Here is a 55,737-nt window from a genome sequence, read left to right on the forward strand (position 1 = left end):
TGGACTCGACCACGCGGCAGGCGGGCACTTCCTTCTTCAGCCCCTTCGCATACGGGTACCAGTCCAGTGGATGCCGGCTGACCGTACTGAACGAAATGTGCCGCTGCTGCTTGACCAGCACCGACTGCAGGCCGGCGCCCAGTACCAGTACGGCCAACCCCAGCAGTACCCAGCGCCCGTTGGTCCGGGGGCCGCGCGAGCCATGCCGCAGCGGCTGCTCCACCCAGCGCCAGGACAGCCACGCCAGCGCGAACACCAGCGCCACCGCGCACGCCCCGGCCAGCACGGTTTCCAGCCCCACGGACCAGCGGAACAGCACGAACACCGGCCAATGCCACAGGTACAGCGAGTAGGAGAGCTTGCCGACCCAGACCATCGGCGGGCTGGCCAGCGCGCGCCCGGTCCAGCCCTGCGGATGTCGCTGCAGCAGCCCCAGCAGCACCACCGTGGAGAGCACCGGCCACAGCCCGTCCGGCCACGGCGAGTGGCCCGGTCGCGCCGCCCACAACCCGTAGCCCAGCCCCGCCACCGCCAGCAGCAGCAAAGGCGAACGCCACGACAGTCCACGCGCCAGCGGCGCCGCATCGAAACGACCGGCCAGCGTCATTGCCTGGTACAGCAGCACGCCAGCACCCAGCTGCCAGAACCGCGTGGTGGTGACGTAGAACGCCTGGATCTCCTGCCCGCCCTGCCCGACCAGCCGCAGCGCGTAGGCCAGCGACGCGACGGTAGCGACGGCGAACAAACCCAGCGACAGTACGCGCGCCCGCCCGCCCCGCGACCACGCCACGAACAGCAGCGGGAACAGCAGGTAGAACTGCTCCTCCACGCCCAGCGACCAGGTGTGCGTGTACGGATTGAATTCGGTGCGCGGCGAGAAGTAGTCGTTGCCGGTGGCGGCCAGCACCCAGTTGCTCAGCCCGAAAAATGCGCGGCGGCCAGTCTTGTCGCTGGTTTCGCTGAGCCAGGATTCTGGAATGAACAGCGCACTGAACAGCGCGGTGACCAGCAGGCACACCACCAGCGCCGGCACGATCCGGCGGATGCGGCGCGCGTAGAAACGCAGCAGGCCCTGCCAGCCGCCGAGCGCCGGCAGGCGATCGACCGAGGCGCTGACCACGAAGCCGGAGATCACGAAAAACACATCCACACCGGTGAAGCCACCGGGCAGCCAGCTCGCTTTGAGGTGGTACAGGATGACCGACAACACGGCGACCGCACGCAGGCCGTCGATATGCGGGACGTAGGTTTGTCGCAATTGGCTTTCCTGCATGCACACTCCTTTGCCGCACGACCAACGGTCGTGCGCTACCGCATTCAACCCGTCAGGTAGGTATCGACCGTCGGTCGATACCCGCTTTTTTTTACCAGACCAGGTCGTCAGGTACCTGGTAGGCCGGATCGGCGTACGGGTCGTCTTCGGCCGGGGCGTTGGGGTCCACGCGCAGTGCCACGGCCGGGGCGAAGATCGCTTCGGCTTCGTCCAGCACCGCTGCGGTCACCAGCAGGTAGCGGCCGGTGCTCTGCAGCACGCCCAGTTCGCCGGCGTTGAGCTGGCGCAGCTGCTCGGCAGTGACATAGATCCGCTTGATCTTGCCGCCGTACGGGAAGTGCCGCGCGATGTCGGCCGCTTCATCGTTGAGCGCCTTGTCCTTGAGCAGCTCGTCGAGCTTGACCTTGGCTTCGCGGCGCACACGCGCCTCTTCCTGCTTCAGCCGCTCGGCTTCGATGCGGTCGTCTTTTTCCTTCTGCGCGCGGATCGCGTAGGCCTTGGCCAGGTCGATGTCCTCGCGCGAGCGCGGCTTGCCCTGGCCGGGGTTCTGGCCCTGGCCGGGACGTGCGTTGCCGCCGGGGCGGCCCTTGCCCTGGGGGCCACGACGGGCATCGCCCTCGCGCGGCGGGCGCTGGCCATCGCGCGGCCCACGGGCGCCCTCACCGGCCTTGGCCTGCGGTCGGGCACCCTGCGGCGCGTTGGAGGGCCGGCCATCGCGGCGGGCGTCGGGCTTGCGTTCGGGCTTGGGCGCGGCTTTGAAGCCAAGGCCCAGCAGCTGGTCGCGGAGGGTATCGCTCATGACGTTGGGTCGATCAGTAGTGCGGGGGCGGCGGTTCTTCGCCCGAATCGGAATACAGCGCGTTGCGGACCTTGCCCAGGTCCTCCAGCAGCAGGCGGGTCAGGTCCGCGTTGCGGCTGCCCTCGATGCGGGCATCGGCCAGGGCTTCGCTCAGCTCGGCCAAGGCCTGTTCCTGGAAGGACACCCGCATTTCAAGTTCGACCAAGCGCGCTTCCAGCGCCTGCTCACGCGCGGTGGGAGTGGAATCATGCATGCAGCGAACGTCCCCGGCCAATGCCGTAATAGGCCAGGCCCGCGGCTTCGATCTCCTGCGGGTCGTACAGGTTGCGACCGTCGAACACGACGGCGTCTTTCAGCGTGTCACGCAGGTGGGCGAAATCCGGGCTGCGGAACTGCTTCCATTCGGTGACCACCACCAGCGCATCGGCGCCGTCCAGTGCGTCATTGGCGCTGTCGCAGAACACCAGGTCGTCGCGCTCGCCGAAGATGCGGCGGGCCTCGTCGGTGGCTTCCGGGTCGTACGCGCGGACGGTGGCACCGCCTTCCCACAGCTGTGCCAGCAGGCGGCGGCTGGAGGCTTCGCGCATGTCATCGGTGTTCGGCTTGAAGGCCAGGCCCCACACCGCGAAGGTGCGGCCGCGCACGCCCTCATCCTCGCCACGGTCGTAGTGGCGCTGGATCAGCTGGAACAGGTGCCCCTTCTGCGCATCGTTGACCGCTTCCACCGCATTGAGCAGCTTGGGCTCATGCCCGTACTGCTGCGCGGTGCGGGCCAGCGCCTGCACGTCCTTGGGGAAACACGAGCCGCCGTAACCGGCGCCCGGGTAGATGAAGTGCCAGCCGATGCGCGGGTCCGAGCCGATGCCCTGGCGGACCTGTTCGACATCGGCACCGACCTTCTCGGCGATGTTGGCGATTTCGTTCATAAACGAAATCTTGGTCGCCAGCATGGCGTTGGCGGCGTACTTGGTCAGCTCAGCCGAGCGCACGTCCATTTCCACCACGCGGTCGTGGTTGCGGTTGAACGGTGCGTACAGGCGGCGCATCAGCGCCACGGAATCGGCATTGGCCGCGCCGATCACGATACGGTCCGGCCGCATGCAGTCGGCCACGGCGTCGCCTTCCTTGAGGAATTCGGGGTTGGAGACCACGTCGAAGGCGATCTCCTCGCCGCGCTCGGCCAGCGCCTGGGCGATGGCGGCACGGACCTTGTCGGCCGTGCCTACCGGCACGGTCGACTTGTTCACCACCACGGTCGGCACACGCATGTGCCGGCCGATGGTGCGGGCCACGGCCAGCACGTACTGCAGGTCGGCGCTGCCGTCCTCGTCCGGTGGCGTGCCCACGGCAATGAAGATCACCTGGCCATGCGCGATCGCCGCCTCGGCGTCGGTGGTGAAGGCCAGCCGCAACGCGGCATGGTTGGCCTTGACCATCGGCTCCAGGCCCGGCTCATAGATCGGGATGACGCCGCGGTTGAGGCCATCCACCTTGGCCTGGTCGATATCGACGCAGACCACCTGGTGGCCGACATCGGCCAGGCAGGTACCCGTGACCAGACCGACGTAGCCGGTACCGAAGATTGAGACGCGCATGTCCGTGTTGACTCCAGTTCCGTTTTACGGAGCAATGCCCAGCAGTTCGACGTCGAAGGTCAGCGTCGCGTTCGGACCGATCGGACCGCCCGGGGTGCCCTGCTCGCCATAGGCCAGCTCGCCCGGGATCCAGAAGCGGTACTTGGCGCCGACCGGCATCAGCTGCACGCCTTCCGACCAGCCCTTGACCACCTGGTCCAGGCCGAACTCGATCGGCTGGCCACGCTGGATGCTGCTGTCGAAGACGGTGCCGTCGAGCAGCTTGCCTTCGTAATGCACCTTGACCTTGCTGGTGGGGAGCGGGCGCTCGCCCGAACCGGGACGGATCACCTGGTACTGCAGGCCCGACGCGGTGGTGACCACGCCCGGCACGGTCTTGTTCTTGGCCATGAAGTCATTGCCGGCGCGGCGGTTGGTCTCGCCCTGGGCGGCGGCCTTGGCCTGCATTTCCGCCTGCTGGGCGGCCATGAAGCCTTCCATCGTGGCCTGGGCCTGTTCGGCGGTCATCTTCGGGGTGCCCTTGGCGAACGCGGTCTGCACGGCGTCGAACAACGCGTCCAGGTCGACCTGGTCCTTCAGCGGCGCCAGCGACGGGCCCACGGCATAGCTGCCCAGCATCAGGCCGACCTGTTCACGGTCCACCTTCGGCGGCTCGGTGCCCGGGGCCATGCCCGGAACCGGCTGGCCGGCCTTGACGGCCATCGCCATGCGCAGCGCCTGGTCGGTCTTCTGCGCCTGTTCCTGGGTGATCAGCGGCTGCTTGCCTTCGAAGGCGTTGGTCACCGCGCGGCGCAGGGCCGCGATGTCGATCTGGTCGGCAATCGGCTCGAAGGACTTGGCCACGTCCATACCAATGGCGTAGCCGACTTTTTCACGCTGGGAGGTCAAAGCAGAAGTCTCCTTGGCGGCCGCGCCTGCGGCCGGTTGTTGCGACATCACGGTACCGGTGGCACCCATCGCCAGAATCAGAACCGACGCCGCAGCGCCGCGCATTCCCATCTTCATTTGCTGCTTTCCTGGAAGTGACTGGACGCCGACGTCGGCGCGAAAGCGATCATTGTCGCACGCACGTGCGAGATGTCGAGGATGTCAGCGCTTTGCAGGCGCAACGGACAGCTCACGTTCGATTGCCGCCACCAGTTCCTTGTCGTCCGGCTTGACCTTGCTGGAGAACTGCGCCACCACCCGGCCATCGCGCGACAGCAGGTACTTGTGGAAGTTCCAGCCGGGCGCAACGCCGGTGGCGGCGGTCAGGCGCTGGTACAGCGGCGTGGCGTCGGTGCCGGTGACCTGCACTTTCTGGAACATCGGGAACTTCACACCATAGGTAAGCGTGCAGAACTCCTGGATCTCCTTCTCGCTGCCCGGCTCCTGGCCCTTGAAATCATTGGACGGGAAGCCCAGCACCGAGAAGCCGCGCGCGGCGTATCGGGTCTGCAGCCCTTCCAGCGCCTCGTATTGCGGGGTGAAGCCGCACTTGCTGGCGGTATTGACCACCAGCAGCACCTTGCCGCCGTACTGCTTTTCCAGGTTCACCTCGGTCTTGCCGGCCAGCGGCCGGTAGTCGAGGTCAAGCAGATCCGCGGCCTGGGCGGACCCGGCGCCCAGCATCCCGACCAGCAGCAGCCCACTGCCCCAGCGGCGGGCGCGCGCCCGGGTGGCGTGGAACGGGGAAGTCGCGCGGTGGGACTGGGGCATTGGAAACTCCGGTAAAGAGGCTGGAAAACCCTGTCCTGCAGGGGAAGGCGGACTATATCACCGGGGGTTTCAGTGCGCGGTTGACGTAGATGGCCGTCACGCGGCTGAATACCTGCAGACTGACCCCGGCGCACCGCGGCACCATCAATCGCTTGATAATCAATGCGTTAACGCAATCGCGCCGCCATCGTCATGCCCATGCCATCAGTTGGGGTGTGTCGGGTATTGCACTTGGCTGTGCCGGTGTTATAGTTGCATACAACACCAGTCACCTGATGCAGGGGAAGCCCATGAACCGCATGCGCCACCACTCCGCCAAAGCCCTGACAGCCGCGTCCGCGCTGCTGTTGCTGGGCTGGTTCAGCATCCCTGCCGGTGACCGTGGCAGCGAGACCGCCACCGGTGCGTTTGAAAGCCCGCAGGACGCAGGCGTCATCCAGGCAGGGAACGCCGACGGCGCCCCCACGCCTCCCCGCCGGCTGCACAGCTCCCTGTCCATGCCTTACTTCTCATTCGCACAGTCGCTGAACCCACGGAGCTGACCATGAGCGATATCCAATGGAGCGATGGTGCTCCGATCTACCGTCAGCTGAAAGAACGCGTGATTGCCATGATGCTCGACAGCATCATCAAGCCCGGCGACGCGCTGCCTTCGGTCCGACAGGTGGCCGCCGAGTACCAGCTCAATCCCATCACCGTTTCGCGCGCCTACCAGGAACTGGCCGATGAAGGCCTGGTCGAGAAGCGCCGCGGCCTGGGCATGTTCATGACCGAAGAAGCGGCCACGCAGCTGCGCAGCAGCGAGCGCGACCGGTTCCTCAATGAAGAATGGCCGCTGGTCCTGGAGCGCATCCAGCGCCTGGGCCTGCGCCTCGACGAATTGCTGCCCCAGGGGAAATCCTCATGAATGCCGTTGCTAGTGATGTCGTCATTTCCGCTCGTGGCCTGCGCAAGGCCTACAAATCCACGCTCGCGCTGGACAACACCAGCTTCACCATCGCCCCGGGCCGGATCACCGGCCTGATCGGCCCCAACGGCGCGGGCAAGACCACCCTGCTCAAGGCGCTGCTGGGCCTGACCCAGGTCGAGGGCGAGCTGAGCGTGCTGGGCCTGGACCCGACCGTGCAGCGCAACGCGCTGATGAATGATGTGTGCTTCATCGCCGACGTGGCGGTGCTGCCGCGCTGGATGAAGGTGCGCGAGGCGATCGATTTCGTCGCCGGGGTCCACCCGCGCTTCGATCGTGCCCGCTGCGAACGCTTCCTGGCCTCCACCAAGCTGCAGCCGCGCCAGCGCGTACGTGAACTGTCCAAGGGCATGATCGTGCAGCTGCACCTGGCACTGGTGATGGCCATCGACGCCAAGGTGCTGGTGCTGGACGAGCCCACCCTGGGCCTGGACATCCTGTACCGCAAGGAGTTCTACCAGCGCCTGCTGGAAGACTATTTCGACGAGCAGAAGACGATCATCGTGACCACCCACCAGGTGGAAGAGATCGAACACATCCTCACCGACGTGATGTTCATCCGCGACGGCCGCATCGTGCTCACCACCGACATGGAAGACGTCGGCGAGCGCTACACCGAAGTGCTGGTGTCGGCCGAAACGCTGGAAGCGGCGCGTGCGCTGAAGCCGATCGACGAGCGCAGCCTGCCGTTCGGCAAGACCGTGCTGCTGTTCGACGGGGTGCCGCGCGCCCAGCTCACGCCGCTTGGCGAAATCCGCAGCCCGGGGCTGGCGGATCTGTTCGTGGCCATCATGAAGGGAACCTACGCATGAACACCGTCCACTTCCACCCCATCAGCAAGGCCAGCACCTTCAAGTGGCTGCTCAAGCGTGAGTACTGGGAAAACCGCGGCGGTTTCCTGTGGGCACCGCTGATCGCCGGCGGCATTTCGCTGGTGATGAGCCTGATCGGCATCCTGCTCGGCCTGTGGGGCCTGCGCCGCGCGGCCGAGAGCGGTGACCTGCACATCGACAACACCAACATCAATGTCAACGGCCTGGACCTGAAGCTGCTGACCGCCCACATGGATGCCAAGGGCATGGCCGACCTGGGCAATGCCCTGGACGCCACCCTGGTACTCAGCTCGCTGTGGCCGTTCGTGGTGCTGGCCTTCGTGGTGTTCTTCTACTGCCTGGGCGCCCTCTACGACGACCGCCGCGACCGCAGCATCCTGTTCTGGAAGTCGCTGCCGCTGTCGGACACGCAGACCGTGCTGTCCAAGGCGCTGAGCGCGCTGCTGGTGGCCCCGGTGATCGCGGTGATCGCCTCGGTGCTGACCATGTTCGGCTTCATGGCGATCCTCTCGGTGGTGGTGCTGGCCCATGGCGGCAACCCGCTGACCCTGATCTGGGGCCCGGCCAGCCCGCTGGCGTTCGTGGCCAGCCACCTGTCCTGGCTGCCGGTGTACCTGCTGTGGGCCCTGCCGACCGTGGGCTGGCTGCTGATGTGGTCGGCGTGGGCCAAGTCCAAGCCGTTCCTGTGGGCCGTCATGCTGCCGCTGTTTGCCGGCATCATCGTCAGCACCACCCATGTCATGAATCTGTTCAACATGACCAGCGGCTGGTTCTGGCAGCACATCGTCGGCCGCCTGCTGCTGGGCACGCTGCCGGGCAGCGACCTGTTCTACCGCACCGACCAGCTGCAGTCGGTGATGCGCGACAGCGACAACGTGGCCGCGGCGCTGTCGCCGTCCAGCCAGCTGGCCGCACTCGCCCTGCCCGAGCTGTGGATCGGCGCTGCCTTCGGTGTCGCGTTCATCATCATCGCCATCCGCCTGCGCCGCCGCGCCGGCGAAATCTGACCCCGCTTCCTTCGAGGACCCGCCCATGATCCGCAAGCTCGTCGTCGCTTCCCTGCTGTTGCTGCCGCTGACCGCACTGGCCGATGAACCGCAGTGCCGGTTCAACGCCCCGCGTGACCTCAAGCTCGACGTCGCCGGCGCGAAGGCCGTGGTATTCGAGGTGAACCAGCACGACCTGGTGCTGCAGGCCGGCCCGGGCGCGGCCCAGCTCAGTGGCCGCGCCTGCGCCTCCAATGCGGACTGGTTGAGCCAGCTGACCGTGACCCAGAAGAAGGTCGGCGACAAGCTGGTGGTGCAGCTGCAGCGCGAAAACCAGGGCCTGAACTGGAACACCGGCGGCAGCAACTACGCCTACCTGGACCTGCGCGGCACGATCCCGGCCAATGTGCTGGTGCAGATGAAGGTCGGCTCGGGCGATGCCAGCGTGACCGGGGCTTATTCGCTCAGCGCCGATGTCGGCTCGGGCGACATCAAGCTGCGCGATATCAGGGGCCTGGTGACGGCGGCGATCGGCTCGGGCGATGTGGAGCTCGACGGTGCCGGTGCGCTGAACCTGCTGTCGATCGGCTCGGGCGATTTCACCGCCCGCAACCTGCGCGGCAACGCCACGGTCGGCACGATCGGCTCGGGCGACCTCACCCTGGACGGGGTCGCCGGCAATGTCGATATCAAGACGGTCGGTTCGGGCGATGTGGACCTGCGCCAGGTCAAGGGCAACGTCAGCCTGGGCAACATCGGTTCGGGCGATTTCGAAGCCCGCGCGGTGGGCGGCAGCGTCAAGGTCGAGCGGCACGGCTCGGGCGACGTGACGGTCCGCGATGTAGGCGGCGACCTGACGGTGGCCAACAGTGGCAGCGGCGACATCAACCACAGCGACGTGCGCGGCAAGCTGCAGCTGCCGCGCGGCAAATAAGGGGACCCCACCATGAACATGCGACTGCTGCTGCCCACCCTGCTGCTGTGCCTGCCGTTGGCGGCCTGCAGCAACACGGATTCAAACAAGACCGACCCGGCCACGGGCAAGCCGGTGGTGGATGCCGATTCGATCGGCAAGAAGGTGAAGGACGCCACGGACAAGGCGCGGGTGGAAATCGCCCAGGGCAACATCAAGATTTCCAACGACCAGAACGACAAGGCCGAGATCACCCCTCAGGGCGACCTGCTGATCAACGGCAAGGCGGTCACCATCGATGCCCAGCAGCGGGCGCTGCTGCTGGACTACCGCAGGCAGGTGGAAAAGCTGGCGGGCGCAGGCATGGACATCGGCGTGGCCGGTGCCAGCCTGGGCGTGAAGGCCGCTGGCGAAGCGCTGCGCGGGGTGTTCTCCGGCGACACGCAGGGCATCGAGGAGCGGGTGAATGCGGAAGCGGCCAAGATCGAAGCCAGCGCCAAGCAGCTGTGCGAGCTGCTGCCGACGATGATGGCCAAGCAGCAGGCGCTGGCGGCGGCGCTGCCGGCGTTCAAGCCTTACGCCACCATGGACCAGAGCGACGTCGACGACTGCCATAACTGAGCCGTCGGCAGCTGCGACATCCGGTCGCAGGCAGGCCCGCTGCACGGGGGGAGGGCTACACTAGCCCTCCCCTTTTTTGTGCACTGCCGGCCATGAAGAAGCTGTACCTCCTGCTGTTGGCCCTGTTCTGCCTTGCCGCTACCGGCTGCGACCAGGAATACCGCAACCACCGCGCCGAGCGCGGCAAGCCGAAGATCACCGTCAGCGACGGCATGGTCACCGTGCGCCGCGCGCCGGCGCCGAACATCATCGTGCTGCCCAACGGCCACATGAAGATCGACGAGATCGAAATTCCGCTCGACGACAGCCAGCACGCGCTGCTGCAGCAGATGTTCGGCCAGCTGCAGGTGTTGCGCCAGAACACGCTCACCGATGCCCCGTACGACCCGGACAAGCGCGCGGTGAAGATCCAGGTGCCGCCGGGCATGCAGCCGATCCCGCCGGATCTGGTCACGCGTGTTCCGCAGTTCAAGGATTACACCGAGACGTTCGACAATTTGATGGCGGATCGGCGGTAAGCGCGTAAGTCAAACGCCAGAGCCTTGGTCTGCGGGATTCTGCGCGCAGGGCCGGCGGGTGCGGGGGTACGGGGGGCGCCGTGAACCCATCCATGGGGGCTCTTGCGAAACATCCATGTTTCGCAAAGCCCCCGTACCCCCGCACCCGCCGACCCTCGGACAGGTGGCTGGTGCGCAACGGAGATCAACGGCAACGGCAACGGCAACGGCAACGGCAACGCCGATTGTTTTCATGCGTCATCGAACGTGGTGGCGTTCCGTGCGGTCGTTTGGGAACCGACCCTACCCCGCCCCCGCGAAATCAGCGCAACCGCGTAGAGCCACGCCATGCGTGGCTGCTTCTCCCATCCGCCGGCGACCACCTGTCTGGGGCGGCCGGCGGGCAGCCCCCGTAGGGACTGTCAAAAACATGGATGTTTTTGCCAAGCCCCCAAGGATGGGTTTACGGCGTGTCCCGTAGGGGGCTGCCCGACGGCCGCCCCGCTCTCAAAGATGGAAACGCTGCTGTTGGCTGTTGGCTGTTGGCTGTTGGCTGTTGGCTGTTTGCTGTTGGCTGTTTGCTGTTGGCCGTTAGCGCTTAACCACCGCCACCACCACCACCGGCATGAATGCCGCCAGCCGTCAGCGCCGCCGGATCCAGCAACCGCCGCAGTTCGGCTTCGGACAACCCACTGTCTTCCTTGGCCACGTCCAAGACCGGCCGCTGCTCCTTGTAGGCACGCTTGGCGATGGCGGCTGCTTTTTCGTACCCGATGATCGGGTTCAACGCCGTCACCAGGATCGGGTTGCGGCCCAGCGCCTCGCGTACGCGGTCTTCGCGCACTTTCAGCCCGGCGATGGCCGTGTCGGCCAGCAGCCGCGAGATGTTGGAGAGCAGGCCGATGCCATCCAGCAGGTTCGCCGCGATCAGCGGCAGCGTCACGTTCAACTGGAAGTTGCCCGTCTGCCCCGCCACCGTGATCGCCGTGTGGTGCCCGATCACCTGCGCGCACACCATCACCGTCGCCTCCGGAATCACCGGATTGACCTTGCCCGGCATGATCGAACTGCCCGGCTGCAGCGCCGGCAGCTCGATCTCGCCCAGGCCCGCCAGCGGACCGGCATTCATCCAGCGCAGGTCGTTGGCGATCTTGATCAGCGCCACCGCCAGCGCATTGAGCTGGCCCGACAGCTCCACCGCATCGTCCTGCGCGGCCAGGCCCTCGAATTTATTTTCCGCGCTGTCAAAGCGCACCCCGGTCTGCTGCTTCAGGCGCTTGGCCACCCGCTCGCCGAAGCGCGGGTCCGCATTGATGCCCGTGCCGATCGCCGTGCCACCCAGCGGCAGCCGGCGCAGCCGCTTGAGGCTGTCTTCCAGGCGCTCCTGCGCCGACGACAGCTGCGCCGACCAGGCACCGAATTCCTGTTCAAAGGTCAGCGGCATCGCATCCATCAGGTGCGTGCGACCGGTCTTGACCACCTTGCGCAGCGCGCGGCCGCGCTTGTCGATGGTCTTGCGCAGGTGCACCAGCGCCGGCAGCAGCTGCTCCTGTACGCCCAGCAGCGCCGATACCCGCAACGCCGTCGGGATCACATCGTTCGAGCTCTGGCCCTGGTTGACGTGGTCGTTCGGATGCACCGTGGTCTTGCCCGCCTTGCCCGCGCGGTTGGCCAGCGTGGCGATGACCTCGTTGGCATTCATGTTCGACGACGTGCCCGACCCGGTCTGGTAGATGTCGATCGGGAAGTGCGCATCGTGGCGGCCCTCGGCCACTTCGTCGGCCGCGCTTTCAATGGCCTTGCCGATGTTCTTCGGCAGGTGGCCCAGCTCGGCGTTGACCGCCGCTGCGGCGCCCTTCACCAGGCCCAGCGCGCGGATGAAACCGCGCGGCATGCGTTGGCCCGAGACCGGGAAGTTGTCCACCGCGCGCTGCGTCTGCGCGCCCCACAGCGCATCTGCAGGCACCTGCAGTTCGCCCATGCTGTCGTGCTCGGTCCTGAAACCCTTGCTCATTGCATCACTCCGCGATTCTTTCAGTTGGGAAAGGGAACGGCGGCTGGCAACGGGCCTTCATTCCCTGGCTGGCGGCTGCGATCACGATACTCCCAAGCGGGAATGAATCCCAACCGCAGTCCGCATCGGCTAGACTCGGAATTCGTGTTCATTCAGACAGTATCCCGCTTCCCATGGGCGACGACCCCCACTGTAGTGCGTGCCACGACCAACGGTATGCCCGGCCTTGCCGTGCCCCCCTTCGGGGCCGTCGCTATGCGACGTTACTCGCGGCTACGCCGCTCCTTTCGTGGCCTACCTGTTTCTTCCCCGCCGTCACCAGCAGCGCATGGCGCCGAGGGCGCCCATGATCGTCGGCAACCTGCTGCTCCTGCTGCTGGCCCTGTTCCTGGTAGTGCTCAACGGCTTCTTCGTGGCCGCCGAGTTCGCCCTGGTCAAACTGCGCCACACCCAGGCCGTCGGCTTGGCTGCCAGGCACGGCTGGCGCGGCCGCCTGCTACTCAACGTGCATTCGCACCTGGATGCCTACCTCTCGGCCTGCCAGCTCGGCATCACCCTGTCCTCGCTGGGCCTGGGCTGGGTCGGTGAACCCGCGTTCGCGCACCTGCTGCAGCCGCTGTTCGATGCGCTCGGCATGGGCCCGGAAGGCGCACGCCTGACCGCCTTCATCATCGCCTTCAGCCTGATCTCGTTCCTGCACATCGTGCTGGGCGAACTGGCGCCGAAGTCCATGGCCATCCGCCGTCCCGAAGCCATGTCGCTGTGGACCGCCGCGCCGCTGTACCTGTTCTACTGGGCCATGTTCCCGGCCATCTGGCTGCTCAACCACAGCGCCAACGCGCTGCTGCGGCTGGCCGGCTGGGGCGATGTCGAGCACACCTCGCACCGCTACTCCCGCGAAGAGCTCAAGCTGATCGTCGCCCGCCAGCAGCCCGGCGCCGGCGCACCGGACCAGGACCTCACCCTGATGAGCCACGCGCTGGAGCTGCCCGAACTGGTGGCCGGCGACCTGATGCGCCCGCGCGAACACATGCGCGTGTTCCGCCAGGGCATGGACTTGGCCGGGGTGATGGCCGAGTTCGCCGAAAGCCGCTACAGCCGCTACCCGTGGTTCGACAGCGATGGCGAGGAAGTGCTGGGCATCCTGCACATGAAGGACCTGCTGGTGGAGATCGCCCGCGGCCAGCCCACCGACGACCTGCGCGCCCTGCTGCGCCCGGCCAACCTGATCGCGCTGGAAACCCCGGTCACCGCCGTGCTTGAGCGCTTCCGCACCGGCACCACCCACATGGCCCTGTGCGTGGAGGAACACGGCCGCATCCTGGGCTACTTCACCCTGGAAGACCTGCTGGAAGTGGTGGTCGGCGATATCGAGGACGAGCACCCGCACGTGGTCAAGGATGCCCCCACCCGGGGCGCCGACGGCACCCTGCTGGTGGCCGGCTCCACCTCCATCTTCCGCCTGGAACGCCTGCTGGGCCGCGACCTGGCCGCGCCCGAACACCTCAATTCGGTCGGCGGGCTGATCGTGCACCAGCTGCAGCGCCTGCCCGAAGAAGGCGAGGAAGTGCGCATCGACGGCCAGCTGTTCACCGTCAAGCGCATGGCCGGCCACCGGATCCAGGCCGTCACCGTACGGCTGGCGCCCGAACAGGCCGACGAGGACCCCGGGGCAGCGTAGAATGACGGCCCCCGCCGTCATTGCCTGCGCCCGCCATGTCCGAATTCGCCCTGCTCGCCCTGTCCCCGCTTGATGGCCGCTATGCCGGCAAGGTCGACGCCCTGCGCCCGATCTTCTCCGAATACGGCCTGATCAAGGCCCGCGTGAAGGTCGAAGTGGAGTGGCTGCTGGCCCTGGCCAACGAACCGGGCATCGCCGAGCTGGCACCGTTCCCGGCTGCCGCCGCCGCGCGCCTGCGCGCCCTGGCCGACGGGTTCGCCCCGGCCCACGCCGCCCGGGTGAAGGAAATCGAGCGCACCACCAACCACGACGTCAAGGCCGTGGAGTACTTCATCAAGGAACAGCTCAAGGATGACGCCGAGCTGGCCCCGGCCCTGGAGTTCGTGCATTTCGCCTGCACCAGCGAAGACATCAACAACCTCAGCTACGGCCTGATGCTGGAAGAAGCCCGCCGCACCGTGCTGCTGCCGTCGCTGGACGACATCGCCGCCCGCCTGCGCACCCTGGCCCATGCCCAGGCCGAACAGGCGATGCTGTCGCGCACCCACGGCCAGACCGCCTCGCCCACCACCCTGGGCAAGGAAGTGGCCAACGTGGTCGCCCGCCTGGAGCGCCAGCGCCGCCAGATCGCCGCGGTCGAGCTGACCGGCAAGATCAATGGCGCGGTGGGCAACTACAACGCCCACGCCATCGCCTACCCGGATGTGGACTGGCCGGCCTTCGCCAAGCGCTTCGTCGAAAGCCTGGGCCTGGTGTTCAACCCCTACACCACCCAGATCGAGCCGCACGACAACATCGCCGAGATCGGCGACGCTGCCCGCCGCGCCAACATCATCCTGATCGACCTGGCCCGCGACATCTGGGGCTACATCTCGCTGGGCTACTTCAAGCAGAAGCTCAAGGAAGGCGAAGTCGGCTCGTCGACCATGCCGCACAAGGTCAACCCGATCGACTTCGAAAACGCCGAAGGCAACTTCGGCATCGCCAACGCCCTGTTCGAACATTTCAGCGCCAAACTGCCGATCAGCCGCTGGCAGCGCGACCTCACCGACTCCACCGTGCTGCGCGCGGTGGGCACCGCCTTCGGCCACAGCCAGGTCGCCCTGGACTCGCTGGCCAAGGGCCTGGGCAAGCTGACCGTGAACCCGGAACGCCTCAACGCCGACCTGGATGCCGCGTGGGAAGTGCTGGCCGAAGCCGTACAGACGGTGATGCGTCGCCATGGCCTGCCCAACCCCTACGAACAACTCAAGGCCCTGACCCGTGGCCAGGGCATCACCGCCGAATCGATGAAGGCGTTCGTGGAGTCGCTGGACCTGCCGGAAGACGCCAAGCAGGGCCTGCGCGAGCTGACCCCGGGTGGCTACATCGGCCTGGCCGCCGATCTGGCCAAGGCGATCTGATCGCGTTGATCAGGTAGTGACCCCGGACGGGGCGCCGGAACATCCGGTGCCCCGTTTTCGTTTGGCGCCGCGTGGGGCGACCAACGGTCGGCGCTACCGGGGACATGCGCGACAGTGCGGCGCAGGTGCAGATCCTGTTCAACCAGCGGACAATGGCGGGACGAGCGCGCGCTTCGTCTGCTGCGCCAATCGCATTCCGTCTACACGCTTCAAGGATTCCCCCATGGCCGTCCGCAAGACCAAAACCCCCGTCATCGAAGTCCAGGCCCGCCCCGGCCTGCCGCTCGGCATGCCCGCCGCGACGTTCCTGCGCGACTACTGGCAGAAGCGCCCGCTGCTGATCCGCGGCGCCTTCCCCGATTTTGAAACCCCGCTCCAGCCCGAAGACCTGGCCGGCCTGGCCTGCGAGGAGACCGCCCTCGCCCGCCTGATCAGCCACGACCGCGCCACCGACGGCTGGTCCGTGCGCACCGGCCCGTTCCAGGAAGAAGAATTCCCCGGCATGCCCGACCACGACTGGACCCTGCTGGTCCAGGACGTAGACAAATGGGACCCGGATGTCCGCGCCCTGATCAGCCACTTCGACTTCCTGCCGCGCTGGCGCATGGACGATGTGATGATCAGCTTCGCCGCCACCGGCGGCTCGGTCGGCGCCCACGTCGACCAGTACGACGTGTTCCTGCTGCAGGCCCATGGCCACCGCCGCTGGCAGATCGACGCCAGCGAATCCACCAAGGGCAGGCGCCCCCCGCTGGAGTTCCGCAACGACGTCGAACTCAAGCTGCTGCGCCGCTTCAAGCCCACCCACGACTGGGTGCTCGAGCCCGGCGACATGCTGTACCTGCCGCCCAACGTCCCCCATAACGGCGTAGCCGAAGACCCCTGCCTGACCTTCTCCTTCGGCATGCGCGCGCCCGCCTCCGCCGAGCTCATCAGCGACTACTTGGACACCCTGATCATGGATGCCGACGAGGCCATCCGGTACCAGGACCCGGACCTGCAGGTGCCCGAAGACCCCAACGAAATCGACGCCGTGGCCATGGGCCGCGTGGTCCAGGCCCTCAACGCCATCCGCATGAACGACCCCGACCGCCTCGGCGACTGGTTCGGCCGCTTCATCACCACCTACCGCGCCGCCGGTGACGTGGTCGCCTCCGGCGAACCGCTCCCGCGCGAACACATCGAAGCCGCCCTGGCCGAAGGCATCGAGCTCGGCCGCCACCCCTGGGCCCGCCTGGCTTGGCGCCGGGCCAAGCGTGGAGCCAGCCTGTACTGCAGCGGCCTTGAATTCGCCCTGCCGGTGAAGGATGCCCAGGCCCTGGCCGCCGCCGAACAGATCGGTGGTGCCCTGTACCAGAAGCTCTCGGCCAAGGGCCGCGACGCCCTGCACGCGCTGGTGGCCGGTGGCTATTACCAGCTGCTCGACGGCGACGCGTTCGACGACGAAGACGAGTACGAAGAGGACGCGGTGGGCGAATACGAAATCATCGACGCCACCGAAACCGTCGAGGTTCTCGAGGATGAAGACGTCGAAGCCAGCGTGCACGAAGTGACCATCCACGACGATGGCGTCGAAGTGATCGTCGATTTCGACGACACCGACGACAGCGACGACGACCAGGCCGTCGGCACCCCCGACGGCGGCGCCGGCTCCTGACATGAGCGGGCCCGGCAGCGCCGACCCGCACCTGCGCCGCCTGCCGGGCGGCGCGGTCGCCATCGACAACGCCGACGAGGCGGTGGCCATCACCACCGCCGTGGTCGAGCGCGCCCGCCGCCAGCTGTGGCTGCACAGCCGCGTACTCGACCCCGGCCTGCTGGATGCACCGCCGGTGCTGGAGGCCCTGCGCCGCTTCGCCACCGCCCGCCACGACAAGCAGGTCCGGCTGATCGTCCATGACGCGGCCGCCATCGCCCAGGCCGGCTCGCCCCTGCTGGGCCTGGTCCAGCGCCTGCCCACCGTGTTCCGGGTGCGCCAGGTGACCGACCCGATCGACCGCGCCCTCGCCTCGGCCTGCCTGCTCAACGATGCCGGCGACTACTACTTTCGTCTGAGTGGGCTCCGCTACGACGGTGAAGCCGGGCTCGCCATGCCCGCACGTTCGCGGCCGTTGCAGGACGGTTTGCAGCGCGTATGGGAACGTTCGCGCGATTGCAGCGAACTGCGCGCGCTCGGCTTCTAGTCCCGTTCCGGGTCCTGAACCTGTCTGGGAATGACACCACGGCCCCGCCGCGGGCCGTTCCGGTGCCCCTTCCTGTCTCGATGGGGGTACAATTTGGACCGTTAGATACCGCCCGTGCAGGGCTATTCATCTTCCCTGCCGGATCATCGAAGCCTTACCCCACAAGCGAATCCGACCCTCCATCGTGGACAATCTACTGAAGCAGTTTGCGCAGTCTTCGCAGCTCGCCGGCGGCAACGCCTCCTATATCGAGGATCTGTACGAGCAGTACCTCGTTTCTCCGGACAGTGTCGATCCCAAATGGAAGACCTACTTCGACGGCTTCAAGGGCCGCGAAGCCGGTGACATTCCGCATTCGGCCGTCATCGCCCATATCGCCGACGCCGCCAAAAACGCCGTCAAGGGCGGTGGCAACTCCGGTGCCAGCGACGAACGCGAGCGCAATGTCGGTCGCCTGATCACGGCGTACCGGTCGCGCGGCCACCTGGACGCCCGCTTGGACCCGCTGGGCCTGGCCCAGGCCGTCAACTCGCCGGACCTTGGCCTGCCGTTCCACAGCCTGTCCGAGGGTGACCTCAACGCGGAGTTCAGCACCGGCGGTGTCGGTGGCCAGCCGCGCATGAAGCTGCGCGACCTGCTGGAGCGCCTGAAGAAGACCTACACCGGCTCGATCGGTGCGGAATTCATGCACATCTCCGAGGTCGAGCAGCGCCAGTGGATCTACCAGCGCCTGGAACTGGCCGGTGGCAACTACAGCCTGGACGCTGACACCCAGCGCCGCACGCTGGAGCGCCTGACCGCTGCCGAAGGCCTGGAACGCTACCTGCACACCAAATACGTCGGCCAGAAGCGCTTCTCGCTGGAAGGCGGCGATTCGCTGATCCCGATGATGGACACCATCATCCGTGACGCCGGCAAGGATGGCGTCAAGGACGTGGTGATCGGCATGGCCCACCGCGGCCGCCTCAACGTGCTGGTCAACACCCTGGGCAAGAACCCGCGCAAGCTGTTCGACGAGTTCGAAGGCAAGTTCGAGCACGACGAGCACGCCTCGGCCGGCGACGTGAAGTACCACATGGGCTTCTCGGCCGACGTGGCCACCGACGGTGGCCCGGTCCACCTGGCGCTGGCGTTCAACCCGTCGCACCTGGAAATCGCCGACCCGGTCGTGGCCGGTTCCGTGCGTTCGCGCCAGGAGCGCCGCAAGGACACCGCCCGCAAGCAGGTCATGCCGATCCTGATCCACGGCGACGCGGCCTTCTCCGGCCAGGGCGTGGTGATGGAACTGTTCCAGATGTCGCAGGCCCGCGGCTTTGCCGTCGGTGGCACCGTGCACATCGTGGTGAACAACCAGGTTGGCTTCACCACGTCGAACCCGGAAGACACCCGCTCGACCCGTTACGCCACCGACGTGGCCAAGATGATCGCCGCCCCGGTGCTGCACGTGAACGGTGACGATCCGGAAGCGGTGGTGTTCGCCGCCAGGCTGGCCTTCGAGTTCCGCCAGAAGTTCGCCAAGGACGTGGTCATCGACCTGATGTGCTACCGCCGTTGGGGCCACAACGAGGCCGACGAACCGGCGATCACCCAGCCGCTGATGTACCAGGTGATCCGCAAGCACCAGACCACCCGCGAGCTGTACGCCGCGCAGCTGGAACAGGCGGGCGTGATCGCCGCCGGTGCCGGCAAGGCGATGGTCGATGCCTACCGCGAGAAGCTGGACGCCGGCGAAGTCACCACCGAACTGGCCAAGGTCGAAAAGACCCCGCCGAGCAGCGCGCTGTTCGTGGATTGGCCCAAGCTGCTGGAAGGCAAGCTGTCCGACCCGGTCTCCACCAGGGTGGACCCGGCGAAGCTGAAGCAGCTGGCCGACCTGATCAACACCGTGCCGGCCGAAGTGGAACTGCACTCGCGCGTGGCCAAGGTGTACGACGACCGCCGCAAGATGGCCGCCGGCGAGATCCCGGGCGACTGGGGCTTTGCCGAGAACCTGGCCTACGCCACCCTGCTCGACGAAGGCCACGCACTGCGCCTGGTCGGCCAGGACGTGGGTCGCGGTACGTTCACCCACCGCCACGCGATCCTGCACGACCAGAAGACCGACAACTACTACCTGCCGCTGCGGCAGCTGGTGGATTCGCCGGAGAAGGCCAGCATCATCGATTCGCTGCTCAGCGAAGAAGCGGTGATGGCCTACGAGTACGGGTTCTCGACCACCGATCCCAACACCCTGTGCATCTGGGAAGGCCAGTTCGGCGATTTCGCCAACGGCGCCCAGGTGGTGATCGACCAGTTCATCGCTGCCGGCGAAGCCAAGTGGGGCCGTATCACCGGCCTGACCCTGCTGCTGCCGCACGGTTATGAAGGGCAAGGCCCGGAACACAGCTCGGCGCGCCTGGAGCGCTTCCTGCAGCTGTGCGCGCTGGAAAACATGCTGGTGGTGGTGCCGTCGACCCCGGCGCAGGCGTTCCACATGCTGCGCCGCCAGATGCACCTGACCACCCGCAAGCCGCTGGTGGTGATGTCGCCCAAGTCGCTGCTGCGCCACAAGCTGGCCGTGTCGACCCTGGACGAGCTGGCCAACGGCGAGTTCCAGCACCTGATCGGCGATGCCAACGCAGAAGCCAAGAAGGTCAAGCGCGTGGTGCTGTGTTCGGGCAAGGTCTACTACGACCTGCTGGAAGACCAGACCAAGCGTGGCCAGGACGACGTTGCCATCATCCGCGTGGAACAGCTGTACCCGTTCCCGCGCGCGCTGCTGGCGGCCGAACTGAAGAAGTACGGCAAGGCCACCGACGTGGTGTGGACGCAGGAAGAACCGCAGAACCAGGGCGCGTGGTACCAGATCCGCCACCACCTGCAGTTCTGCCTGGCCGATGGCCAGAGCCTGCACTACGCCGGTCGCGCCCGTTCGGCCTCCCCGGCTGCCGGTCACATGGCCGACCACATCATCGAACAGCAGAAGCTGGTCGCCGATGCCTTGGTCAACCCGTTCAACGACGCGGTCGCTGAATAACTTTCCCCTCATTCCAGAAAAGACAAACCAGGAAGCCCCCGCATGGCCACCGAAGTCAAAGCCCCGGTACTGCCCGAATCCGTCGCCGACGGCACCATCGCCACCTGGCACAAGAAGGTCGGCGACGCCGTCAAGCGTGACGAAAACCTGCTCGACCTGGAAACCGACAAGGTCGTGCTGGAAGTGCCGTCGCCGGTTGATGGCGTGCTGAAGGAAATCAAGTTCGAAGTGGGTGCCACCGTGACCTCCAGCCAGGTCGTGGCGGTCATCGAGGAAGGTGCCGTGGCGGCTGCCCCGGCTCCGGCTGCTGCTGAAGCCAAGCCGGCCGCTGCTGCGCCGGCCGCTGCCGCTGCTCCGGCCGCTGCTGCCGCGCCGGCCCCGGCGTCGAAGTCCGCTGCCGATGCCCTGCCCCCGGGCGCGCGCTTCAGCGCGATCACCGAAGGCGTCAACCCGGCCGATGTGGACGGCACCGGCCGTCGCGGCGCGGTGACCAAGGAAGACATCGTCAACTTCGCCCGCAACGGCGGCGCCGGCAAGGCCGGTGGCGCACGTCCGGAAGAACGCGTGCCGATGACCCGCATCCGCAAGCGCATCGCCGAACGCCTGATGGAGTCCAAGAACTCCACCGCCATGCTGACCACCTTCAACGAAGTCGACCTGTCCAAGGTGTCGGCCGCGCGCAAGGACCTGCAGGACGAATTCGTCAAGGCGCACGGCATCAAGCTGGGCTTCATGAGCTTCTTCGTGAAGGCCGCCGCCAACGCGCTGCAGCGCTTCCCGCTGGTCAACGCCTCGATCGACGGCGACGACATCATCTACCACGGCTACTCGGACATCTCCATCGCGGTCTCGACCGAGAAGGGCCTGGTCACGCCGGTGCTGCGCAACGTCGAGCGCATGTCGTTCGCCGACATCGAAAAGACCATTGCCGACTACGCCAAGAAGGCCCGTGACGGCAAGCTCAGCCTGGAAGAACTGCAGGGCGGCACCTTCACCGTGACCAACGGCGGCACCTTCGGTTCGCTGCTGTCCACCCCGATCATCAACCCGCCGCAGAGCGCCATCCTGGGCATGCACGCCATCAAGGAGCGTCCGATCGCCCAGAACGGCCAGGTCGTGATCGCGCCGATGATGTACCTGGCGATGTCCTACGACCACCGCATCATCGACGGCAAGGATTCGGTGCAGTTCCTGGTGGACATCAAGAACCAGCTGGAAAACCCGGGCCGCATGCTGTTCGGCCTGTAAGACCTCCCGCCCCTCCGCGCCTGCGCGGAGGGGTTCTGGTAAAGCATCAAGGAATTTTCAATGGCTGAACAATTCGACGTTGTCGTCATCGGTGCCGGTCCGGCCGGCTACCACGCCGCCATCCGCGCCGCGCAGCTGGGTCTGAAGACCGCCTGCATCGACGCTGCCCTGGGCAAGGATGGCAAGCCGGCGCTGGGCGGTACCTGCCTGCGCGTGGGCTGCATCCCGTCCAAGGCGCTGCTGGACTCCTCGCGCCAGTTCTGGAACATGGGCCACATCTTTGGCGACCACGGCATCAGCTTCAAGGACGCCAAGATGGACGTCGAGGCGATGGTTGGCCGCAAGGACAAGATCGTCAAGCAGTTCACTGGCGGCATCGCCATGCTGTTCAAGGCCAACAAGGTCACCGCCTACTACGGTTTCGGTGAACTGCAGCCGGGCAACGTGGTCAAGGTCACCCAGCACGACGGCGAAGTCGTCGAGCTCAAGGGCACCAACGTGATCATCGCCGCCGGTTCGGATTCGATCGAACTGCCGTTCGCCAAGTTCGACGGCGAGACCATCGTCGACAACGTCGGCGGCCTGGACTTCACCGAAGTGCCGGCGCGCCTGGCCGTGATCGGCGCCGGTGTGATCGGCCTGGAACTGGGCAGCGTGTGGAAGCGCCTCGGCGCCGAAGTGACCATCCTGGAAGCGCTGCCGACCTTCCTGGCCGCGGCCGATGCCGAAGTGGGCAAGGTTGCCGCCAAGGAATTCAAGAAGCAGGGCCTGGACATCCGCCTGGGTGCCAAGGTTTCCAAGGCGGAAGTGACCGGCAAGGGCAAGAAGAAGGAAGTCGCCCTGACCTACACCGACGCCGAAGGCGAAAAGAGCCTGGTGGTGGACAAGCTGCTGGTGGCCGTCGGCCGCCGCGCCGCGACCAAGGGCCTGCTGGCCGAAGGTACCGGCGTGAAGGTCAACGAGCGTGGCCAGATCGAAGTGGACGACCATTGCCACACCGGCGTTGACGGCGTGTGGGCGGTCGGCGACTGCGTGCGCGGCCCGATGCTGGCGCACAAGGGCTTCGAGGAAGGCATCGCGGTGGCCGAGCTGATCGCGGGCCTGCCGGGCCACGTCAACATGGACACCATTCCGTGGGTCATCTACACCGAGCCGGAACTGGCCTGGGTTGGCAAGACCGAAGAGCAGCTGAAGGCCGAAGGCATTCCGTACAAGGCCGGCAGCTTCCCGTTCGCCGCCAACGGCCGTGCCGTGGCGATGATCGAGCCGGCTGGCTTCGTCAAGGTCCTGGCCCACGCCGAGACCGACCGCATCCTGGGCATGCACCTGGTCGGCGCAAACGTGTCCGAGCTGGTCCACGAAGGCGTGCTGACCATGGAGTTCAGTGGTTCGGCCGACGACCTGGCCCGCATCTGCCACGCCCACCCGTCCCTGTCGGAAGTCGTCCACGACGCCGCCATGGCCGTGAGCAAGCGCGCGATCCACAAGGCCAACTGACCGGCCCCGTGGTGATGCAACGAAAAACCCCGCCTAGGCGGGGTTTTTTGTGGGCGTACGCCGTCCACTCGACGCATTGCCAAAGGTAGAGCCGACTGTCAGTCGGCTGCCGTAGGCGCGATCCCGGAACATCGCGCTGTGCGCGATAGCCGACTGACAGTCGGCTCTACCGTGCTATGGCCGACTGACAGTCGGCTCTACCGTGCTATGGCCGACTGACAGTCGGCTCTACCGTGCTGTCGCCATGCGGCCACCACCCAGCAGGCGTGCGGGCAGCATGAGCAGTGCACCCAGGAACGCGAACAGCGCCGAGAAGGTGACGCCGACCAGCCGGAACGGCAGGCTCAGCAACCATACGAACGGCCAGGCCAGCAGGGCCAGGATCGCCAGCGGCCAGCACAGCACGAACAGCAGGCACCATACGCCGAGCGCGAACAGGGTCTTCATGACGGGTCTCCAGGGCGGCACCTTGCCGCGGCAGGACCACGTTGCCGCCCTGCCCGCCCCGGTTCAACCGGTTTGCGACGAAACCCCGGATCCGCCGACGAAACGCGTACCGACCAACGGTCGGTACCTACCGGGTCCGTCCGGCACACCCGGTCGGGCATGGGTCCGTCCGGCACCACCCCGGTAGCGCACGACCGTTGGTCGTGCGCCCGGCATCATTCGAACGACCCCACCGAATCGTGCGAGAGGTTGTCGAACCGGGTGTACTCGCCGAAGAACTTGAGCTTGCACGAGCCGGTCGGGCCGCCTCGGTGCTTGCCGATGATGATCTCGGCCAACCCCTTGTCCGGGGAATTTTCCTTGTTGTAGTAATCGTCGCGGTAGATGAACACGATCATGTCCGCGTCCTGCTCGATTGCGCCGGATTCGCGAAGGTCGGCCATCACCGGGCGCTTGTCGGTTCGGGTTTCCAGCGAGCGGTTGAGCTGCGACAGCGCGATCACCGGCACGTTCAGTTCCTTGGCCAGGCCCTTGAGCGAACGCGAGATTTCCGAGATTTCGGTGGCGCGGTTTTCGCTGTTGCCCGGCACGCTCATCAGCTGCAGGTAGTCGATCACGATCAACCCCAGGTCATGCTCGCGCTTGAGGCGGCGGCACTTGGAGCGCAGGATCTCCGGCGACACGCCCGGCGTGTCGTCGATGAAGATCTTGGTTTCCTTCAGCATGCGGATGGCGCCGGTGACCCGGCTCCAGTCCTCGTCTTCCAGCTGGCCGGTACGCAGGCGCTGGGCGTTGATGCGGCCGTTGGAGGAAATCAGGCGCATGGCCAGCTGCGACGCCGACATTTCCATCGAGAACACCGCCACGCCCTTCTTGGACTTGATGGCCGCGTACTCGGCGATGTTCAGCGCGAAGGTGGTCTTGCCCATGGCCGGTCGCGCGGCCAGGATGATCAGGTCGGTCGGCTGCAGGCCGGCGGTCATCGCGTCGAAGTCGGCGTAGCCGGTGGGCAGGCCGGTGATGTTGCCGCCGTTCTCGAAGCGGTTGCGCAGCTCTTCGAAGGCGTCCTTGAGCGCGCCGGGCATCGCCACGAAATCGGTGCGGCCACGCGCGCCCTGCTCGGCGATGGCGAACACCGATTTTTCCGCGGCCGACAGCAGTTCGCTGCTCTCGCGGCCTTCCGGCTGGAAACCATCGTTGACGATGTCGGTGCCGACCTGGATCAGCTGCCGCAGCACCGCCTTGTCGCGCACGATCTCGGCATAGGCCGAGATGTTGGCCGCCGACGGCGTGGTGCTGGCCAGTTCGATCAGGTAGGCGCCATCGCCGACCAGTTCCATCTTGCCCTGCGATTCGAACCACTCGCCCAGGGTCACCGCATCGAACGGGCGGTCGCGCTCGGACAGCTCGCGGATCGCCCGGTAGATGGTCTGGTGGTCGCGCCGGTAGAAGTCGGTTTCGGTCAGCTGGTCGTTGATCCGGTCGTAGCTTTCCGGGGCCAGCATCAAGCCGCCCAGCACCGCCTGCTCGGCCTCGATCGAATGCGGAGGCACGCGCAGCGCGTCGATGCGCATCTCGTCGCGATCAAAGCGGTCACCGCGGTCTTTGCGGTCGGAACGGAAGCCGGAGCGGGCGGACATGAGGGGGTGTTCTTCCTGCAGTGTGGAGCGAGGGACATGGTAGGCACGGAGCGGCCGCCACAGCCATGCACAACCCTGTGGATAAGCGGTGGATAGCCGTGCGTATCGGGCGCAGACGGCACGACCAACGGTCGTGCCCTACCGGTTGCAGGTCCGCGTGACCGGCCGGATGCCAACCCTGTCGGGTAGCGCACGACCGTTGGTCGTGCGCCTTGCCGCGCATTATCGCAGAACCACCGGGTTCAGTGCTGACCGCCGTGGGTAGCGATCCAGGCCAGGAATTTGTCCACGAAGCCCTGCAGGAAGTCGCGGGTGCCCTCGTTGCTGATGGTTCCCTGCCCGTCGATCAGCCCTTCCTTGAAATGAATGAACGCTTCGGGCTGGCCCAGCACCGGCATGTCCAGGTAGGCCAGGATGTTGCGCAGGTGCTGCTGGGCCAGTGCGGTGCCGATGGCGCCGATCGAAGCACCGATCACCGCGGCGGGCTTGCCAGCGAAGGCGCTGTGGCCGTAGGGACGCGATCCGATGTCGATGGCGTTTTTGAGCACCCCCGGCACCGAACGGTTGTATTCGGGGGTGACGAACAGCACCGCATCGGCCTTCTTGATCTGCTCCTTCAGGCGCAGGCCTTCAGCCGGGTAATCCTTGTCGAAGTCCTGGTTGTACAGCGGCAGGTCGCCGATCTGCACGTACTCGAAACTGGCCTTGCCGGCGGCCAGCTTCTCCAGCGCATGGGCCAGGGCCTGGTTGTGCGAGCCGGTGCGCAGGCTGCCGACCAGCACGGCGATGGTGGGGGTTGCCATGAAGGAGCTCCGTTCGGGGGGGAACGACCAGCGTAGGCATGACAGGTGTTGCGCACGGTGAAGGCGTCCGTGGGACACGCATGGCGTGTCGCTACGCTGCCATCCCCGGGCGTAGGGACACGCCATGCGTGTCCGGCGCGGTGCCGGTCACGCTCGCGGAACCGCCGCCCTCGCCTCTTTCCAATGCGCCTGCCAGGCTTGGAACATCAGCACGTTCCACAGGTGGGTATGCCATTTGCGCTCGCCCTGCTGGAACTGCTTCCACAGGGGAACAATGGCATCCACATGGAACACGCCTTCGGCCGCCAACCGCGCCGGATCCAGCAGTTCGTCGGCCCAGCCGCGCAGGTCGCCCTTCAGCCATGCGCTGACCGGCGCACCAAAGCCGCGCTTGGGCCGGTGCACCATGTCCTGCGGCACGTAACGGCCCAGCACCCGCTTCAGCATGTACTTGCTCACCCCATCGCGCTGCTTCATCGACAGCGGCAGCGACCAGGCGAACTCGGCCACGCGCCAGTCCAGCAGCGGCGCCCGCGCCTCCAGGCTGACCGCCATGCTGGTGCGGTCCACCTTGCACAGCAGGTCATCGGGCAGGTACGTACTGAAATCGGCCAGCATCATCGCGTCGGCCGGCGAGCCGGCGCCGTGCAGCGGGTCGGCCAGGTCATAGAAGCTGCCCGCGCCGCGCGCGCCGATCACCGCGGACACCGGGTCGCGCCAGCGCGAAATGCGGTTGCGGTACACATCGCCGATGCCGCGCGCACCGGTTTCGGCCAGCAGCGCAGCCAGGCCACCGGTGCGCGAGGCTTCGCCCTGGGTCTGCGAATGGGCGGCCATCCAGCGCCGCAGCGGCGCCGGCACCCGGCCCAGCAGCGTCCAGTTGCGCAGCGCGCGCTGGTAGCGGCTGTAGCCGAAGAACAGCTCATCGCCGCCGTCGCCGGACAGCGCCACGGTCACCGCGCTGCGCGCCAGCCGTGCCACCAGCGCGGTCGGCACCTGCGAGGCATCGGCGAACGGCTCGTCGAACATTGCCGGCAGCGTCGGCACCACCGCCAGCGCATCGGCGCCGCTGACATACAGCTCGGTGTGGTCGGTGCCCAGGTGGGTGGCCAGGGCCTTGGCCAGCGGCGCCTCGTCGTGGTCGGAGCCCTGGAACCCGATGCTGAAACTGTGGATCGGGGTGGACGACTGCGACTGCATCAGTGCCGCCACCACCGATGAATCGGTACCGCCCGAGAGGAACACGCCCACCGGCACGTCGGCCACCATGCGCAGCCCGACCGCATCGCGCAGCAGGGCATCGAGCTGGTTCTCGGCCTCCTCGTCGCTGCCCACGAACGGCGAGGCCAGCGCCTGCTGCATGCGCTCCCGCGCATTCCAGAACGGCAGCTGCTGCTGGTCGGGGCGGTGCGCGGCCGCACCGGTGGCCACCGCGGCGGCATCCAGGCGCAGCACACGCCCCGGCATCAGCTTGAAGCAGCGTTCGTGGATGCAGTGCGGGGCCGGAATGTAGTCCAACCGCATCAGCAGGGTCAGCGCGTCGCGGTCGATATCGTTGTCGAACGCGGGGTGCTGCCACAGCGCCTTCAGCTCCGAGCCGAACACCAGCGCGTCGCCGGCCCAGCCGTAGTACAGCGGCTTCTTGCCGACCCGGTCGCGGGCCAGCCACAGGCACTGCTCGGCGCGGTCCCACAGGGCGATGGCGAACATGCCGTTGGCACGCTGCAGGGTCTCGTCCAGGCCCCAGGCCACGAACGCGGCCAGCAGCACTTCGGTGTCGGAATGCCCACGGAAAGCATGGCCGCGCGCCTCCAGCTCCAGCCGCAGCGCGGCGAAGTTGTAGACCTCGCCGTTGTAGGCCAGCACATAGCGGCCATCGTCGGACGCCATCGGCTGGTGGCCCAGCGGCGACAGGTCCAGGATGCTCAGCCGGCGGTGCGCCAGCGCGATGCCACTGGCCGCGTCGGCCCACACCCCGCTGTCATCGGGACCACGGTGCACCAGCGCATCGCCCATGCGGCGCGCCTGCTGTTCCAACGCGGCCTGCTCCCGTACCGGGGCGGCCAGCAACATTCCTGCCAGTCCACACATGCGTCAATGGTCCTGCGCCAACACCCGCGCGGCGCTTGTTACCGCATTGTCGCTTGGAAGCACGCACATTGCTGCCCCCGCGAGCGGTGTGTAGGTATCGGCCCCGCACACCCGCTGCAGCGGCAGGTGGCCAAAGCCGGCCTCGACCAGCGCGGTGATCACGCCCTCGCCCACCCCCGCGCTGTGCCGGCCCTCGTCCACCACCATCACCCGCCGGGCATCGGCAGCCTGCCCGGCAATGAAGCCGGCGTTGAGCGGCACCAGCCAGCGCAGGTCGACCACCCGCACCTGCCAGCCCAGTTCGGCTTCAATGGCGCGCGCCGCACGCAGGCTCATCGGCACCCCGTTGCCGTAGGTGAAAATCACCAGGTCGTTGGCCTCGGCTGCGTATACCCGCCCCTCGCCCAGCACCAGCGCCTGGTCCGGCGCGGGGTATGGGAACAGCCACTGGCCATCACCGGGTGCGTGCAGATCCTTGGTCATGTACAGCGCGATGGGCTCCAGGAACACCGCGACCCGCCCATCGACCTGGGCCAGCGCCGCCAGCGTGCGCAGCATCATCGCCGCGTCATCGCCGCGCGAGGCGCAGCCCACCAACAGCCCGGGGATGTCGCGCAGCGCGGCGATCGAGTTGTCGTTGTGGAAGTGGCCGCCGAAGCCCTTCTGGTAGCCCAGCCCGGCAATGCGCACCAGCATCGGGTTGCGGTACTGGTCGTTGGAGAAGAACTGCAGCGAACAGGCCTCGCCGCGCAGCTGGTCGGCGGCGTTGTGCAGGTAGGCCAGGTACTGGATTTCCGGGATCGGCAGCATGCCGAGATTGGCCAGGCCCTGTGCCATGCCCAGGATCATGGTTTCATCCAGCAGCGTGTTGAACACCCGGCGCGGGCCAAAAGCTTTCAACAGCCCCTTGCTGACCGTGTACACCCCGCCCTTCTGCGCGACGTCCTCGCCGAACAGCAGTGACGAGGGGTACTTGCACAGCAGGTCGTGCAGGGCCTGGTTGATCTGGATCGCCAGGTGCCGCGGTGGCTGCCGTTCCGGCAACTGCGCCGCGCTGCCGAACACCGCCTCGCGCGCCTGCGCCGCCGGCACGCGGCGGGCTTCGGCATGCACGGCAGCGGGGGTGTACGGCGCCAGCGGCCCCATGATCTCGGCCAGCTCGCCCAGCTTGGGCCGCTGGTCGGCCGCGTCGGCGGCAGCGAAGCAGCGCGCGCGCATCGCCTCGTAACGCGCCAGCACCTGGGCGGGCGTCATCCAACCGGACTCCAACGCGATCTGCGCCGAGCGCAGCAGGGGATCGGCCGCCTCTGCCGCGCACAGCTCTTGCAGCGGCCGCCACTCGATCTCGAAATCCGTCCCCGCGTGGCCCATCAACCGCGTGGTGCGCAGGTGCAGGAACGTCGGGCGCCGGGTGCGGCGGCAATGCTCCAGCGCGCGCTGCACCTGCGCGTGGCCGCTGGCCAGGTCCAGGCCATCGGCGAAGAAGTAGTCCAGGCCGGGCCGGTGACTGAAGCTGTCGGCAATCCACCCGTCCGGCGTTTTCACCGAAATGCCGATGCCATTGTCCTCGCACACGAACAGCACCGGTGCCGGCAGGCGCTGGTAAGCGGCCCAGGCGGCGGTGTTGAACGCGGTCTGCGCGGTGGCGTGGTTGGCCGAGGCATCGCCGAACGAACAGATCACCACGCTGTCGTCGGGAATCGGCAGGCCATGGCCGATGCGGCGCGCGGTTTCAATGGCCAGCGCGGTGCCCAGCGCCTTGGGCAGGTGCGAGGCGATGGTGGAGGTCTGCGGCAGTACCCACAGCGGCTTGCTGCCCCAGACCTTGTGCCGCCCGCCGCTGGCCGGATCGTCGCGGCTGGCGGCGAAGGACAGCGCCGCGTCCATCACCGGGTCCATGCCCGGCAACTGGCGGAAGCGCTCGGCCATGAACGCGCCGGAGCGGTAATGCAGGAACGCCGGATCAGTGTGCCGGGCCAGCCGCGCCACCAGCGCATTGCCTTCGTGGCCGGACGAACCGATCGTGTAGAAGACCTTGTTCTGCACGCGCAGCACGCGCGCCATCAGGTCCAGATGGCGGCTGACCAGCTGCGACTCGAACAGCGCATCGAAGCCCTGCGCGTCCAGCGTGCTGCCCGGCAGGATCGGCGCATCGCCGGCGGGGCGGGATGCTGCCTGTCCGTCCCAGCACTGCACGAACTCTATGAAGTTGGCGTCGCAGACCTCGGCCCGGTTCAGGCCTTTCATGCGCGCGGGAATCGGATCGGGAACCACGGCAACCATGCACACCCTCCAACTGAGCCGAACGGACGACCGCGCCGAGCATCGCCCAAAAAGGGGACGGAGGTGGTTAAGTGGACTTAACCTCCTCCGTCCCCGTTCGACGCCACTGGTGGCGCGACTGCCCCCAGATCTCGATCGGCTTGCCATCGTGCGGCGGCGGCAGTTCGCCCATGCGCAGCAGCGCGCTGCCGAGCTTGCGCGCGACGGCCTTGGAGTTCTCATTGGCCGCATCGATGGTGTGGATCACCTCGTCCCAGCCGAGCGTGTCGAACGCCCAGTCGATGGCGGCAACCGCCGCCTCCGGTGCGTAGCCCTTGCCCCAGCTGGCGTGGCGGATGCTCCAGCCGACTTCGGTCCCGGGCCAGTCCAGCGGTTGCCACGGCCCCATGCGCCCCACCCAGTCGCCGCTGCTCTTCTCGATCACCGAGAACATCGAGAAGCCATACAGGTGCCAACTGCCCGCCAGGCAGCTGAAACTGCGCCAGGCCTGGGACGGCGCCTGCACCCCGCCCAGGTGCTGCATCACCTGCGGATCGGTGCAGAACTGCAGGAAGGCGTCAAAGTCCTCCGCGCGTGGCGGGCGCAGGATCAGCCGGTCGGTTTCCAGGCGCAGATCGAAAATGCTCATGGGGTACCCCGTTGGTAAGCCGGGTGCCATCTTCGCAGAACGAAAGAGGCCGGCAAGATGCCGGCCTCTTCGTACGTACTGCACAGCGCCCCGATTACTCGCGGGCGGTATCCAGCGCGGCGGTCTGGGTGACCAGCTGGCCGTCGACGACCGGCAGGCGGTCGCTGCTGGGCTTGTTGGCCATCTTGACGGTCTTTTCAACGCCGTCGTAGCGGTAGGTCACGTTGTAGCCGGTGACGTTGCTGGTGGTGCCCATGGCGATGCGGTTGCCCGGCTTGCTGGCCATGCGCATGGTGCCGGTGGTGCCGTCTTCATTGCGGTAGGTCACGTTGTAGCCGGTGACCTTGGTCGATTCAGAGGTGGCCGTCTCGGTGTGGCACTGGCGCTCGGTGCGGTTGACAACGCGGCCACCTACATGGCGCTTGTCCACCTGGTTGCCGATCACGCCGCCAGCAACGGCGCCGGCGGCGGTGGCGGCCTTGCGGCCATTGCCGCCGCCCACCTGGTTGCCCAGCAGGCCGCCGATGACGGCGCCGGCCACCGTGCCGCCGACATTGCCGTCGCGTTCGGGCAGGCGTTCCTGCACCACCACGTCGTTGCAGACCTCGTGCGGGGTCTGGGTGGTGGACGTCTCACGCACCGGCTCGGTGCCGATCACGGTGGCGTAGGCCTTTTCCTTCTGGGTCAGCGGATCGACCTTGACCACGTCGGCGTATTCCAACCGGCCGGCCTTGTCCACGGCCAGTTCGTCGGTGCGCGCACCATCGTCGGCCAGCGGCGTGGTGTCCAGGTTCGGGCGGGTCTGTGCGGCGGTAACCGGGTCGGTGGAGCTACCGCTTTTCATGAAGGCGGCGGTGGCGATGCCCCCGACCAGCAGGGCGCCTGCAGCGACCAGGACAGTAGTAGTTGTGCTTTTCATATCCGACTCCCTGCGGGCGATCCGCAACGTTCTTGATGCGGATTCCAGCATGCGAACCCTGAACGGTATCTCCACATGACGCTTACGACCCGCCTCCCCATTCAGGTTCTGTCGTCGCAGGGCTCGTGATAGCGTTTACACCACTTGTCGAGGAGAGTGCGATGCCCAGTCCCCTGCTGCTACCCGTCATGAAATGGGCGCGCGGACTGCGTTACCCCACGCTGTTCAAGATCACCGCCGCGCTGTTCGCGGTAACACTGTTCATTCCAGACCCGATTCCGTTCGTGGATGAAATCCTGTTCGGGCTGGGCACGCTGCTGCTGGCCAACTGGAAGCGCCGCAGCGATACCCTGCCGCCGCGCCTGGACCGTCGCGACGCGTGAGCCTGATCGACAGCCACTGCCACCTGGACGCGGACGAATTCGACCACGACCGCGCCCAGGTGATCGCGCGCGCTCAGGCGGCAGGTGTTCGAACACAGGTGGTGCCCGCCGTGACCGCCGCCAGCTGGCCCAAGCTGCGTGAGACCTGCCAGTTGGCCGACGGGCTGTATCCGGCATATGGGCTGCACCCCATGTTCCTGGACCAGCATCGCCCGGAGCACCTGGACCAGCTGCGGGAGTGGATCGCCCGCGAGCAGCCGTGTGCGGTGGGCGAATGCGGACTGGATTTCTTCGTGGAAGGCCTGGATGCCGACCGGCAGCAGTTTTACTTCGACGGGCAGCTGAGAATCGCGCGCGAGTTCGACCTGCCGGTGATCGTGCACGCGCGCCGCGCCGTGGATGCGGTGATCGCCGCCATCAAACAGGTGGGCGGCCTGCGTGGGGTGATCCACAGTTTTCCCGGCAGCCCGGAACAGGCCACGCAATTGCACAAGCTTGGCTTCCTGGTCGGCCTCGGCGGCCCGCTGACCTACGAACGTGCCCAGCGCCTGCAGCGACTGGTGGCGCAGCTGCCGCTGGAGCAGCTGCTGCTGGAAACCGATGCGCCGGACCAGCCGGACGCCGGTATCCGCGGCGAGCGCAATGAGCCGGCACGATTGACGGTGATTGCAGAAACCGTGGCGAAGTTGCGCGGCGAGCCGGTCGAGGCGATTGCAGAGCAGACCATGGCAAACGCACGCAGGCTGTTCGGCCTAACGTAGCGACACGCCACGCGTGTCCCACGCACTGCGTCATCGTCCGGATGGACACGCACGGCGTGTCCCTACGGCCTTTTCTTCAGCAGCATCTCCAACGCCTTGCCCACCGCCGCGAACGCGAATGCGCCGGTGATATGCGTGGCCGCGCCCAGCCCGGCGCCGCAGTCGAGCTTCAACGCCGCATCGGCGCCCAGCTGCGGGCGTACCCCGCACACGCTGCCATCGGCCTGCGGGTACTTCACGTTTTCCAGCGAATACACCGCCGGTACGCCGAAGTAGCGCGAGGCGTTCTTCGGGAAGTTGAAATCGCTGCGCAGCTTCTTGCGGATCAGGGCCAGCATGGCGTCGTGCTCGGTGCGCGAGACGTCACGGATGCGCACCAGGGTCGGGTCGGTACGGCCACCGGCCGCGCCCACGGTGAGGATGGGCAGCTTGCGGCGGCGGCACCAGGCAATGGTTTCCACCTTGACCCGGAAGCTGTCGCAGGCGTCGATGACCAGGTCGAAGTCGCGGTCGAGCAGCTCGACCATGTTCGACACGGTCAGGAACGAGGCAACCGCATCAACGCTGATGTCCGGGTTGATCGCAACGCAGCGCTCGGCCATTGCCTCGGCCTTGTTGCGCCCGTACTGCCCGGCCAGTGCTGGCAGCTGGCGGTTGGTGTTGGACACGCAGATGTCGTCGGCGTCGATCAGGGTCAGGTGCCCCACCGCCGTGCGCGCCAGCGCTTCCACCACCCACGAGCCCACCCCGCCCATGCCGACCACCGCCACCCGGCGCTGCGACAGCTGGTCCACGGTGCCCACCCCATACAACCGGTCGATGCCGGCAAAGCGTTCGCGCAATACGTCGTTCATGCCGCCCATTTTAGACGGCCCGGCGCCTGCCACGTACGGTCGTGATGCGGCCAGCGGTAGGATGCAGCGAGCCACCCACAAGGAAGCCACCCGCATGAATGCCCCCATCCCCACCCGCCGCCCGTCCGCCGCTTACCGCTATCTGTTTGTCGCAGGCCTGGGGCTGGTGATCGGCTTGGTCGCCACGGTGATGGTGTCCCGCGCGATCCAAGCCCGCCAGGACCCGTTCCCCGGCAGCCTGATGCACGTGATGGAGCGCCAGGTGGCGCTGTTGCGCGATGCGCAGGCGCAGAACCGCTGCAGCCTCGCCGACAGCGTGCCGCGCCTGCAGACGCTGCGCTCGCTGTCCAACGACCTGGACCTTGCGTTCCCCGACCTGAAGGACAGTGCGCAGTTCCAGCAGCACGCCAGCGGTCTGCGCGCCACGCTCAACACCGCGCTGGCGGCGCCGCCGACCGACTGCGTGGCCATGGGCCAGCTGGTCGAAAAGATCCAGACCGACTGCAAGGCCTGCCACCAGGATTTCCGCTGATTCATCTGGCAGCCACGAAGCGGTGGCCGGATTGGCACCCTGTTCACGCGGGACAGGACAGGATCTGCGCCATGCGCCCCAGACGCATTCACGACCACCCCTTCTGGCCAGGAGAACCACCATGAAGATCCAACTCATTGCTGCCGCCGCCGTCGCTACCGTCGCGCTGGCCGGCTGTGCCACCACCTCGCCTGGCTACGGCGGCGGCTACAACAACAACGGCTACAACAACGGCTATAACAACAGCGGCAACTACAACACCAACCGCTGCGCCGATTGCGGCATCGTGACCCGCATCAACCAGGTGGCCTCCGGCCGCACCGCCCCCAGCGCCACCGGCGCGATCCTGGGCGGCCTGGTCGGCGCCGTGGCCGGCCATGAAATCTCCGACCACACCGGGGGCAGCAAGGGCAACCAGAACATCGCCGCCGCTGCGGGCGCGGTGGGCGGTGCGCTTGCCGGCAACCAGATCCAGAAGAACGTGACCAGCGATACCTTCGACATCACCGTGCGCATGGACGACGGCCGCACCGTGGTGGTGAACCAGCGTGACCTCGGCGGAATCCGCGAGAACACCTACGTACGCGTGGTCAATGGTCGCGTAGTCCTGCGCTGATCCACTGCACCGCTGCAGCGTGAAAGCAAAGGGCCCGCTTGCGCGGGCCCTTTCCATGTTCCGATCAGACCGGAGCAGTGCGCGCTTAGAGCGGGCGCACCTTGTCGGCCTGCAGGCCCTTCTGGCCCTGGGTCACTTCAAACTCGACCGCTTGGCCTTCCTTGAGGCTCTTGAAGCCCTGGGATTCGATTGCACGGAAGTGTACGAACACGTCCTCACCGCTTTCACGGCTGATGAAACCGAAACCCTTCGCGTCATTGAACCACTTGACGGTGCCCTTCTCTGCCATCTTCCTTACTCCCTGACTGTCTTGTAGTTGGTTACGCCTTGTGGGCGGCTGACAAGCAAGGGGGAAGCGAGGTGCATCGATGGAGCGGATCGGAAGATCTACCATCATCAGGCCACGATCCACGGTGACCTTGCCAAGCTCAGCGTCTGCAACTTAACCCGGGCAAAATGAAAAAGCAACTGGCTTATTTCACGTATGTCAACCCCAAATAGACAACCATACTGGACAGCATGGACCCTTCATTCATCTTTTACCTGATCGCCGTGGTGCTGGTGCTGGTCGGTATCGCCGGCATCATCCTGCCCGCCCTGCCCGGGATCCCGCTGGTCTTCGCCGGTCTGCTGGTGGCGGCCTGGGGCGACGGCTTCGTGCATGTGGGCTGGGTACCGCTGACAGTGCTCGGCCTGCTGACGCTGACCTCCTTCGCCGTGGACGTGTTGGCCACGGTAGTGGGCGCCAAGCGGGTCGGGGCCAGCCGCAAGGCGCTGTGGGGTACCTTCATCGGCAGCATCGTCGGCGTGTTCTTCATGCCGATCGGCCTGTTCGCCGGACCACTGGCCGGCGCATTGCTCGGCGAGTACTGGCATACGCGCGAACTGGGCCGGTCCACCAAGGTGGGGTTGGCCACCTGGCTGGGCATCCTGCTGGGGTTCGCGCTCAAGCTGGCGCTGGTAATCGCGATGCTGGGCATCTTCGCGTTCGCCTGGTTCTTCTGAGCCCGGCCAGCTTCACGTTGCGCGCACGGGGGGCACCGGCATAAACGCGCTGATCCCGTCAGTGCGTCGCGTTGCGCTGGCGGGAACGTCGGGCAGCCGCCACACTGTCCGCGCTCCCCTCCATTCATCGGCCCGCCTCCATGACCCACCGCCCTCGTTCGGCCCTGTTCTCTGCCTTGGCGCTGGCCAGCGCCAGCCTGCCGCTGGCCGCCCAGGAAGCCGCGCCGACGCCGGCATCGCCTGAAGCCTGCGCGCTGGTGGGCACCGACGTGGCCCGCCTGGCCTGCTACGACAAGCTGTTCCGGCCCACAGTGGAAACCACCCAGGCGGCCGATGCCGCTGCCACCGCGGCCAAGCAGGAGCGTCGGGAAGAGCGCCAGGCGGCGCGTACGCCCGAGGCCCCGGCCACCGAACGCGTCAAGCAGCGGCTGGGCGAGGTGTTCAAGAACGATGGCCATGATTCCGCGCTGGCCAATGCCGGCAAGGGCTCGTTGCTGGACAGCCGCTGGGAACTGGCGCAGGACTCCAAGCTGGGAGCGTTCCAGCTGCGCGCCTACAAGCCGGTGTACCTGCTGCCCGCGTTCTGGACCAGCGACAAGAACCAGATGCCGCACTCGCCCAACCCGGACAACACGGTGACCACGCCACAGCAGCTGGACAGCAACGAGCTGAAGTTCCAGCTGAGCTTCAAGACCAAGGTCTGGGAGAACGTGTTCGGCGACAACGGCGACATCTGGGCCGGGTATACCCAGAGCTCGCGCTGGCAGGCCTACAACGCCGACAACTCGCGCCCGTTCCGCGAAACCAATTACGAGCCGGAGATCATGATGGTCTTCCGCAACGGCTATTCCATCGGCGGCTGGCGCGGGCGCATGAGCGGGCTCAGCCTCACCCACATGTCCAACGGCCGCGCCGACCCGCTGTCGCGCAGCTGGAACCGGGTGATCGCCAACATCGGCCTGGACCGCGAAAACTGGGCGCTGGTGCTGCGCCCGTGGTACCGCCTGCCCGAAGACCGCGAAGACGACAACAACCCGGACATCGAGGATTACATGGGCCGCGGCGACGCGACCCTGACCTGGAACCGCAACGGCCACGAAGTTTCGCTGATGGCGCGGCATTCACTACGCGGTGGCGACCGTTCGCACGGGGCGCTGCAGCTGGATTACGGCTTCCCGATCAGCAACCTGCTGCGCGGGCATGTGCAGATCTTCGATGGGTACGGTGAAAGCATGATCGATTACAACCACAAGGCGACCTACATCGGCCTGGGTGTGTCGTTGCTGGAGTGGTACTGACGCTGCGCCGCAGCCACGCCGGGCGCGGCGCTACGCGGTGTCACCGCCAGTCGGTGATGCCTTCGCGGCGGTAGGCTTCGGCGAACGCCGGGCGCGCTTTGATGCGCTCTGCGTAGGCCTTCAGTTCCGGCCAGGTATCGCTCGGCCGCGGCATGTTGCGTGACCAGCGCATCAGCATCACCAGCATGAAATCGACCACGCTGATGCGTTCGCCCAGCACGTACGGCCCCGCCTGCTGCAGGTGCTCGGCGAACCGTGTCCACCCCGCTTCCAGCTGCTGGCGCGCGCCCTCGCGTACCGCGTCCACGTTGTCCGCACCGGCCACTTCATCGGCATAGAACCACGCGCGATACGCCGGCTGCAGGGTGTTGGCGCACCAGAACATCCACCGGTAGGCCTGCGCACGCTCGGGCGTGCCCGGCGCCGGCAGCAGCCCCGCGTCCGGGTGCAGGTCGGCCAGGTGCAGGGCGATCGCCGCCGCTTCGGTCAGGACCTGGCTGCCCATCACCAGCGTGGGCACGCGACCGGCCGGGTTGAGGGCCAGGTAATCGGCCGATTTCTGCTCGCGGGTATCGAAATCGAGCAGCACCAGTTTGTGCTCGATGCCCAGTTCGATCAGCAGCCAATGCACTACCAGCGAGGCGGTGCTGGAGGATCCGTACAACGTGGTGGCCATGCGCGGGACCTGCGGTTGGGAAGGCCCTGATTATGCGCGCGCTGGCAGAACGAACTACGGCGCCCAGAAGCGCCGTTGTTCAAGAAGCATCAGGCCACGACCACCGGGATCCTGCCGATCTTCGCCTGCCATTCGCGCGGGCCGGTGATGTGCACCGATTCACCCGTGGAATCCACCGCCACGGTCACCGGCATGTCCTGCACGGTGAATTCGTAGATCGCTTCCATGCCCAGGTCGGCAAAGCCGACCACCTTGGCCGCCTTGATCGCCTTGGACACCAGGTAGGCAGAACCGCCCACCGCCATCAGGTAAGCCGACTTGTTGTCACGGATCGCCTCGATCGCGGCCGGGCCGCGCTCGGCCTTGCCGACCATGCCCAGCAGGCCGGTCTGTTCCAGCACCTGGCGGGTGAACTTGTCCATGCGGGTGGCGGTGGTCGGGCCGGCCGGGCCCACCACTTCCTCGCGGACCGGATCGACCGGACCCACGTAATAGATGAAGCGGCCCTTGAGGTCGACCGGCAGCGGCTCGCCCTTGTTGAGCATGTCTACCATGCGCTTGTGCGCGGCATCGCGGCCGGTGAGCAGCTTGCCGTTGAGCAGCAGGGTCTGGCCCGGCTTCCAGCTGGCCACGTCTTCCGGGGTGATGGTATCCAGGTCGACGCGGGTGCCCTTGGAGGCGTCGTAGGTGATCTGCGGCCAGTCTTCCAGCGACGGCGGGTCCAGCATCACCGGGCCGCTGCCGTCCAGGGTGAAGTGGGCGTGGCGGGTGGCGGCGCAGTTGGGGATCATCGCCACCGGCAGGTTGGCCGCGTGGGTCGGGAAGTCCTTGACCTTGATGTCCAGCACCGTGGTCAGGCCGCCCAGGCCCTGTGCGCCGATGCCCAGCGCGTTGACCTTGTCGTACAGCTCCAGGCGCAGTTCTTCGGCGCGGTTGGAGGCGCCACGGGCCTTGAGTTCGTTGATGTCGATCGGCTCCATCAGCGATTCCTTGGCCAGCAGCATCGCTTTTTCCGCAGTGCCACCGATGCCGATGCCGAGCATGCCTGGCGGGCACCAGCCGGCGCCCATGGTCGGCACGGTCTTGAGCACCCAGTCCACGATGGAGTCGGACGGGTTGAGCATGGCGAATTTGCTCTTGGCTTCCGAACCGCCGCCCTTGGCCGCCACGATCACGTCCACGGTGTCGCCCGGCACGATCTTCATGTTGACCACGCCCGGGGTGTTGTCCTTGGTATTGACGCGCTTGCCGGCCGGATCGGCCAGCACCGAGGCGCGCAGCTTGTTGTCCGGGTGGTTGTACGCGCGGCGCACGCCTTCATTGGCCATGTCTTCCAGGCTCATGGTGGCGTCGTCCCAGCGCACGTTCATGCCCACTTCCAGGAACACGGTGACGATGCCGGTGTCCTGGCAGATCGGCCGATGGCCTTCGGCGCACATGCGGGAATTGATCAGGATCTGGGCCATCGCTTCCTTCGCGGCCGGCGACTCCTCGCGCTCGTAGGCGGCGGTGAGGCTCTTGATGTAGTCGACCGGGTGGTAGTACGAGATGTACTGCAGCGCGTCGGCGATGGACTGGATGAGGTCTTCCTGCTTGATCGATGTCACGTAATGCTCGCTTGCTCGGGGCTGGCGGGGGTAAGCCCACCATTTTAGCGCCCCGGCCCGGCGGTGGTGGGAATCACTCCCGACAACTGCGCCGGGCCCTGTCACAGCAGGCAATCCCGGCCGGACTTACAGGATGACGCCCCCTGGTAAACAACCGGGCTTCACAGCGATGGCAGGCACAATGTCGGCCATGCCCGCCTCCCCCGCCGCCGGCGCTTCCGGCCCTAAGAATCCCAGCCTGCGCGAACGCTTCCAGGCGATGCGCAACCTGCCCCCGTTCCTGCGCCAGGTCTGGCAGACCAGCCCGGCACTGGCCAGCGCCAGCCTGGGGCTGCGCGTCATCCGCGCGTTGCTGCCGGTGGCGATGCTGTACGTGGGCAAGCTCATCATCGATGCGGCGCTGCTGCTGAGCCGGCACGAGGCCGGCTTCCCGCCGTTCGACGAAGCGCTGTACAGCGGCCTGCTCAATCCCCTGCTGGGCCTGCTGGCGCTGGAATTCGGCCTGGCCATCGCCTCGGACCTGCTCGGCCGGATCGTCAGCTACGCCGACACCCTGCTCTCGGAGCTGTTCACCAACGTCACCAGCGTGCGCCTGATGGAACACGCGGCAGAGCTGGACCTGGAGGACTTCGAGGACCCGGACCTGCAGGACAAGCTGGACCGCGCCCGGCGCCAGACCATGGGCCGGATGAACCTGATGAGCCAGTTGTTCGGCCAGGTCCAGGACGCCATCACCGTGGCCAGCCTGGCGGTGGGCCTGCTGGTCTACGCGCCGTGGTTGATCCTGCTGCTGGGCGTGGCACTGGTGCCGGCGTTCATCGGCGAATCGCACTTCAACGCGGCCGGCTACAGCCTGAACTTCCAGTGGACCCCCGAGCGCCGCCAGCTGGACTACCTGCGCCAGATCGGTGCCAGCGTGGAAACCGCCAAGGAGGTGAAGATCTTCAACCTCCACCGCTTCCTGATCGACCGCTACCGGTTCCTGGCCGACAAGTTCTTCCGCGCCAACCGCGCGCTTGCGCGCAAACGCGCGTTCTGGGGCACCCTGCTGGCCGCCTTGGGCACGCTCGGCTACTACACCGCCTATGCCTACATCGCCTGGCGCACGGTGCGCGGCGACTTCTCCATCGGCGACCTGACCTTCCTGGCCGGCAGCTTCCTGCGCCTGCGCCAGCTGCTGGAAGGCCTGCTGATCGGCTTTTCGCAGGTGGCCAGCCAGGCGCTGTACCTGGACGATCTGTTCTCGTTCTTCCAGATCCAGCCGGAAATCCATTCTCGCCCGGACGCGGTCCCGGTGCCGCAGCCGATCACCCAGGGCTTCGTGTTCGAGAACGTGGGCTTCCAGTATCCCGACGCGGAAAGCTGGGCGGTGCGCCATCTCGATTTCGAGCTGCGCGCGGGCGAAGTGCTGGCCCTGGTCGGCGAGAACGGCGCCGGCAAGACCACGCTGGTGAAGCTGCTGGCGCGGCTGTACGACCCGGACGAAGGCCGCATCCTGCTCGACGGCCGCGACCTGCGCGACTACGACCTGGACGACCTGCGCGCCAATATGGGGGTGATCTTCCAGGATTTCGTGCGCTACAACCTCAGTGCCGGCGAGAACATCGGGGTGGGCCTGGTCGAAGCGATGACCGACGATGCGCGCATCCGCGACGCCGCGCGCCGTGGCATGGCCGAAGATGTGATTGCCGGGCTGCCGCAGGGCTACGAGCAGCTGATCGGGCGCCGCTTCAAGCAGGGCGTGGACCTGTCCGGCGGCCAGTGGCAGAAGATCGCCATCGCCCGCGCCTACATGCGCGATGCGCAGGTGATGATCCTGGACGAACCCACTGCCGCGCTGGATGCGCGCGCCGAGTTCGAGGTATTCCAGCGCTTCAAGGAGCTGTCCGACAACCGCACCGCGGTGCTGATCTCGCACCGGTTCTCTTCGGTGCGCATGGCCGACCGGATCCTGGTGCTGGCCGGTGGGCGGATCGAGGCCAGCGGCACCCACGCCCAGCTGATGGCGCAGGGAGGCCGCTACGCCGAGCTGTTCGAGCTGCAGGCGGCGGGATATCGCTGAACGGGGTTCAATGAGAATTTATCTCATTTGAGATAAACTGGGCGGGACAACACAGATCAGACCCCCTCCCCATGTCTTCCGCTTTCGGCGCCGAAACGGTGCTTGAGGTCCGTCACTGGACCGACGCCTACTTCAGCTTCACCACGACCCGCGACAGCGGTTTCCGCTTCGAGAACGGCCAGTTCGTGATGATCGGCCTGGAAACCGAAGCGCGGCCGCTGCTGCGCGCGTATTCCATCGCCAGCGCGAACTGGGAAGAGAACCTGGAATTCTTCAGCATCAAGGTCCAGGACGGCCCGCTGACCTCGCGCCTGCAGCACATCAAGCCGGGCGACAAGGTGCTGGTCGGCAAGAAGCCCACCGGCACCCTGCTGATCAGCGACCTGCACCCGGGCAAGCACCTGTACCTGCTGGGCACCGGCACCGGCCTGGCGCCGTGGCTGTCGGTGATCAAGGACCCGGAAACCTACGAGCGCTTCGACAAGGTGATCCTGACCCACGGCGTGCGCTACGAAAAGGACCTGGCCTACCGCGAGCTGTTCGAGAAGGAACTGCGCGAGCATGAGTTCCTGGGCGAGATGATCGGCGACAAGCTGCTCTACTACCCGGCGGTGACCCGCGAACCGTTCCCGAACCAGGGTCGGCTGACCTCGCTGATGGAAAGCGGCGAGATGCAGCGCACCCTGGGCCTGCCCGAACTGAGCCCGGAAAACGACCGCGCCATGATCTGCGGCAGCCCGCAGATGCTAGCCGACCTGCGCAGCGTGCTGGACGCCCGTGGCTTCCAGACTTCGCCGCGGATCGGTACGCCCGGCCACTACGTCTTCGAGCGCGCGTTCGTCGAAAAGTAACCGCTGCGGCATGCGCCGGACGCATCGCGTGGGACACGCATGGCGTGTCGCTACGCCTGTTCGCCGGTCACGAATCCGTAGGGACACGCCATGCGTGTCCAGCAGTCACCCCAACGCAGCCTGGATATCGCCGCGCAGGTTTTCCGGTTTGTCAGTCGGCGCGTAGCGTTCGAGCACCTTGCCATCACGGCCGACCAGGAACTTGCTGAAGTTCCATTTGATCGCGCCGATGCCCAGCAGGCCGGACTTCTCGGCCTTGAGCCATTTCCACAGCGGGTGCGCGCCATCCCCGTTGACCTCGATCTTCTCCGAGAGCGGGAAGTCCACGCCGTAAGTCAGCGAGCAGAAACTGCGGATCTCGTCCGCGTTGCCGGGTTCCTGGTGGCCGAACTGGTCGCACGGGAAGCCGATCACCACCAGGCCCTGGTCGCGATACGCCCGCCACACCTCCTCCAGGCCCTCGTACTGGGGCGTGAACCCGCATTTGCTGGCTACGTTTACCAGCAGCAGCGCCTTGCCACGGTACTGGCCAAGGTCCTGCTGCTGGCCGTCCAGGTCCACGAACGAGAAATCGAAGGCGGTGGTCATGGTCGTGCTCCAAGGAGGGGTGTGGCCATTGTATCGATACGACCACCGCACATGCCTTTCGACACAAGCCCCCACCCCTCACCCCGGGTTAACCTCGGGCACTTGTCTGACCGGAGATTACCCCTTGACCACCCGCCTTGCCCTTGCCGTCGCCGTGACCCTCGGCCTTGCCCTGCCCGCCTATTCCGCCGTTGCCGCCGCGCCTGCGGCCAGCGCTGCCCAGCAGGCCAACCCGTTCTTCGCCGACAGCACCCTGCCGCTGCACTACCCGCAGTTCGACAAGATCAAGGACAGCGACTTCGCCCCCGCCTTCGATGCCGGCATGGCCCAGCAGCTGAAGGAAGTGGAAGCCATCGCCAACAACAAGGCCAAGCCGACCTTCGACAACACCCTCATCGCCCTGGAAAAGAGCGGTGACACCCTCGACCGTGCGACCACCGTGTTCTTCAGCCTGGTCGGCGCCGACACCAACGATGCGCGCAAGAAGCTGCAGGCCGACTACTCGGCAAAGTTCGCCGCGCACAGCGATGCGATCGCGCTGAACGGCAAGCTGTTCGCCCGCATCCAGGCCCTGTATGACACCCGCAACCAGCTCGGCCTGGACGCCGAAGGCGTGCGTCTGGTCGAGAAGTACTACGAGAGCTACGTGCGCGCCGGCGCCAAGCTCAATGACGCCGACAAGACCAAGCTCAAGGAAATGAACGCCGAGCTGGCCAACCTGGGCACCAAGTTCAGCCAGAACGTGCAGAACGAAGTGAACGCCTCGGCCGTGATCGTCGACGACGTCAAGCAGCTGGACGGCCTGTCGGCCGAACAGATCGCTGCCGCCTCCGAAGCGGCCAAGGCCCGCAAGCTGGACGGCAAGTACGTCATCGCCCTGCTCAACACCACCGGCCAGCCGCCGCTGACCAACCTGGCCAACCGCGACCTGCGCAAGAAGATCTACGATGCCTCGGTCACCCGTGGCAGCCGCGGTGGCGAGTTCGACAACACCGCGCTGGTCGCGCGCATCATGCAGCTGCGCGCCGACAAGGCCAAGCTGATGGGCTTTGACAACTTCGCCGCCTACAACCTGACCAACCAGACCGCCAAGACCCCCGAAGCGGTCAACGCCATGCTCGGCCAGCTCGCCCCGGCTGCGGTCGCCAACGCCAAGCGCGAAGCGGCCGACCTGCAGGCGATGATCGACAAGGAACAGAAGGCCGCCGGCAAGAAGAGCTTCCAGCTCGAAGCATGGGACTGGGCCTACTACAGCGAGAAGGTGCGTCAGGCCAAGTACAACTTCGACGAATCGCAGCTCAAGCCGTACTTCGAGCTGAAGAACGTGCTGGAAAACGGCGTGTTCTTCGCCGCCAACCAGGAATACGGCCTGACCTTCAAGCAGCGCACCGACCTGCCGGTCTACCACGACGACGTGACCGTCTACGACGTGTTCGACGCCGATGGCAGCCAGCTGGCGATCTTCATCTTCGACCCGTACGCACGCGCGTCCAAGCGTGGCGGTGCGTGGATGAACTCCTATGTGTCGCAGTCCAAGCTGACCGGCTTCAAGCCGGTGGTGGCCAACCACCTCAACATTCCCAAGCCGCCGGCCGGCCAGCCGACCCTGCTGACCTGGGATGAAGTGACCACCACCTTCCACGAATTCGGCCACGCCCTGCACGGCATGTTCTCGAACGTGAAGTACCCCTACTTCTCGGGCACCTCGGTGCCGCGTGACTTCGTCGAGTTCCCCTCGCAGGTCAACGAGATGTGGTCGGACAACCCGCTCATCCTGAAGAACTACGCCAAGCACTACCAGAACGGCACCGCGATGCCGCAGGCGCTGCTGGACAAGGTGATCGCGGCGGCCAAGTTCAACCAGGGCTTTGCCACCACCGAGTACCTGGGTGCGGCCATGCTGGACCAGCGCTGGCACCAGATCGGCCCGGACCAGGTGCCGGCCGCCAAGGACGTGATGGCCTTCGAGCGCGCGGCGCTGGAGAAGGACGGCATCTACTACGCGCCGGTACCGCCGCGCTACAAGACCCCGTACTTCAGCCACATCATGGGCGGCTACTCGGCCGGCTACTACGCCTACATCTGGTCGGAAGTGCTCGACGCCAACACCCAGAAGTGGTTCCGCGAAAACGGCGGCCTGAGCCGCAAGAACGGCGACCATTTCCGCGAAACCCTGTTGTCCAAGGGCGGCAGCGTGGATGCGATGCAGCTGTTCCAGAACTTCGCCGGCCACGAACCGCAGATCGAGCCGCTGCTCGAGAAGCGCGGGCTGACCGCAGAAAAGAAGTAACGCGCCTGTAAGTCAAAACCGCCCGGCACATGCCGGGCGGTTTTTTTTCTGCATCAGGTTCATCGCGGACACGCATGGCGTGCCCCTACGTAGCGACATGCCATGCATGTCCTTGGCCATGCCACACCGTTCGCGTGTGATCACCTCGGTGCGACATACCCGCCCGGCACGCCGTTCGGCGACAGCACCAGCTGCCACAACTGGGCGTGCCGGCAGCGGAAGCTGGCCATCGAGCCGGCCAGGTAGAACCGCCACATGCGCTTGAAGCGTTCGTCGTAGCGTTGCGGGTCCAGCCGTGACCAGGCCGCCTCCACGTTGCTGCGCCAGGCCTGCAGCGTGCGGTCGTAGTCGGCGCCGAAACTGTGCCAGTCCTCCAGCACGAACAGGCCTTCATAGGCGGTAGTGATCTGCGCCGCCGACGGCAGCATCGAGTTGGGGAAGATGTAGCGCGCGATCCACGGGTCGGTGCGGTGGCGCGAGAGATTGCTGCCGATGCTGTGCAGCAGGAACAACCCGTCCGCTGCCAGGCAACGCCGCGCCATCTCGAAATAGCTGCGGTAGTTCTTATCGCCGACGTGCTCGAACATGCCTACCGACAGGATCGCGTCAAAGGTCTCGTCGACATCGTGGTAGTCCTGCAGGCGGATCTCGATCGGCAGCCCGGCGCACAGCTCACGTGCGTACTCGGCCTGCTCCTGCGAGATGGTGATGCCCACGCAGGAGACGCCGTAGCGTTCGGCGGCGAACTTCAGGGCCTCGCCCCAGCCGCAGCCGATGTCGAGCACGCGTTGGCCGGGGCGCAGCCGTAGCTTTCGGCAGATCAGGTCGAGCTTGGCTTCCTGCGCGGTGTCCAGATCGTCCGCGCCCGCCCAGTACCCACAGCTGTAGACCAGCCGCTTACCCAGCATCGCGCCGTAAAGATCGTTGCCCAGATCGTAATGGCGACGACCCACCTCGAGGTTGCCGCCGCCGGACTGCAGGTTGAACAGCCGCGCCCTGAGCGCGTCACCCAGTTCGCGCCAGCCGTGCACGCGTTCATCCAGGTGCGCCTGCATCAGGTGCAGCAGGAACCCGTCCAGCGAGGCCGCGTCCCATTGCCCGTCCATGTAGCTTTCGCCCAGGCCGAGCGACCCGTGCGCGATCACGCGCGCGTAGAAGTGCGGGTCGTGCACCTGGATGTCGTGCGGACGCTCACCATCAACGGTGACGTCCGCCTCGTGCAGCAACTCGATGACCCGTCGTTGCAGCCCCCCGTCCACGGCCGCCCTCCACTAGCCCTTGGCGAACAGCCCGGCGTAGGCCGGGGCCACGTGCGGTGCCAGCACGGCGGCGGGCACGTCCACGGTCTGGGTGCCATCCGAGTACGGGCCCACCTGGTACGGCGGGAACACGAAACGCACCGCGGTGATCAGCCCATTGGGGTCGGTCATCGGCTGGAACTGGCTGAAATTCTCGGCGCTGGCCCCGGTGCCGTCGGCGATCATGCGGCTGGCGCTGCGCAGCGATTCCTGCAGCTGGCCCGGATCCATGTCCTCGCTGCTCAGCCGGGTCGCCACGCGCTCCTTGAGCTGGTCGGCGATGTAGTCGCTGACCGCGCCCCAGCCTTTGGTATCGGCAATCAGCTTGTCGGCGGTGAGCATGGTCTGCGTTTCCGGCAGCCACACAAAACGCGCCACCAGCGGTTCGCCATGGGCACCGCCGGTATAACGGCTGCCGTCGGCGCTGATCACCACCAGCTGCGGGGTCTCCAGCACCTTTTCGAAACTCAGCGACAGCTCGTAGGGCATGGTCGGCTTGTCGTTGCCCAGGCCGTCCACGGCCTGCTGCAGTTCAGCGCGCGCCGCCGTGGCGTAGTCCGACAGCGCCTTGGCCAGCCCGGGGAAGCGGTTCACGTCCTGCGGGTAGCTGATGCCCACCACCGCCTGCGGGGTGTTTTCAATAACGTCACGCAGCTCCAGCGGCGCCTCGACGGCGGCCTGCGGCGCGGTGGCATCCGGCTGTGCGGTGGTGGTGTCGGATGCCGGTGCGACAGCGGTATCCGCCTCGCGCTTGCAGCCGGCCAGCAGCACCAGCCCCACGGCCAACGCCAGCGCGCCGGTACGCAGCGCGCGGCGGTTTCCTGCGATGTTCATTGCAATCCCCTTGTTGAAACCCAGCATGATGATCCTTCGTCCGTGAAAAAAACTGTGCCTGCTACGCCAGCAGGTCGTCGTACTCGGTGTGCCGTTGGAAGAACTGCTCGGCGTAGGCACACGCCGGCACCACCTTGTACTTGTTGTCGCGCGCGTAGCGCAGGGCGACCTTGGTCAGCTCCCCGGCGATGCCGCGGCCGGCAATGGCCTCGGGAACCTCGGTATGGATGATGACCATCCGCTTCCGCTTGATCTGGTAATCCAGCAGCGCCAGATACCCTTGGATCCGGGCCTGGAACCGGTGGCGGGCCAGATCGTGCTCCACCTCGTACGCCAATCCGGGCGGGGTGACCGAAGCCATGGGCGGTGTCTCCTGCGGCGACTGTCGCGATAGTGCGCAGCGTAGCGCCATGATCGCGTGAAGCCTGAACAGGGGCAACAGGCGACGCATTTGGTCACATAAGGTCCTAAAGTCCGCCCGATTCAAGCCGATATCGGTTTCGGACAGGCCGCGAAAGCTGGCACGCGTTTTGCGACACCTGTCTGCCCCATCCGTGTCCCAAGGAGTGTCACATGGACCATGCACCCGACTTCACCCAGCCCGGCGACGCCGACAGCTCGCTGCTGGAAGGCCTGTTCCAGCTGGCCCTGAATGGCCAGACCCAGGGGTCGGAGTTCGACCTGATCGACCACGAGGTCTACGCCCGCCTGCTCAGCACCTACGGTACCGACCAGCGTTTCGCTGCATGATGGAGCGTCACGACCAACGGTCGTGACCTACCCAATGCCCGGGGGTAGGTCACGACCGTTGGTATGCCTGCCTGCGGCAGGCCCCCTTCGGGCCGTCGGCAAGCGACGTTAGGAACGGCTGCGCCGTTCCTTGCGTGACCGCGCTTCCCCTTCAGCCGCCCAGGCTGAAGCGCGGGTTGCTCAACTCGCGCAGGAAGTGGTCGAAGATCGCCGGGCGCATCGCCAGCATGAAGATCACGCCGAACGCGGCACCGGCCAGGTGCGCGCTGTGGTTGATGCGGTCACCGCCCTTGCGGTCCATCCAGATGCTGTAGCCGACGTAGAACGCGGCATAGATGATCGCCGGCGCCGGGATGAAGAACACGAAGATGATGCTCCACGGGCTGATCAGGATGAAGGCAAACAGCACCGCCAACACCGCGCCGGACGCGCCCAGGCTCATGTAGTTCGGGTTCTTCTGGTTCTTCAGGTAGCTGGGCAGGATCGACACCACCAGCGCACCCAGGTAGAACGCCGGGTACGTGAGGTAGCTGCCGGTGAGGTTGACCATCACCGACTCGATCTGGCCGCCGAAGAAGAACAGCGTGATCATGTTGAACGTCAGGTGCGCCAGGTCCGCGTGGATGAACCCGTAGGTCACCAGGCGGTCGTACTGGCGCTTGCGGTCCACCGCCGGCGGCCACAGGATCAGGCGGTCGGCCAGCGCGCGGTTCTTGAACGCCATCCAGGAGACAAGAACGGTGATGGCGATCAGCAGCAGGTTGACGGGGGTCATGGCGGTACTCAGGCAGCGCGGTAGTTGTCGACCATACGATAGCGCTTGGCATACCAACCGAAGGCCAACGCCGCCACGAAGGCGAAGCCGGCGAAGAAGAACATCAGGAACGCGGCCTCGCTGAGCCCGGTACTGGCGATCTGGTGGGTCACCGTGTCGTTGCGCACCGCCGCGTTGGACAGCAGCACCCACAGGTTGCCGATGGTGGTGGTGAGGTTCCAGAAGCTCATCACCACGCCCTTCATCGCCTGCGGCGCCTGGCTGTAGGCGAACTCCAGGCCGGTGGCCGAGACCAACACCTCACCGAAGGTAAGCAGCGCATACGGCAGCATCTGCCAGAAGATGGACATGACGTTGCCGCCATCCATCATCACCTGGATGCCGCCGACCACGATCCAGGCCAGGCCGCTGAAGGCGATGCCGGCGGTCATGCGGCGCAGCGCGGTGGGTTCGAAGCCGAACCGGCGCAGCGCCGGGTACAGCACCAGGTTGTTGAACGGGATCAGGATCATCACCAGCAGCGGGTTCAGCGCCTGCATCTGCGAGGCGGTGAACCAGGACGGCATGGCCATCTGCTGGCCCTGCAGCACCCAGGTGGACGCCTTCTGGTCGAACAGCGAGAAGAACGGCGTGGTCAGCGCGAAGATCACCAGCACGCGCAGTACCGAACGCACGCCCTCCACGGCCTCGGCCGGGTGCACCGCGCGGGCGCGGTCGAGCTGGATCCAGGTACCGCCGCCCACGCCGGCCAGCACCAGCACCAGCGCGATGCACAGGCAGATCACGATGCCCAGGCTGCCGACCAGACCCATCGAGGCCACCGCCAGCACCGCGCCCAGGATGGCCAGGGTAAGACCCGGACGGCCCTTGCCCGGCACCTGCGCGGTCAGCGCGGTACGCACCACGTTGCCGAACGAATGCGGGTCCTTGGGCGGCAGCGGCACCAGCACGTAGCGCTTGCGGCCCAGCCAGAACACGAAGGTGGCCACGAACATCAGGATGCCCGGGATGCCGAACGCCCACTGCGGGCCCAGGTTCTTCAGCGCCAGCGGGATCAGCAGCGAGGCGAACAGCGAGCCGAAATTGATGATCCAGTAGAACGCGTCGAAGACGATCTTGGCCAGGTGCTTGTTGCTCTGGTCGAACTGGTCGCCCATGAACGAGGCCACCAGCGGCTTGATGCCGCCGGCACCCAGCGCGATCAGGCCCAGCCCGAGGAAGAAGCCTTCGCGGCTGTTCTCGAACAGCGCCAGGCAGGCATGGCCGGCGCAGTAGATCAGGCTGAACCAGAGGATGGTGTGGTACTTGCCGAAGAACTTGTCGGCCAGCCAGCCGCCCAGCAGCGGGAAGAAGTACACGCCGATCATGAAGCTGTGCATGATGTCCTTGGCCTCGCCGGCCCGGCCATCGGCCGTGATCTCCTGCAGCAGCAGCGAGGTGATCAGGAACTGCACCAGGATGTTGCGCATCCCATAGAAGCTGAACCGCTCGCAGGCCTCATTGCCGATGATGTACGGAATCTGGCGCGGCATGCTTCCCTTGCCAGCGCTGGCGGCTGCGGTCGTGCTCATTCTATGGGGCTGTCCTGCGGGTTCAAAGGGCGCAAGGTTACCGGAAGGGCCACGGCGGCGCACGTTGCGGCCGAACGTGACAACGCCGCCGCGCAATGGCAGGCATCTGGAATCCATTGACGGAAGTCACGGCACGTCGACGGACCAAGCGTAAACTTATCGTTATGCGCCTCCTCCCCACGGTTGTCGCAGGACGCTGGCACGGCTGGTTCCTGCTCCTGTTGTTGACCACTCCCGCGCTCCCGGCCGCCGCCCGGCAGAGCGAGGCGCCGCCACGCCTGCTCAGGATCGCCACACTGGAACTGCCGGCGGCCGACGAGGCCCAATGGGAGCAGCGCCGCGACCAGCTGCTGCAGGTGCTGGAAGGCCTGCAGCCGGACGTGATCGCCGTGCAGCGGGTGTTGCAGACCAAGGGCGGCAACCCCGCCTGCTGGCTGGCCACCCGCCTGCGCTACAGCTGCGACTTCGTCACCGCCGACCCGCCCAGCCAGCCGCTGCGCCACGGCAGTGCCATGCTCAGCCGGCTGCCGGTGGCTGAAGACGGGGTCACCCTGCTCCATCCGCCGGGCCGGTTCAGTGCGGCGGGCATGCTGCGGGTGAACCTGCAGGACGAGCAGATCAACATCTATGTCGCACGGCTGCGCCCGGACCCGGACGAAGCGCTGGTGCGGAAGCACCAGACCAGCGACCTGATGACCTGGATCGGCGCCACCTCGGACGGCCTGCCATCGTTGATTGCAGGCGACTTCTCGGCTGACACCGATGAACTGGTGCGCAGCTCACCCGGCTTCCAGCCGGCGCGCAAGAATCCCGGCGAGCGCGTCGACCCGCCGTCGGCAGCCGGGATCGCGGGCGGCCATGGGCTGGATGTGCTGTTCCAGGTGAGCCACTTCGCCGGGCAAGGCCTGCAACCGCTGAAGCTGCCCGCACTGGAAGGCACCGATATCGGCGCCCTGCGCCTGGGCATCATTGCGACCCTGAGGCTTCAGGGCGAAGCCCAGGCCCGGTAAACGAAAAGGCCAGGCATTTCTGCCTGGCCTTTCCGGTATCCAGTTCAACGCTGGAATCAGGCGATGGCTTCCTGGTAACGACGCTCGACTTCCTTCCAGTCGACCACGTTGAAGAACGCGCCGATGTATTCCGGGCGACGGTTCTGGTACTTCAGGTAGTACGCGTGTTCCCACACGTCCAGGCCCAGGATCGGCGTGTTGCCTTCCATCAACGGGCTGTCCTGGTTGCCGGTGCTTTCCACTACCAGCTTCTTGTCCGGGGTCACGCTCAGCCACGCCCAGCCGCTGCCGAAACGGGTCAGCGCCGCCTTGGTGAAGGCTTCCTTGAACTTCTCGAAACCGCCCAGCTGGGCGTCGATGGCCTGGCCGACGTCGCCAGTCGGGTTACCGCCGGCGTTGGGCGCCATCACGGTCCAGAACAGGGTGTGGTTGGCGTGCCCGCCACCGTTGTTGCGCACCGGGCCCTGCAGGTTTTCCGGCAGCGACTTGAGCTTCTTGACCAGCTCCTCAACCGGCAGGTCGGCGTATTCGGTGCCTTCCAGTGCCGCGTTGACGTTGTTGATGTAGGTCTGGTGGTGCTTGGTGTGGTGGATTTCCATCGTGGCCGCATCAATGTGCGGCTCAAGCGCGTCGTAGGCGTAGGACAGCTTGGGGAGGGTGTAGGCCATGTGGTTCTCCTGGTAGCTCACTCGCCCGGCGAAGACCGGGCGTTGCGAAGTCGATGATGGGGATGGCCGCCAAGCTTACCAACCCCCACGTAAAGGAAACTTCGTTTGGCTACGCTACATTAACCCCGTCCCCCGCACACTCGATGTTCACATGCGCAAACCTCTACTGCTGCTCGTTGCCATTGTCCTGCTGGTGGGCGGTCTTTTCGCCATCAAGGAAGCCCAGCGCGCGCCCGCGCCGCAGTTCGCGCCGTCGCTGACCCAGCCAGGCGCCGATGCTGCGCCACTCGACAACGCCCCGGCCAATCCCGGCGCCGCCGCGCAGCGCACTCACGACCCACTGCCTGCCTTCCTGCCTGCAGAAGCACGCCAGACCATCCTCCTGATCCAGCGCGGCGGTCCCTACCCGCACCGCCAGGACGGCGGCGTTTTCAGCAACCGCGAACAGCGCCTGCCGGATCGCCCGCGCGGCTATTACCGCGAGTACACCGTGGACACGCCGGGTGCCGGCAACCGCGGCGCACGCCGCATCGTGACCGGCGGCACTCCGCCGACCGGTTGGTTCTACACCGACGACCATTACGAAACCTTCCGCAGTTTCGAGGTCCCACCTGCCGGGAGCTGGCAATGAACCACGATGGATTCGAACTGGGTCTGGACGACATCAACAATGCGGGCGTGTATTCGGTCACCAACGCCGACATCGGCGCGCTGTCGGCCGCGATGCGCGATGCCCGCCTGCGCGTGGCCACGATCGACCTGGGCGGCTGCCGCGACAAGCGCACCCTGATCGCACGCGTTGCCGCGCAGCTGGATTTCCCACAGACGTTTGGTGGCAACTGGGACGCGCTGCTGGATTGCCTGCGCGACCTCGGGTGGATGAAGGCCAACGGCTACGCGTTGTTCTTCAGTGATGCGGACGAGTTGCAGGAAAACGCGGAGAAGGACTTCGACACGTTCCTGGATGTGCTGGAGGACGCCAGCAAGACGTGGCTCGAACACGACGTGCCGTTCTGGGCATTCGTCGCGCTGGAAGACGCAGGAAGCGACGATTCGGAGGGGTAATCCCGCGTAGCGACACGCCATGCGTGTCCCACGGACGGCATGATCCCACGTGGCCCTTGCGGTCAACGGCTTCCGTTGTCGTCCTGTAATTCCTTCTTGAACGGAATGTCCGGCGGCGGGCGAGCCACCGCCGGCTGGTCCTGCATGTTCGGGTCGGACAGGCCGCAGCCGCCGCCGAACTGCAGGATCGAGACCACGCAGGAAATCTTTGAGCTGGTGCCCGGAATCGGAATCTCCACGGCCTTGATGCCCTTGCGCACCCATTCGGCCAGCAGCGATTCGTTCGGCGCCCAGTACTTGTCGAACGAGGTCGGTGTGTAGTCGTACGGCGGGCGCTTGAGCCACGTCCCGGACTGGGCGATGCGTTCGCGGCTCCAGCCATCGTTCTCGCCACCGGGAGCGCCGCGCTCGCTGTCGCCGCTTCCCGCCTGCCCCGGCACGCGCACGCTGCCGTCGGCGTTGAACAGACCCTCGCCGGTACGCCCGGCGCCCTGGTTGGCCTGCGCGCCACTGCGCTCGCCGGCCCGGTTGCGGTCGGCCGCGCCCCAGTCATCGCCCCGTGCGGGCGTGGCCCAGTTGCCCGGCGTGGGCGACGGACGCGCGGCCGGCGCACGGGCCGGCGCGGCACTGGAGGCGGTGCTGCGGCTTGGGCTGGCCTGGCTGGCCGTACTCGCCCCTGGCGTGGGCGAAGGTGCGGACGCTGCCGGCGATGGGGTCGCTGCGGCCGGGGCCGGGCGCGGCGCGGCATTCGGCACCGCACGCTCACGCACCGCCACTTCCGGACTGCGCCCGGGCACAGTGATCTCGCGCTGCGGCACCGGCGCGACCGTGACCGACACTGACGGCGCCGGGGTCACTTCACGTTCGCGCACCTGCAGATCACGCTGCGGCACGGTGACCTCAACCCGCGGACCCGGCACGGGCACCGGTGCGGTGGGCGCGGTGACCACGGTGACCTCTCGTTCGCGCACCGCCACGTCGCGCGGGCGCACCTGCGTTTCCACCGGGCGCACGGACGGGGTGATCGAAGGCGGCGTCGGTGCCTCCGCCACCTCCACGGTGCGTTCGCGCACCTGCGGCTCGGGCGCGTCGCGCGGAATCACCCGCACTTCAGTGCGCGGCACGCTGGTGGGCGGCACCACGAAATCGGTGGTGGCTTCGGCCACATCGGTGGCCTGAACCGGCTGTTCGACAGCGGTGGGCGCAGGGGCTGGCGGTGTCGGCGCGGGTTCGGTACTGGCGGTCGGCGCCGGCGCCGATGCCGGCGGCTGCGGCGCGGTGGCTGCGGTCGAGCTCGCCGGTCGGGGCTGCGAGGCGGCGGCCGCTTCTGCCTGGGCGCTCGCAGCGGCGGCGGCCGCGCTGCCTGCAGCCGTCGGCTCGCCGCCACCACTTTCCTGGGGTGTTCCGCTGCCCAGGAATTCCACCTGGATGCGGCCGCCATCACCGCCCTGCTCCGGCTGCACCGGCGGGCGGATCAGCGCCACCCACAACAGCAGCAGCGCGAACATGACGTGCAGCAGCACGCTGATGACCGCCGAGGTCCAGCGCATCCAGCGCTGGTCGCGCGGGGCCGGGTCCCAGGTCTGCCAGAGCAGCCGCCGCAGCGACTGCACGAAGCCCAGCGCCGGCAGCCGGCCGGGGGAGCCCGGCAACGGCCGCTGGATCAGTTCGGCAATCACTTCGGTCGAGCGGAACGGGCGCGGCAGCGGCGTCAGCGCGCGCAGCCACAGGCCCCACCCGTAGGGCAGGCCCGTGGTTTTTTCAACGATGCGTTTGTCCGGCTGGCGGGAAAGCAGCCAGTCGAGGATGTCGTCAGCCCGGCGCAGTGTCACGCAGGCCGGTCAGGCAGCCGTGCCGCGCGGAATATACGGCGCGTGACCGCTGTCGTGGTCGGTCGCGTCACGTACGGCGGTGATGCCGGGCACGCGGCCCATCAGGGTTTTCTCGATGCCCTGCTTGAGGGTGACGTCGGCCATGCCGCAGCCCTGGCAGCCGCCGCCGAAGCGCAGCAGCACCACGCCATCGGCAGATACTTCCTGCACCGCGACCTTGCCGCCGTGCGAGGCCAGCTGCGGGTTGACTTCGTTTTCGACAACCCAGCGCACGCGTTCAACCAGCGAGGCCGAATCGGCCGGGGCTTCGCCCTTGATCTTCGGGGCCTTGATGGTGAGCTGCTGGCCGCCGGTGGCATTGGTGACGATGTCGATG

General features: G+C 66.7%; 54 protein-coding genes (1 of these 54 only partly in view). 27 read left to right on the plus strand and 27 right to left on the minus strand.

The window, feature by feature from the left end; all coding sequences use genetic code 11:
* From KVS69_RS01785 to KVS69_RS01810, 6 genes are all read right to left on the minus strand, one after another.
* Positions 1–1,258: acyltransferase (locus tag KVS69_RS01785; RefSeq protein ID WP_254621972.1), on the minus strand; the 1,258-nt coding region annotated here is incomplete at its 3' end.
* Positions 1,259–1,364: 106 nt separating this feature from the next.
* Entirely contained in the window at positions 1,365–2,072 is a 708-nt protein-coding gene (locus tag KVS69_RS01790; protein WP_210130588.1) for a DUF2058 family protein, read from the minus strand.
* A 13-nt stretch (positions 2,073–2,085) separates the two neighbouring features.
* Positions 2,086–2,325 (minus strand): SlyX family protein, encoded by a 240-nt coding sequence (locus tag KVS69_RS01795; protein WP_068852947.1) that lies wholly within the window; start codon positions 2,323–2,325, stop codon positions 2,086–2,088.
* Positions 2,318–3,667: a UDP-glucose/GDP-mannose dehydrogenase family protein gene (locus KVS69_RS01800; protein ID WP_217536111.1), complete on the minus strand. Its 1,350-nt coding sequence runs from the start codon at positions 3,665–3,667 to the stop codon at positions 2,318–2,320. Before KVS69_RS01800 ends, KVS69_RS01795 begins: the two co-directional genes overlap by 8 nt.
* A gap of 24 nt (positions 3,668–3,691) precedes the next feature.
* Positions 3,692–4,672, minus strand: a complete 981-nt coding sequence (locus tag KVS69_RS01805) for an FKBP-type peptidyl-prolyl cis-trans isomerase (protein ID WP_217536114.1) — start codon at positions 4,670–4,672, stop codon at positions 3,692–3,694.
* An 84-nt stretch (positions 4,673–4,756) separates the two neighbouring features.
* On the minus strand, positions 4,757–5,278 hold the full coding sequence (locus KVS69_RS01810) for a glutathione peroxidase (protein WP_217536472.1): 522 nt from the start codon (positions 5,276–5,278) through the stop codon (positions 4,757–4,759).
* Between the two features lie 176 nt (positions 5,279–5,454).
* Here KVS69_RS01810 and KVS69_RS21025 point away from each other — a divergent pair, with 176 nt between their 5' ends.
* The 7 genes from KVS69_RS21025 (at position 5,455) to KVS69_RS01845 (ending at position 10,203) form a co-directional block, all read left to right on the plus strand.
* Positions 5,455–5,907, plus strand: coding sequence for a hypothetical protein (locus KVS69_RS21025; protein ID WP_254621973.1), 453 nt, complete (start codon positions 5,455–5,457; stop codon positions 5,905–5,907).
* A 2-nt stretch (positions 5,908–5,909) separates the two neighbouring features.
* The gene (locus KVS69_RS01820; RefSeq protein ID WP_068852958.1) at positions 5,910–6,272 is read left to right on the plus strand and encodes a GntR family transcriptional regulator; all 363 of its coding nucleotides are present in this window, start codon (positions 5,910–5,912) and stop codon (positions 6,270–6,272) included.
* A complete protein-coding gene (locus KVS69_RS01825; protein ID WP_093532528.1) occupies positions 6,269–7,144 on the plus strand; it encodes an ABC transporter ATP-binding protein in 876 nt (291 codons plus the stop codon). Before KVS69_RS01820 ends, KVS69_RS01825 begins: the two co-directional genes overlap by 4 nt.
* Entirely contained in the window at positions 7,141–8,172 is a 1,032-nt protein-coding gene (locus KVS69_RS01830) for a hypothetical protein (protein WP_217536116.1), read from the plus strand. Before KVS69_RS01825 ends, KVS69_RS01830 begins: the two co-directional genes overlap by 4 nt.
* 25 nt (positions 8,173–8,197) lie before the next feature.
* A complete protein-coding gene (locus tag KVS69_RS01835) occupies positions 8,198–9,085 on the plus strand; it encodes a DUF2807 domain-containing protein (RefSeq protein ID WP_217536126.1) in 888 nt (295 codons plus the stop codon).
* 12 nt (positions 9,086–9,097) lie between these two features.
* Entirely contained in the window at positions 9,098–9,685 is a 588-nt protein-coding gene (locus KVS69_RS01840) for a DUF2884 family protein (RefSeq protein WP_217536128.1), read from the plus strand.
* 92 nt (positions 9,686–9,777) lie between these two features.
* Complete coding sequence (locus KVS69_RS01845) at positions 9,778–10,203, plus strand: hypothetical protein (RefSeq protein ID WP_068852972.1); 426 nt, start codon at positions 9,778–9,780, stop codon at positions 10,201–10,203.
* Between the two features lie 577 nt (positions 10,204–10,780).
* On the opposite strand, the gene KVS69_RS01850 is transcribed toward KVS69_RS01845, so the two are convergent.
* Entirely contained in the window at positions 10,781–12,196 is a 1,416-nt protein-coding gene (locus tag KVS69_RS01850) for a class II fumarate hydratase (protein ID WP_068852975.1), read from the minus strand.
* Positions 12,197–12,542: 346 nt separating this feature from the next.
* On the opposite strand from KVS69_RS01850, the gene KVS69_RS01855 reads away from it, so the two are divergent.
* The 7 genes from KVS69_RS01855 to lpdA all read left to right on the plus strand — a co-directional run bounded on the left by KVS69_RS01855 (position 12,543) and on the right by lpdA (position 23,224).
* Positions 12,543–13,877, plus strand: coding sequence for a hemolysin family protein (locus KVS69_RS01855; RefSeq protein ID WP_254621974.1), 1,335 nt, complete (start codon positions 12,543–12,545; stop codon positions 13,875–13,877).
* 35 nt (positions 13,878–13,912) lie between these two features.
* Positions 13,913–15,280, plus strand: a complete 1,368-nt coding sequence (gene purB, locus KVS69_RS01860; RefSeq protein WP_217536130.1) for an adenylosuccinate lyase — start codon at positions 13,913–13,915, stop codon at positions 15,278–15,280.
* A gap of 223 nt (positions 15,281–15,503) precedes the next feature.
* Positions 15,504–16,937, plus strand: coding sequence for a cupin domain-containing protein (locus tag KVS69_RS01865; RefSeq protein ID WP_217536131.1), 1,434 nt, complete (start codon positions 15,504–15,506; stop codon positions 16,935–16,937).
* Position 16,938: 1 nt separating this feature from the next.
* Positions 16,939–17,463 (plus strand): hypothetical protein, encoded by a 525-nt coding sequence (locus KVS69_RS01870; RefSeq protein ID WP_245356559.1) that lies wholly within the window; start codon positions 16,939–16,941, stop codon positions 17,461–17,463.
* A 184-nt stretch (positions 17,464–17,647) separates the two neighbouring features.
* Complete coding sequence (locus KVS69_RS01875) at positions 17,648–20,479, plus strand: 2-oxoglutarate dehydrogenase E1 component (protein ID WP_217536132.1); 2,832 nt, start codon at positions 17,648–17,650, stop codon at positions 20,477–20,479.
* Between the two features lie 42 nt (positions 20,480–20,521).
* Positions 20,522–21,727, plus strand: coding sequence for a dihydrolipoyllysine-residue succinyltransferase (gene sucB, locus KVS69_RS01880; protein WP_068852987.1), 1,206 nt, complete (start codon positions 20,522–20,524; stop codon positions 21,725–21,727).
* Positions 21,728–21,787: 60 nt separating this feature from the next.
* Positions 21,788–23,224: a dihydrolipoyl dehydrogenase gene (gene lpdA, locus KVS69_RS01885; protein WP_068852991.1), complete on the plus strand. Its 1,437-nt coding sequence runs from the start codon at positions 21,788–21,790 to the stop codon at positions 23,222–23,224.
* Between the two features lie 228 nt (positions 23,225–23,452).
* Here the strand turns inward: lpdA and KVS69_RS01890 are convergent, their stop codons facing one another.
* From KVS69_RS01890 to KVS69_RS01920, 7 genes are all read right to left on the minus strand, one after another.
* On the minus strand, positions 23,453–23,671 hold the full coding sequence (locus KVS69_RS01890) for a hypothetical protein (protein ID WP_068854698.1): 219 nt from the start codon (positions 23,669–23,671) through the stop codon (positions 23,453–23,455).
* A gap of 215 nt (positions 23,672–23,886) precedes the next feature.
* Positions 23,887–25,311, minus strand: a complete 1,425-nt coding sequence (locus KVS69_RS01895; protein WP_068852994.1) for a replicative DNA helicase — start codon at positions 25,309–25,311, stop codon at positions 23,887–23,889.
* A 242-nt stretch (positions 25,312–25,553) separates the two neighbouring features.
* Positions 25,554–26,114 carry an NAD(P)H-dependent oxidoreductase gene (locus tag KVS69_RS01900; RefSeq protein ID WP_093532523.1) on the minus strand — a complete coding sequence of 187 codons (561 nt, stop codon included), beginning with the start codon at positions 26,112–26,114 and terminating at the stop codon, positions 25,554–25,556.
* 147 nt (positions 26,115–26,261) lie between these two features.
* A complete protein-coding gene (asnB, locus tag KVS69_RS01905) occupies positions 26,262–28,205 on the minus strand; it encodes an asparagine synthase (glutamine-hydrolyzing) (protein WP_217536133.1) in 1,944 nt (647 codons plus the stop codon).
* 3 nt (positions 28,206–28,208) lie between these two features.
* Complete coding sequence (locus KVS69_RS01910) at positions 28,209–30,488, minus strand: thiamine pyrophosphate-dependent enzyme (protein ID WP_217536136.1); 2,280 nt, start codon at positions 30,486–30,488, stop codon at positions 28,209–28,211.
* 67 nt (positions 30,489–30,555) lie between these two features.
* The gene (locus KVS69_RS01915; protein WP_217536139.1) at positions 30,556–31,116 is read right to left on the minus strand and encodes a GNAT family N-acetyltransferase; all 561 of its coding nucleotides are present in this window, start codon (positions 31,114–31,116) and stop codon (positions 30,556–30,558) included.
* A 94-nt stretch (positions 31,117–31,210) separates the two neighbouring features.
* Positions 31,211–32,035, minus strand: coding sequence for a glycine zipper 2TM domain-containing protein (locus tag KVS69_RS01920; RefSeq protein ID WP_217536142.1), 825 nt, complete (start codon positions 32,033–32,035; stop codon positions 31,211–31,213).
* A gap of 161 nt (positions 32,036–32,196) precedes the next feature.
* On the opposite strand from KVS69_RS01920, the gene KVS69_RS01925 reads away from it, so the two are divergent.
* Both KVS69_RS01925 and KVS69_RS01930 read left to right on the plus strand, forming a co-directional pair.
* On the plus strand, positions 32,197–32,418 hold the full coding sequence (locus tag KVS69_RS01925; protein ID WP_217536144.1) for a DUF6116 family protein: 222 nt from the start codon (positions 32,197–32,199) through the stop codon (positions 32,416–32,418).
* Positions 32,415–33,179, plus strand: coding sequence for a TatD family hydrolase (locus tag KVS69_RS01930; RefSeq protein ID WP_217536147.1), 765 nt, complete (start codon positions 32,415–32,417; stop codon positions 33,177–33,179). The genes KVS69_RS01925 and KVS69_RS01930 overlap by 4 nt, the downstream gene beginning before the upstream one ends.
* A gap of 62 nt (positions 33,180–33,241) precedes the next feature.
* On the opposite strand, the gene KVS69_RS01935 is transcribed toward KVS69_RS01930, so the two are convergent.
* Positions 33,242–34,033 (minus strand): tRNA threonylcarbamoyladenosine dehydratase, encoded by a 792-nt coding sequence (locus KVS69_RS01935; protein WP_210130602.1) that lies wholly within the window; start codon positions 34,031–34,033, stop codon positions 33,242–33,244.
* Between the two features lie 94 nt (positions 34,034–34,127).
* Here KVS69_RS01935 and KVS69_RS01940 point away from each other — a divergent pair, with 94 nt between their 5' ends.
* Together KVS69_RS01940 and KVS69_RS01945 are read left to right on the plus strand one after the other, a co-directional pair.
* Positions 34,128–34,565, plus strand: a complete 438-nt coding sequence (locus KVS69_RS01940; protein ID WP_093532585.1) for a cytochrome c — start codon at positions 34,128–34,130, stop codon at positions 34,563–34,565.
* A 121-nt stretch (positions 34,566–34,686) separates the two neighbouring features.
* Complete coding sequence (locus tag KVS69_RS01945) at positions 34,687–35,181, plus strand: glycine zipper 2TM domain-containing protein (RefSeq protein ID WP_068853017.1); 495 nt, start codon at positions 34,687–34,689, stop codon at positions 35,179–35,181.
* An 85-nt stretch (positions 35,182–35,266) separates the two neighbouring features.
* Here KVS69_RS01945 and KVS69_RS01950 read toward each other — a convergent pair whose 3' ends face one another.
* Positions 35,267–35,470, minus strand: a complete 204-nt coding sequence (locus tag KVS69_RS01950; RefSeq protein WP_184126650.1) for a cold-shock protein — start codon at positions 35,468–35,470, stop codon at positions 35,267–35,269.
* Between the two features lie 230 nt (positions 35,471–35,700).
* Here KVS69_RS01950 and KVS69_RS01955 point away from each other — a divergent pair, with 230 nt between their 5' ends.
* Both KVS69_RS01955 and KVS69_RS01960 read left to right on the plus strand, forming a co-directional pair.
* A complete protein-coding gene (locus KVS69_RS01955; RefSeq protein ID WP_184126649.1) occupies positions 35,701–36,186 on the plus strand; it encodes a DUF456 domain-containing protein in 486 nt (161 codons plus the stop codon).
* A gap of 140 nt (positions 36,187–36,326) precedes the next feature.
* Positions 36,327–37,484: a phospholipase A gene (locus KVS69_RS01960; protein WP_095362770.1), complete on the plus strand. Its 1,158-nt coding sequence runs from the start codon at positions 36,327–36,329 to the stop codon at positions 37,482–37,484.
* A 40-nt stretch (positions 37,485–37,524) separates the two neighbouring features.
* On the opposite strand, the gene KVS69_RS01965 is transcribed toward KVS69_RS01960, so the two are convergent.
* Positions 37,525–38,160: a glutathione S-transferase family protein gene (locus KVS69_RS01965; protein WP_217536152.1), complete on the minus strand. Its 636-nt coding sequence runs from the start codon at positions 38,158–38,160 to the stop codon at positions 37,525–37,527.
* Between the two features lie 89 nt (positions 38,161–38,249).
* Entirely contained in the window at positions 38,250–39,767 is a 1,518-nt protein-coding gene (locus tag KVS69_RS01970) for a fumarate hydratase (protein WP_068853024.1), read from the minus strand.
* A 190-nt stretch (positions 39,768–39,957) separates the two neighbouring features.
* Here KVS69_RS01970 and KVS69_RS01975 point away from each other — a divergent pair, with 190 nt between their 5' ends.
* Together KVS69_RS01975 and KVS69_RS01980 are read left to right on the plus strand one after the other, a co-directional pair.
* Complete coding sequence (locus tag KVS69_RS01975; protein ID WP_068853025.1) at positions 39,958–41,829, plus strand: ABC transporter ATP-binding protein; 1,872 nt, start codon at positions 39,958–39,960, stop codon at positions 41,827–41,829.
* Between the two features lie 71 nt (positions 41,830–41,900).
* Positions 41,901–42,680, plus strand: coding sequence for a ferredoxin--NADP reductase (locus KVS69_RS01980; protein ID WP_068853026.1), 780 nt, complete (start codon positions 41,901–41,903; stop codon positions 42,678–42,680).
* A gap of 105 nt (positions 42,681–42,785) precedes the next feature.
* Here the strand turns inward: KVS69_RS01980 and KVS69_RS01985 are convergent, their stop codons facing one another.
* Positions 42,786–43,268: a glutathione peroxidase gene (locus KVS69_RS01985; protein ID WP_217536156.1), complete on the minus strand. Its 483-nt coding sequence runs from the start codon at positions 43,266–43,268 to the stop codon at positions 42,786–42,788.
* 124 nt (positions 43,269–43,392) lie between these two features.
* Here KVS69_RS01985 and KVS69_RS01990 point away from each other — a divergent pair, with 124 nt between their 5' ends.
* A complete protein-coding gene (locus KVS69_RS01990; RefSeq protein WP_217536162.1) occupies positions 43,393–45,558 on the plus strand; it encodes a M3 family metallopeptidase in 2,166 nt (721 codons plus the stop codon).
* A 140-nt stretch (positions 45,559–45,698) separates the two neighbouring features.
* Here KVS69_RS01990 and cfa read toward each other — a convergent pair whose 3' ends face one another.
* The 3 genes from cfa to KVS69_RS02005 all read right to left on the minus strand — a co-directional run bounded on the left by cfa (position 45,699) and on the right by KVS69_RS02005 (position 48,051).
* On the minus strand, positions 45,699–46,817 hold the full coding sequence (cfa, locus tag KVS69_RS01995; RefSeq protein ID WP_217536163.1) for a cyclopropane fatty acyl phospholipid synthase: 1,119 nt from the start codon (positions 46,815–46,817) through the stop codon (positions 45,699–45,701).
* Between the two features lie 12 nt (positions 46,818–46,829).
* Entirely contained in the window at positions 46,830–47,690 is an 861-nt protein-coding gene (locus KVS69_RS02000) for a DUF3298 and DUF4163 domain-containing protein (protein ID WP_217536166.1), read from the minus strand.
* A 61-nt stretch (positions 47,691–47,751) separates the two neighbouring features.
* Positions 47,752–48,051 (minus strand): GNAT family N-acetyltransferase, encoded by a 300-nt coding sequence (locus KVS69_RS02005; RefSeq protein WP_217536167.1) that lies wholly within the window; start codon positions 48,049–48,051, stop codon positions 47,752–47,754.
* A gap of 212 nt (positions 48,052–48,263) precedes the next feature.
* Between KVS69_RS02005 and KVS69_RS02010 the strand changes: the two genes are divergently transcribed.
* Positions 48,264–48,440: a hypothetical protein gene (locus KVS69_RS02010; RefSeq protein WP_184126639.1), complete on the plus strand. Its 177-nt coding sequence runs from the start codon at positions 48,264–48,266 to the stop codon at positions 48,438–48,440.
* A gap of 151 nt (positions 48,441–48,591) precedes the next feature.
* Here the strand turns inward: KVS69_RS02010 and KVS69_RS02015 are convergent, their stop codons facing one another.
* Together KVS69_RS02015 and KVS69_RS02020 are read right to left on the minus strand one after the other, a co-directional pair.
* Entirely contained in the window at positions 48,592–49,215 is a 624-nt protein-coding gene (locus KVS69_RS02015) for a rhomboid family intramembrane serine protease (protein ID WP_217536168.1), read from the minus strand.
* Positions 49,216–49,223: 8 nt separating this feature from the next.
* A complete protein-coding gene (locus tag KVS69_RS02020) occupies positions 49,224–50,786 on the minus strand; it encodes an oligopeptide:H+ symporter (RefSeq protein ID WP_068853049.1) in 1,563 nt (520 codons plus the stop codon).
* Between the two features lie 221 nt (positions 50,787–51,007).
* Here KVS69_RS02020 and KVS69_RS02025 point away from each other — a divergent pair, with 221 nt between their 5' ends.
* Positions 51,008–51,796: an endonuclease/exonuclease/phosphatase family protein gene (locus tag KVS69_RS02025; protein WP_254621975.1), complete on the plus strand. Its 789-nt coding sequence runs from the start codon at positions 51,008–51,010 to the stop codon at positions 51,794–51,796.
* A gap of 56 nt (positions 51,797–51,852) precedes the next feature.
* Here the strand turns inward: KVS69_RS02025 and KVS69_RS02030 are convergent, their stop codons facing one another.
* Entirely contained in the window at positions 51,853–52,464 is a 612-nt protein-coding gene (locus KVS69_RS02030; protein ID WP_093532582.1) for a superoxide dismutase, read from the minus strand.
* A 151-nt stretch (positions 52,465–52,615) separates the two neighbouring features.
* On the opposite strand from KVS69_RS02030, the gene KVS69_RS02035 reads away from it, so the two are divergent.
* Together KVS69_RS02035 and KVS69_RS02040 are read left to right on the plus strand one after the other, a co-directional pair.
* The gene (locus KVS69_RS02035; protein ID WP_068853055.1) at positions 52,616–53,095 is read left to right on the plus strand and encodes a ribonuclease domain-containing protein; all 480 of its coding nucleotides are present in this window, start codon (positions 52,616–52,618) and stop codon (positions 53,093–53,095) included.
* Entirely contained in the window at positions 53,092–53,529 is a 438-nt protein-coding gene (locus KVS69_RS02040; protein WP_217536176.1) for a barstar family protein, read from the plus strand. The genes KVS69_RS02035 and KVS69_RS02040 overlap by 4 nt, the downstream gene beginning before the upstream one ends.
* A 62-nt stretch (positions 53,530–53,591) precedes the next feature.
* On the opposite strand, the gene KVS69_RS02045 is transcribed toward KVS69_RS02040, so the two are convergent.
* Both KVS69_RS02045 and KVS69_RS02050 read right to left on the minus strand, forming a co-directional pair.
* The gene (locus tag KVS69_RS02045) at positions 53,592–55,361 is read right to left on the minus strand and encodes a hypothetical protein (RefSeq protein WP_217536177.1); all 1,770 of its coding nucleotides are present in this window, start codon (positions 55,359–55,361) and stop codon (positions 53,592–53,594) included.
* A 9-nt stretch (positions 55,362–55,370) separates the two neighbouring features.
* On the minus strand, positions 55,371–55,737 hold the 3' portion of the coding sequence (locus tag KVS69_RS02050; RefSeq protein ID WP_068853063.1) for an NfuA family Fe-S biogenesis protein. The gene runs 233 nt beyond the window's last position; 367 of the gene's 600 nt are visible here — the last part of the coding sequence; its start codon lies off the right edge, out of view; its stop codon occupies positions 55,371–55,373.

Source organism: Stenotrophomonas sp. GbtcB23, from assembly GCF_019091045.1.
In the GTDB taxonomy this organism is placed as follows: Bacteria; Pseudomonadota; Gammaproteobacteria; order Xanthomonadales; family Xanthomonadaceae; genus Stenotrophomonas; species Stenotrophomonas rhizophila_A.

Bases quoted from the DNA above. Each gene is read 5' to 3' on its own strand.
- KVS69_RS01965 (WP_217536152.1), bottom strand. From the start codon at position 38,160: ATGGCCACCACGTTGTACGGATCCTCCAGCACCGCCTCGCTGGTAGTG.
- KVS69_RS02000 (WP_217536166.1), bottom strand. From the start codon at position 47,690: ATGAACATCGCAGGAAACCGCCGCGCGCTGCGTACCGGCGCGCTGGCG.
- KVS69_RS01900 (WP_093532523.1), bottom strand. From the start codon at position 26,114: ATGGCAACCCCCACCATCGCCGTGCTGGTCGGCAGCCTGCGCACCGGC.
- KVS69_RS02015 (WP_217536168.1), bottom strand. From the start codon at position 49,215: ATGACCCCCGTCAACCTGCTGCTGATCGCCATCACCGTTCTTGTCTCC.
- KVS69_RS02005 (WP_217536167.1), bottom strand. From the start codon at position 48,051: ATGGCTTCGGTCACCCCGCCCGGATTGGCGTACGAGGTGGAGCACGAT.
- KVS69_RS01940 (WP_093532585.1), top strand. From the start codon at position 34,128: ATGAATGCCCCCATCCCCACCCGCCGCCCGTCCGCCGCTTACCGCTAT.
- KVS69_RS02040 (WP_217536176.1), top strand. From the start codon at position 53,092: ATGAACCACGATGGATTCGAACTGGGTCTGGACGACATCAACAATGCG.
- KVS69_RS21025 (WP_254621973.1), top strand. From the start codon at position 5,455: ATGGCCGTCACGCGGCTGAATACCTGCAGACTGACCCCGGCGCACCGC.
- KVS69_RS02020 (WP_068853049.1), bottom strand. From the start codon at position 50,786: ATGAGCACGACCGCAGCCGCCAGCGCTGGCAAGGGAAGCATGCCGCGC.
- KVS69_RS01850 (WP_068852975.1), bottom strand. From the start codon at position 12,196: ATGAGCAAGGGTTTCAGGACCGAGCACGACAGCATGGGCGAACTGCAG.
- KVS69_RS01935 (WP_210130602.1), bottom strand. From the start codon at position 34,033: ATGAACGACGTATTGCGCGAACGCTTTGCCGGCATCGACCGGTTGTAT.
- asnB (WP_217536133.1), bottom strand. From the start codon at position 28,205: ATGTGTGGACTGGCAGGAATGTTGCTGGCCGCCCCGGTACGGGAGCAG.
- KVS69_RS01950 (WP_184126650.1), bottom strand. From the start codon at position 35,470: ATGGCAGAGAAGGGCACCGTCAAGTGGTTCAATGACGCGAAGGGTTTC.
- KVS69_RS01795 (WP_068852947.1), bottom strand. From the start codon at position 2,325: ATGCATGATTCCACTCCCACCGCGCGTGAGCAGGCGCTGGAAGCGCGC.
- KVS69_RS01890 (WP_068854698.1), bottom strand. From the start codon at position 23,671: ATGAAGACCCTGTTCGCGCTCGGCGTATGGTGCCTGCTGTTCGTGCTG.
- KVS69_RS02035 (WP_068853055.1), top strand. From the start codon at position 52,616: ATGCGCAAACCTCTACTGCTGCTCGTTGCCATTGTCCTGCTGGTGGGC.
- KVS69_RS01845 (WP_068852972.1), top strand. From the start codon at position 9,778: ATGAAGAAGCTGTACCTCCTGCTGTTGGCCCTGTTCTGCCTTGCCGCT.
- KVS69_RS01855 (WP_254621974.1), top strand. From the start codon at position 12,543: ATGATCGTCGGCAACCTGCTGCTCCTGCTGCTGGCCCTGTTCCTGGTA.
- KVS69_RS01960 (WP_095362770.1), top strand. From the start codon at position 36,327: ATGACCCACCGCCCTCGTTCGGCCCTGTTCTCTGCCTTGGCGCTGGCC.
- KVS69_RS01805 (WP_217536114.1), bottom strand. From the start codon at position 4,672: ATGAAGATGGGAATGCGCGGCGCTGCGGCGTCGGTTCTGATTCTGGCG.
- KVS69_RS01980 (WP_068853026.1), top strand. From the start codon at position 41,901: ATGTCTTCCGCTTTCGGCGCCGAAACGGTGCTTGAGGTCCGTCACTGG.
- KVS69_RS01945 (WP_068853017.1), top strand. From the start codon at position 34,687: ATGAAGATCCAACTCATTGCTGCCGCCGCCGTCGCTACCGTCGCGCTG.
- KVS69_RS01915 (WP_217536139.1), bottom strand. From the start codon at position 31,116: ATGAGCATTTTCGATCTGCGCCTGGAAACCGACCGGCTGATCCTGCGC.
- KVS69_RS01790 (WP_210130588.1), bottom strand. From the start codon at position 2,072: ATGAGCGATACCCTCCGCGACCAGCTGCTGGGCCTTGGCTTCAAAGCC.
- lpdA (WP_068852991.1), top strand. From the start codon at position 21,788: ATGGCTGAACAATTCGACGTTGTCGTCATCGGTGCCGGTCCGGCCGGC.
- KVS69_RS01920 (WP_217536142.1), bottom strand. From the start codon at position 32,035: ATGAAAAGCACAACTACTACTGTCCTGGTCGCTGCAGGCGCCCTGCTG.
- sucB (WP_068852987.1), top strand. From the start codon at position 20,522: ATGGCCACCGAAGTCAAAGCCCCGGTACTGCCCGAATCCGTCGCCGAC.
- KVS69_RS01830 (WP_217536116.1), top strand. From the start codon at position 7,141: ATGAACACCGTCCACTTCCACCCCATCAGCAAGGCCAGCACCTTCAAG.
- KVS69_RS01835 (WP_217536126.1), top strand. From the start codon at position 8,198: ATGATCCGCAAGCTCGTCGTCGCTTCCCTGCTGTTGCTGCCGCTGACC.
- KVS69_RS01895 (WP_068852994.1), bottom strand. From the start codon at position 25,311: ATGTCCGCCCGCTCCGGCTTCCGTTCCGACCGCAAAGACCGCGGTGAC.
- KVS69_RS01910 (WP_217536136.1), bottom strand. From the start codon at position 30,488: ATGGTTGCCGTGGTTCCCGATCCGATTCCCGCGCGCATGAAAGGCCTG.
- KVS69_RS01865 (WP_217536131.1), top strand. From the start codon at position 15,504: ATGGCCGTCCGCAAGACCAAAACCCCCGTCATCGAAGTCCAGGCCCGC.
- KVS69_RS01840 (WP_217536128.1), top strand. From the start codon at position 9,098: ATGAACATGCGACTGCTGCTGCCCACCCTGCTGCTGTGCCTGCCGTTG.
- KVS69_RS02010 (WP_184126639.1), top strand. From the start codon at position 48,264: ATGGACCATGCACCCGACTTCACCCAGCCCGGCGACGCCGACAGCTCG.
- KVS69_RS01975 (WP_068853025.1), top strand. From the start codon at position 39,958: ATGCCCGCCTCCCCCGCCGCCGGCGCTTCCGGCCCTAAGAATCCCAGC.
- KVS69_RS01925 (WP_217536144.1), top strand. From the start codon at position 32,197: ATGCCCAGTCCCCTGCTGCTACCCGTCATGAAATGGGCGCGCGGACTG.
- KVS69_RS01955 (WP_184126649.1), top strand. From the start codon at position 35,701: ATGGACCCTTCATTCATCTTTTACCTGATCGCCGTGGTGCTGGTGCTG.
- KVS69_RS01800 (WP_217536111.1), bottom strand. From the start codon at position 3,667: ATGCGCGTCTCAATCTTCGGTACCGGCTACGTCGGTCTGGTCACGGGT.
- KVS69_RS01820 (WP_068852958.1), top strand. From the start codon at position 5,910: ATGAGCGATATCCAATGGAGCGATGGTGCTCCGATCTACCGTCAGCTG.
- KVS69_RS01870 (WP_245356559.1), top strand. From the start codon at position 16,939: ATGAGCGGGCCCGGCAGCGCCGACCCGCACCTGCGCCGCCTGCCGGGC.
- KVS69_RS02030 (WP_093532582.1), bottom strand. From the start codon at position 52,464: ATGGCCTACACCCTCCCCAAGCTGTCCTACGCCTACGACGCGCTTGAG.
- KVS69_RS01810 (WP_217536472.1), bottom strand. From the start codon at position 5,278: ATGCTGGGCGCCGGGTCCGCCCAGGCCGCGGATCTGCTTGACCTCGAC.
- purB (WP_217536130.1), top strand. From the start codon at position 13,913: ATGTCCGAATTCGCCCTGCTCGCCCTGTCCCCGCTTGATGGCCGCTAT.
- KVS69_RS01985 (WP_217536156.1), bottom strand. From the start codon at position 43,268: ATGACCACCGCCTTCGATTTCTCGTTCGTGGACCTGGACGGCCAGCAG.
- KVS69_RS01825 (WP_093532528.1), top strand. From the start codon at position 6,269: ATGAATGCCGTTGCTAGTGATGTCGTCATTTCCGCTCGTGGCCTGCGC.